Origin of the sequence: Chelativorans sp. AA-79 (genome assembly GCF_029457495.1) — a bacterium.
Taxonomy (GTDB): domain Bacteria; phylum Pseudomonadota; class Alphaproteobacteria; order Rhizobiales; family Rhizobiaceae; genus Chelativorans.
The window spans coordinates 4,424,706-4,481,291 of sequence record NZ_CP120361.1 but is presented as its reverse complement, the minus strand read 5'-3'; the positions used below and the strand labels follow the sequence as shown (position 1 = coordinate 4,481,291).

The following is a 56,586-nucleotide window of genomic DNA, read 5'->3' as shown; positions in this document are numbered from 1 at the left end:
GGGCAGCATCGCCGATCTTCAGCGCTGCTATGAGTTCCGTGTGGGAGTCGAGGGTGAGGCCGCCTATCTGGCCGCCCTACGCCATTCAGCCGAACGGATCGCCGATATCGAACTGGCCCATAAGCGAATGCAGGAGGCCATGTCCGAAGCCGATGCCTTCGGCGGGGAAGAAGATATCAACTTCCATCTCGCCGTCGCCCGGGCGACGGAAAACTCGTATTACATCGCCACCATCGAGTCCGCGACCAAGGCCATCATGGTCGGCATCAAGATCGCCCGTACGCTCTCGCGCTGGACGAACGAGGAACGCATCACCAATGCCGTGGCCGAGCACGCACGGCTGCTGGAGATCATCAAGTCCGGCGATGCGGATCGGGCACGCTCTGCCATGCGCGCCCACATCGAAGGGGCGCGGGAACGGGTCTTCCTGGGCCGGTGAGGGCCGCCGCACTCTATTTCTGCGCGAGGCTCAGCAGCTCCCGTACGACCGGTGCCAGTGCCGCGCCTACCGCGCGTGTATTGGCCGCGTCGAGATGCACGCCATCGACGCCGGAAGCCCTGGCGAAGGGCGCGACATCGAAAAAGCCGATTGCCGCCTTGCGGGCAACGTTGCGATAAAGCTCCGCGAGCTTGCGAGACTCGGTGATGAGCCGATCTCCGACTGGTCCCGATCCGTCGAACTTTTTCTCGAAATGGGGTGGCGCCACGACAAGCACTTCTGGCGCCGGGGCACCCCAGTTGTACGGGTAGTCCTTTACTATCCGGACAAGTTGTTCGATGCCTTTTGCAGCACCTTCGGCGCGCCCGCACAGGGCGGGTTTGAGATCGTTTGCGCCCAGCATGATGATAACCAGGTCGAGCGGGTTGTGGCTGCCGAGCAGAATCGGCAGTGCACGCGCCCCGTTCTTGTCTGCGACCGAATCGGGATCGTCATAGATTGTCGTCCGTCCCCCGAGCCCTTCCGCGACGACCTGAACATCGGCGCCGAGCGCGGCGGCCAGAACGTTGGGCCAGCGATCGGCGAATGCATGCCGCCGTTCCGCGGCGGCGTCGGTACCCCAGGTCAAGCTGTCGCCAAATGCCAGGATGGTCTTCATCGGCCCTTCGATCGGTTGAGTATCGGAATGTTGGAGGAAAAGAGCGCGTTGGTTCGTCCCGGCGCGGTCTGATGGAAGGAAGCCGAGTACTATCGCGAAAATCGCGATTTTCAATCAATGTCCTTCAGCGCATCGAGCGGTCCGGGTACCGCCGATCGCGGCTCGACGAGCTCCGGGAGGACAAGATGTATCTCGGGTGCCGGATGCGCCTCTTCCATCAGTGCGAACGCCTTGGTCAGCATGCCGTCGATGTCCTGTCGGATCATGATGACGGGAAATGGAAGAAAGGATGCGAAAGGATCGTAATCGTAGCAGCCGACCACGATGTCGGAAAAGGTTTCGTGGGGATGGCCGGCCATGAAACGAAGGAAGCCCTCGAAATTGATCGTCGAGTTGACGAAGAGCGCCCGGGGCAGCCTCCCCTCGCGCTCGTAGAAGGCCTCGAAGGCAGCCCTTGTATTGTTGGGCGAGTAGCCCGTGGGCTGGATGCACTCGTCCGGATCGCCGCCAAGCAGTTCGCGCTTGACGGCACGAAACCCCCTGACGCGCTCTCGGCTGGCATCGTCATCACGCCCGCCGAACAGGTAGAAATCGCCCGGTTTCAAGGGACGCTCCGGGGAGAAATGCCGGATGACCGCCTCGGCCAGCAGGCGCCCGCCTGCGTAGTTGTCGCTGATGACCGAGGGGACCCGGCTGCCGGGCAAGTCGATATTGATATGCCTCAATCCGGCCTGCTCGCAGACCTCATGCACACCGTCCGGATCGGTTGCGCCGCAGATGAAGAGCTCATCGACCGAGTAGGAGATCAGCGTCTCGGCCGTTCTGCGCTCCTCCTGCGGATCGCGGCTGGCGCTGACGACGACCGGACATCCTCCTTTGCTCCTCACATGCGCTTCGAATGTCTGCGCCATGGAAGAGAAATAGCGGTTGTCGTAAACAGGCAGCATCAGGCCCACCAGGCCGGATCGTGAGTTTCTCAGGCCCTGCGCCTGGCGGTTTGCCGTATATTGGTGCTGGTCTGCCAGCTGGCGGATGAACTCGGCCGTGCTCTCCCTTATGCGTCGCTTGCGCCAGGTGCCGTTCAACACGGCGCTTACGGTGGAAGGCGAACTGCCCGCCAGTACGGAGAGATCGTAGATCGTCGCCTTCTTCCTGCCGTTGTCCTTCATCGCCCCCGAACTCCCCTTTGGAACGGTTCCTGCTCTGGTCGAACCGGTGACCTTTCCAGGATCAATTTTCGCCATTAAGTCGCCACCCGGCGCAACGGAAGCCATTTCCGCTTGACGAGACCATAACTCTGAATGATAGTCGTTGCACCATCGATTGTGCAAAGGGATGAACGTGCAATGGTGGTGCTGCTGGTCAGACAGGGCAGCTTTCAGGGAGGCGGAATCCTTTCTTCGCCAGCGATGGAAGAAGTGGGCATGCGCCCTTGAGCGCGCCCGGCGGATCCCTCCGGGGACCATGAGGAGGAAACAGATGAAGAGACTTCTTGTTGCTGCATTCGCAGCATCCCTTTCGATGGCGGCGGCATTCGGCGCCTGTGCACAGGAAGCCGGCAAGGTCGGCGTCGTCGTCAAGATCGGCGGAATTCCGTGGTTCAATGCGATGGAGGCGGGCATCAGGGAGCGCGGCCAGGAACTCGGGGTCGACGCGTTCATGGTCGGCCCCACCAGCGCGGACCCGGCGCTCCAGGTTCGCGCCATCGAGGATCTGATCGCGCAGGGCGTGAAGGTCATCGGCGTGGTGCCGAACGATGCGACGGTGCTGGAGCCGGTACTGACCAAGGCCCAGGAGCAGGGCATCATCGTCATCACCCACGAATCGCCGGGCCAGAAGGGCGCGGATTGGAATTTCGAGCTGGCTTCTGCCGAGGGCTTCGGCGAGGCGCATGCCGAGCTTCTGGCACAGAAGACCGGCGGCAAGGGCAAATACGCCGTCTTCGTCGGCTCGCTGACAGTGCCGCTGCACAATGCGTGGGCCGATGCGGCCATCGCCTATCTCGAGGAAAACTACCCGGAGATGGAACTCGTCGGCGAGCGCTACGGCGTTGCCGAGGACGTGGATCAGAGCCGCTCGACCGCGCTCGATCTGATTTCGGCCAATCCCGATCTGAAAGGCTTCCTCGCCTTCGGCAGCCAGGGTCCGATCGGCGCCGGGCGCGCTGTCGAGGAGCGCCGCAAGACCGGCGAGATCTTCGTGCTTGGGCCGTTCTCTCCAGGCCAGGGGCGCAAGCTTATCAAGTCCGACGCCATTTCCGGCGGATTCATGTGGAATCCCAAGCAAGCCGGCGAGGTGTTCGTGACGCTCGCCGACAAGCTGATGAAGGGTGAGGAGATCAAGGCCGGCGACGAGATAGAGGGACTTGGCGCAGTCACGCCCGACGGGAACAATCTGATCGTCGATCAACTTGTCGCGATCAACAAGGACACGGTGGACGAACTGGCCGATATGGGCCTCTGATCCCGCCACCTCCGCTCCGTCGGGCCGGCGTCTGCCGGTCCGGCGTGGTTCCCATCTGATCAGTTGGTAGAGCATGGCCATTGCTTCCTCGCTGGGCGCCGCTGACGCGCAACGACCTCTCCTGTCGTTGAGGAGCATCAACGTCACCTTTGGCGGCGTGAAGGCGCTCCGCGACGTCTCGTTCGAGGTGTTTCCCGGCGAGGTTCACTGCCTTGCGGGTGAGAACGGATCGGGCAAGAGCACGCTGATCAAGGTGATCACGGGCGTATATCAGCCAGCCGCCGGCGCACAGATCGATTATGACGGGAAGACCTACAGCCGCATGTCGCCGGTAACCGCGCAGGCTGCGGGGATTCAGGTGATCTGGCAGGATCTTGCCCTTTTTCCGGAAATGTCCGTCGCGGAAAACATCGCCTTTCAGAATGTAGTTGGCGGTTGGCCGCGCCGCGTCAATCATGCCGCGATGCGCGAGACTGCGAAACGCGTCCTGGCGCGGCTCGGCGTGAGCCTGGACGTGGATCTGCCGTTGCGTGAATATTCGATCGCCCGGCGCCAGATCGTGGCGATCGCCCGTGCACTGGTCGGCGAGGCGAAGATCGTCTTCATGGACGAGCCGACGGCATCGCTCACGCAGTCCGAAACGGATCATCTGCTGGAGATCGTCCGCAACCTGTCGGCATCCGGCATCGCGGTTGTGTTCGTCAGCCACAGATTGGCCGAAGTCATCGAGATTTCCAACCGCATAACGGTATTGCGCGACGGCAAGCTTGTCGGAGTGTATCCGGCGGAAGGCATGACGCAGTCCCGCATCACAGAGCTGATGACGGGGAAGACCTTCGACAGCAACGTGCGCGCACGCACCCGCGCCCACGCGCCGGCGGTCATGGAGGTGGAAGGCCTGACACGCAAGGGCGAGTTCGAAGAGGTCTCGTTCGCAGTCCGTCAGGGAGAGACACTCGGGATCACCGGGCTTCTCGGGGCTGGCCGCACCGAACTTGCGCTGACGCTCTTCGGCATGCGCCGCCCGCACCGGGGAACGGTCCGCCTAAACGGCAAGCCCGTCCGCTTCGGCTCGAACCGCGATGCGATCCACGCCGGCGTCGCCTATCTTTCGGAGGACCGGCTCTCGCTCGGCCTGATCCAGCCGCAGTCGATTGCGGACAATCTGGTGATCGCCTCGATGCACAAGATCATGTCAGGCGGGCTGATCTCAAACGAAAGGAAGCGCGATCTCGTCGCTGGATGGATTGCCGATCTCGGCATCAAGATCGGCCGGCAGGACGATGCGATCTCCACGCTTTCCGGCGGCAACCAGCAACGCGTGGCCATCGCCAAGTGGCTGGCGACCGATCCGAAGCTCTTGATCCTCGACGCGCCCACCGTGGGCGTGGACGTCGGCGCGCGCGCGGGGATTTTCGACATCGTCGCGCGCCTGGCCGGAGAGGGACTCGCAATCATCCTGATCTCGGACGAGGTGCCGGAGGTCTATTTTAACGCCGACCGCGTGCTCCACATGGCCCAGGGCCGGATTGTCGGCGAATACGATCCGCGGCATGTGGCACTCTCCGAGATCGAGGATGCCGTCTATGCGTAGGTTGTTCCACACCCAGGCGACCGAAATGGCGCTGCTGGCGGTCACCGCCCTGATCTGCTTCTTTCTCGCCACGTCGACCGACCGTTTCTTCACGCTCGGCAACGCCTTCGACCTCCTGAACATCAGTTCCGTAAACATCATATTCGCCGTCGGTCTGCTGGTGGTGCTGATCGCCGGCGGCATCGACATCTCGTTTGCCGTCGCGGCATCCGTCGTCCAGTACGTGACTGCGTTGATCCTTGCCCAGATCGGCGGCGGGAGCTGGGTGAGCGGCATCCTGATCGCCGGCAGCATCGGCATCCTCCTCGGTGCGTTCAACGCCTTTCTGATCCACAAATTCCGGATCATCTCGATCGTCGTCACAATCGCCACCTTCAACATCTATTTCGGCCTGCTGATGTTCTTCACGCGCGGCGTTTCGATCTATGACCTGCCCGACTGGTGGACCGAGAGGGTCATTCTCTTCGAGCGCGAGATGGCCGACGGGACATGGGCCGAAATCCGCCTGCCGGTGCTTGTCATGGCGCTCTGCGTCGCCGCCACCTGGTTCCTGATCCGCCACACCACGATCGGTCGGCAGCTTTACGCCTTCGGCGACAATCCGGATGGTGCGCGCCGCTTCGGCGTCAATATCGGCGCCATGCAGTTCATCGCCTTCGGCTGGCTAGGGCTGATGGCCGGGATCGCCGGTCTCATCCAGGCGCACTATGCGCAGGAAGTGGTGCCCAACGCACTCTATGGGCGCGAACTCGACGTGCTGGCCGCAGTGGTGCTTGGCGGTGCGCGGCTTGGCGGCGGAAGGGGTTCGGTGTTCGGCTGCGTGCTTGGGGTGCTGCTGATCTCGATCGTGCAGAACGGACTGAACCTGATGGGCGTTTCGCCTTACGCTTTCCAGATGATCATCGGCGCGATCATTCTTCTCGCCATAACTCTTTCGAACTCCAGCATCGAAAAGCTCATCCCCTTCCTCCGCACGGATGGGAGGAAGCAATCATGACGACGCTTGTCGCGCGTACCCGCCGGATGCTTGGCCCCGAAATGGCCGGTCCGGTCCTCGCCTTCCTGGCGGTCATGCTGATCTTCGGCACAAGCTCTCCGCAGTTTCTTTCCCGGGCGACCTTCGGCTCCGTCGCCTTTCAGTTGCCGGAACTGGGCCTTCTGACGCTGGCCATGCTCCTGCCGATCCTGACAGGCGGGCTCAACCTGGCCGTCACGTTCACGGCCAATATCGCCGGGCTGGTGGTCGCCTGGGTGCTGCAGGCAAACGGCGGCGTGGACGCGGGACCTGCAGCCTTCGCGCTGGGTGCGCTTCTGGCGCTTGCGGCGGGCGCGGCGAGCGGTATCGTGATGGGCCTCGTCATCGCCTATACGCGCGCGCACCCCATCCTAGTGTCCCTCTCCATGATGATCTTCCTGCGCGGCCTGGGCGAGTTCCTAACGCGCGGCGGCGACGTTTCCGGCTTTCCCACCTTCATCCGCCAACTCGGCCACGGCTCGATCCTGGGGATACCGGCTCCGCTGCTCGTGTTCATCCTGTGCGTGGGGCTGTGGCATCTTTTGCTGTCGCGCACGAAGCTCGGCTTCAACACCTATATGATCGGATCGAACATCGAGGCGGCACATTATTCGGGCGTCAACACCCGCAAGGTGCTCGTGCTCGTCTACACACTCTCGGGCATCATGTGCGCGGTCGCGGGCATCATCATGATGGCCCGCTTCAACTCTGTCCGCATCGGCCATGGCGAGTCCTACCTTCTGATCACGGTGCTTGCCTGCTTTCTCGGCGGCGTCAATCCATTCGGCGGCTTCGGCCGCGTCATACCGGTCTTCGTTGCACTGGTCGTGCTGCAGCTTCTGTCTTCGGGACTCAATCTTCTCGGCGCCAACCAACATCTGGCGACGGCGGTCTGGGGCATGCTGCTCGTTGCCGTCATGATCCTGCGCTGGATCGCCGGACAGTTCGGATATCTTGTCGGAAAGAGGGAATAAAGATGCAGGGATTTGGCGTACACACCAGCATGTGGACGATGAACTGGGATCGCGCCGGGGCCGAAAAGGCAATCGCCGCCGCCGTCAAATACGAGATGGACTTCATCGAGATCGCATTGCTGAATGCGCCGGCGGTCGATGCGGCGCATAGCCGGGCGCTTCTGGAAAAGCATGGGCTGCGCGCGATCTGCTCGCTCGGATTGCCGGAGTCGGCCTGGGCTTCGCAGCGCCCGGACGCGGCGATCGAATATCTGCAGGTCGCTATCGACAAGACGGCGGAAATCGGCGCCGAGGCGCTCGCCGGCGTCATCTTCGGCGGCATCGGCGAGCGTACCGGCGTCCCGCCTACCCAGGCCGAGTACGACAACATCGCCCGCGCGCTGAGTGCGGCCGCCAAACACGCCAAGGCCAAAGGCATCGAACTGGGCATCGAGGCGGTCAACCGCTACGAGAACCACCTGATCAACACAGCGCGCCAGGCCGTCGACATGATCGAGCGCGTGGGCGCCGACAATATCTTCGTCCACCTCGACACCTATCACATGAACATCGAGGAGAAAGGAGCAGCCAATGGTATCCTCGATGCACGCGAGCATCTGAAATACATTCACCTGTCCGAGAGCGACCGGGGAACGCCGGGCTACGGAAACGTCCCGTGGGACGAGATCTACGCGGCACTGGCGGCAATCAGCTTCAAGGGCGGGCTCGCGATGGAGAGCTTCATCAACATGCCGCCTGAAGTGGCATACGGGCTCGCGGTGTGGCGTCCGGTCGCCAGGGACGAGGAGGAAGTCATGGGCAACGGGCTGCCGTTCCTGCGCAACAAGGCGAAACAGTATCGCCTGATCTGATCCGAACTGTCCGGGAGGAGACCGATGGCGGAGGCATGGCAGAGCGGCTTGGTCGCCGTGCTCGACGTCGGCAAGACCAATGTCAAGCTGAGTGCCGCGACCACGGACGGCGCGGTGCTCGAAACTCTGAGCGTGGAAAATCCCGTGTGCGAAGGCCCGCCCTGGCGCCACCACGACCTCAACGCGCTGCGCGGCTGGGTTCTCGATGGGCTTGCCACCCTTTCCCGCAGGTATCCGCTCGAGGCGTTCGTCGCCTCCGGCCATGGATCCGGGGGCGTGCTTGTCGTTGCCGATCCGGACGACGGCGACGGCACGGCACTTCCGATGATCGACTATGAGCAGCCCCTGCCGGAGTCGATCCGGGAGGCCTACGCACCGCTTAGCGGTACGTTCTTCGACCGGGGCAGTGCCACCATGCACGGCGCCACCCATCAGGCACGGCAGCTCTACTGGATGCAGCAGGCCGAGCCGGCGGCATTCTCGCGGGGGCGCTGGTTCCTCGGCGTGCCGCAATACTGGGCGTGGGTGCTTTCCGGCATCGCCGTTTCGGAGATGACACTGCTCGCCGCACAGTCGCACCTGTGGAACGCGGCGGAAAGACGCTGGGCGCCGATCGTCGCCCGCCAAGGTTGGCGGCACCTTCTGCCGCCTTTCGCCAAGGCATGGCAGATGACCGGTACGCTCCGGCCGGCTCTGGCCGCGCGTCACGGCCTGCCGGACAGGCTGCGCATCCTGGCAGGCGGCCACGACAGCAGCCTCAATTATTACCGCTACCAGGCGGCCGGGCTGAAAGATATCACCGTCGTCTCCACAGGCACCTGGATCGTCTGCTTTTCCGGACGCACGCCGCTCGACCGTCTCGATGAGAACCGCGGCATGACCTGCAACAGCGACGTGTTCGGCCACCCGCTTGGTGGTGTTCTGACCATGGGCGGCCGCGAGTTCGCGGCCATCGCGGGCAGTAGCGCGCCAACGGAGAAGACACGGCGCGAGGTGGTTGCCCGGTTGATCGCGCGCGGCACGATGGCCCTCCCGTCCTTCGGAGAAGATGACGGGCTTTTCCCGGGCAGCGCCGGGCGCGGCCGCCTCGCCGGCACTCCACCAGAAACGCCGGAGGAGCGAAAAGCGCTCGCCATAGTCTATTGTGCACTTTTGACCGTCGAGTGCCTTGATGCCCTGGGGGACGGACCGGAGGTCATGCTCGACGGGAGCTTCCTGCGCGACCCGCTTTACGCCGCGCTGGTCGCCGGATTCGCCCCCGGTCGGCGCATTTGCTACAATCTTGACGCCTATGGCGTCGCCTCCGGCGCCGCGCTGCTTGCCGGCCACGAGACGAGGACGCAGCCTGCCCCGGTCGAACTCAGCGACCCCGCCCATCTCGGCGATATCGCTTCCATGCTTGCCCCTTATGCCGCCCGGTGGCGCGCCGCGGCGCGGGCAACTTCCTCAAAATCGAATGTCACGAAAGGACCCGTCAATGGCTGAGAACGAGAAGGCGGCTCTCCGCCGCGAGATGGTGGATATCTGTCGGCGGATGAACTCGAGCGGCATCAACCAGGGCACGGCGGGCAACCTCTCCGCGCGCACGGCCGACGGATTTCTGATCACCCCCTCCTCGATGCCCTATGAGACGATGACTCCGGACGACCTGGTGGAAATGGATTTCGACGGCACCTATGTCGGCCGCCTTCCGTCGTCGGAGTGGCGGTTCCACCGTGACATCCTGCGCACGCGCACCGATATCGACGTCGTGCTCCACTGCCATTCGATCTACGCCACCACCCTCGCTTGCCATCACAAGACGATACCGAGCTTCCATTACATGACCGGGATTGCCGGCGGCGCGACGATCCGATGCGCAGAATACGCGACCTTCGGCACGCAGGCCCTCTCCGACAATGCGCTTGCAGCACTCGAGGGGCGGCTTGCCTGCCTGCTTGGGCAGCATGGGCAGATCTCGCTCGGCACAACGCTGGAATCGGCGCTGTGGCTGGCGATCGAGGTCGAGACGCTATCGCGCATATATGTGCAGGCTCTGACACTCGGCGAGCCGCCGATCCTGCCGGACGACGAGATGGAGCGCGTGATCGAACAGATGCGCAGGATGAGCTATGGCTTGGCGCCCGATGCCGATGGCATCAACGATATCGCGAGGCCGCGCGAGCCGGTTCGGGGATAAGCGCTGCCTGACACCGGCCGCCTTCGTGCAGATGATGCTTTGGTTGCGATCTGCGGCTCGCCAAATGAAGCACCGGAGATCAGCCAAGCCCGAGATCTGCCTCGGCCTCTGTTACCGCTTCGAAGACGCGGCAGATCATCCCGCCGAGGCAGGGGCTTCCGTTGCGATGCAATCGACCCGCTATCGAAGGATTCAAAGGAGCCTGGATCACGAATCCCGCAATCATCGTCCATATGGTCCATGAGCCGGATGCCTGGTGAACCGGCTTCTTCCCGGATATCGCCGGCGATGTTGTCTGCGAGATGGCTATCCTTTCACGACGCGCACCAATATGGGGACATTTACGGCTCGCCTGGGGCCATTGTTCTGCTACGGAAGTCCCTAGATTGAGCAAGCAACTGCGCGATTAAGCAGATGAGTTCGAACATTATCGTCGCGCCGGCAAGGGCGGTCATCCCGCCGACATCGAAAGGCGGGGCCACCTCCACCACATCCGAGCCGACGATGTTGACCCCGGCGAGCAGCCTCAGCATCTCCTGCGCTTCGCGTGTGGTAAAGCCACCCGCCTCCGGCGTTCCGGTGCCCGGCGCCATGGAAGGATCGATGCTGTCAATGTCGAAAGAGACGTAGGTGGGCCCTCCGCCTGCAATCTCGCGCGCCTCGGCCATAACATCCGCCGGCCCCCGGCGGACGAACTCTTCCATATAGATGATGCGGACGCCCTGTTCGATCGCCCAGCGATGCTCGTCCGGGTCGTAGATCGAACCGCGGATCCCAATCTGCACCATCCGCTTCGGATCGACCAGGCCCTCCTCGATCGCGCGGCGGAAGGGAGTGCCGTGTGTATAGGGATTGTTGCCGAAATAGGTGTCGTTGGTGTCCGAATGCGCATCGAAATGGATGAGACCTACCGGCCGTTCCTTCGCCAGGGCGCGTAACACCGGCAACGTGGTCAGGTGATCGCCCCCTGCCGCAATAGGGATTGCGCCATGGGCGACGATCTCGGCAATTCCGGCTTCTATCCTGGCGAGACCATCGGCCAGATCGATCGGATTCACCGAAACGTCGCCCACATCGGCTATATTGGCAATCGCGAACGGTTCCACCTTGGAGACATGATGCACGCGGCGCATCAGGCTCGATTGGCTGCGCACCTCGCGCGGGCCGTGGCGCGCGCCGGCCCGATTGGTCGTTCCCCCATCCCATGGAATGCCTACCAGCGCGATGTCGAGCCCCTCGGCCGAACTCACCGCCGGCAGCCGCATGAACGTGGCATGACCGGAAAAGCGTGGAACGACGGCCGCGTCTATGGGCTGGTGAAAGGGTGCAGTCATCTCGTTTTGCCTTTTCCGAATTCCACATGAATGATCTCGACGATGCGCTCATGGCAGTCGGCCAGCAGCCACTCGCCCTTTTCCGCGCTCGAGCCCTCGGTCATGGAAAGCACGCCGGAGGGAGGCACCTCCTCCATGGGCCGGGGATAGCGGTCATAAGGTTTGAACTGCGCCGGCCCGTCATGGAGCGCCTTCGAGAGGTCCACGAGCTCCGGCCTCAGCGCCATCATCAGGGAAGTCTCGATCACGCTTGCATGTTCGAGCTCGATGCCGGGGTAGCCGTCGGGGAAGATGCGGTCGATGGTCTGCGGCTGCACGAGATCCCAATGATCCATGCGCAAGATGGTCAGATCGCCGACGCGGTCGCGTCCGAGATGGTCGAGCGCAAGCTCGATCCCCTCCACCGACGGGGCGATGTTCTCGTAGTGGCCGTTGATGACGACGATCTTGTGCGCCTTCTGACGGTAGAGCTCGCAGATGATGTCGCGCACAATAAGTGCGAATGTATGCGCGGTGAGGTTCAACGTGCCGGCAAAGGCCGGCCCGCCGCCGGTTCGCGGCTGGGAGCGGTTGCCATAGGGCACGGTGGGCGCGACGAGCCCGCCCACGGCGCGGGCGGCCCGCTCGGCGATTGCCGTCGGGATCACCACGTCCACCCCGAGCGCCATGTGGTGGCCGTGCTGCTCGGTTGCGCCCAGCGGCAGGAAGACCGGCGCGCCGGCGGCGATGCGCCGTTCGGCCTCCGGCCAGGGGATTTCGGCAAGGAACACGCTGTCCATGATCGGAGCCTCAGATCATCGCGGCGCCGCCGTTGGCGCCAAGGCATTGGCCGGTGAAGAAGGTCGCGCCCGGACCGGCCAGGAAGACGACTGCCGCCGCCACCTCCTCGGGCCGTCCGATGCGGCCGAGCGGGTGGGCTGTCTCGGCCGCCTTCTGTTCTGGCGAGAGCGCGTTAAAGTCGAGAAGCGGGGTGTCGGTAGGGCCGGGCGCCACGGCATTGACGAGGATGCGCGGCGCAAGCTCGCGCGCCCAGGCGCGGGTGAGCCCGAGAAGCGCTGCCTTGGTGCCGCAATAGACGGACGCCTCGGCACGGCCGAGATAGGCGAGTTCCGAGACGATGTTGATGATGCGCCCGCCCTCCGGCAGATGGGAAAGCGCCTCGCGCGCCACGAGGATGGCGCCGCGCACATTCACCGCGAACATGCGGTCGATGTGCTCCGCCGTTATGCGCGCCAGCGGAGCCTCTTCCAGGATGCCGGCGTTGTTGACCAGGATGTCGATGCCGCCGAGAAGATCGGCGGCCTCGGCCACGCTCGTCCTGATCGCGGCTTCCTCGCGGAGGTCGCAGCCGAAGACGGTGAAGGCGCCTTCGCCCGGCCTGACATCCAGTCCCGCCACGTCCGCCCCGGCCTCCTTGAGCGCCAGGGCGCAGGCACGGCCTATGCCGCTTGCCGCCCCCGTCACCAGCGCCTTCCTGCCGTCGATACGGCCTACCATGGCACCTCTCCGCGATCGACGCCGAGCGACTGCCCGGTGATGTTTGCGGCAAGGTCGGAGGCGAGGAACAGATAGGCGTCGGCCATGTCGGGAGGCGACATCAGCCCCTCCAGGGCCTGCCCGGCGACGATCTCCGAAAGCAGCTCCCTTTCCGGCCGCCCCGCTTCCTCCGCCATTCGCCGCAGCGAGCGCATGGAGGCCTCCGTTTCCACCCAGCCCGGGCAGACCGCATTGACACGGATGCCCGTCGGCCCGAGCTCTTTGGCCCAGGTCTTGGTGAGCCCGATAATGGCATGCTTGGAGGCCACATAGGCGTCGAAGCGAGCTTCGGCCACCCGCCCCCAGATCGATGCCGTGTTGACGATCGCGCCGCCTTTGCCCATCCGGCCGAGCGCGGTGCGGGTGACGAGCGCCGTGCCCACCACATTGATCTCGACGACGCGGCGGAAGATCTCCTCCGCACCGCCGCCCGCTTCCGTGACGGGCGTCATCAATTCGAGGCCGGCATTGTTGACGAGGATATCGATGGCAGAGAGGGGAGCCAGTGCCTTGCCGACCGCCGCACGATCCCGGATATCCGCCACCGCCGCGGTCGCTCCAAGTTCGAGCGCCCGATCCTCCACGGCGGGATCATCGGCGATCAGATGAAGCTTGGCGCCCGCGCGGGCGAAACCGCGCGCCACGCCGAGGCCGATGCCGCGGCTCGCACCCGTAATCACCGCCACGCGGCCGGCGAGAGCGATCGTCATGCCTGGTCCCCCGTCTCGTTGCGGATCAGGTGCAGCACCCGGTTGCGCAGATCGAAGAATTCTTTCGTCTCGCGGATTTCCAGCGAGCGCCGGTCGCCCAGGACAGCCCCTACATCGATATCGGCGACGATGCGGGCCGGACGCCGCGAGAACATGACGATGCGGTCGGCCAGGAATACGGCCTCCTCCACATCGTGGGTGACGAAGATGATGGTCTTGGCCTCGCGCGTCTGGATTTCGCGCAACTGCACCTGAAGACGCTCCCGCGTCAGCGCGTCGAGCGCGCCGAAGGGCTCGTCCATGAGCAGCACTTCGGAACCGGCGGCGAGCGTGCGGGCGATCGCTACGCGCTGGCGCATGCCGCCGGAGATGCGGTTGGGATAGGCGCCGGCGAAATCCTCCAGCCCCGCGAGCCGCAGATAATGCGCCACGCGTTCGGCCTTCCCGCGCCGATCCAGGTCGCGGCGGTACCGCATGCCGAAGCCTATGTTCTTTTCCACCGTGAGCCAGGGGAAGGAGGAATAGGACTGGAACACCATGCCGCGCCGCCGGTCCGGTCCGGCGACCATGGCTCCGTCGAGGATGATGGCGCCGGCGCTCGGACTGTCGAGCCCGCCCGCCATGCGCATGAGTGTGGTCTTGCCGCATCCGGAAGGGCCGAGGAAGACCGCCAGCGAGTTGCGTTCGACCGCAAGGTCGGTGCGTTCCACTACGGGCACGGAGCCGAACGCCTTGGCGACGCCTTCGAAACGAAGATATCCGGTTGTCACGGTCGGCCTCACAGATAGGGGAAGAGGCGGCGGTGGGCGAGCCGCAGCAATTGGTCGGTGACGAGCCCGATAAGACCGATCACGAAGACGCCGGCCATCACCTCAGGCGTCTTCACGAAGCGCCGGGCGGTCCAGATCAGGTACCCGATGCCGGAATTGGCCGCGACGATCTCGGCGATGATGAGATAAGTCCAGCACCAGCCGAGCGTGATGCGCAGATTGTCGAGCAGCGACGGTCCCATGGAGCGCAGCGCCACGTCCTTCATCACATGCCAGGAATTCGCGCCCACTGTGCGCGCCACCTCCACATATTCCTGCGGCACGCGGCGCATGTCGTCGGCCACCAGAAGGACGAGCTGGAAAAAGGTGCCGAGCCACAGCAGGAATATCTTGGTGGTCTCGTCCACGCCGAACCAGATGATCGACAGCGGCACCAGGGCGGGCACGGGCAGATAGCGGATGAAGTCCACCACCGGCTCGAGCGCCGCTCCCACGATGCGATAGCTGCTCATCAATATACCGATGGGGATCGCCATGACGGCGGCAAGCAGAAAGGCCGTCCAGACGCGGGCGATGGAGACGCCGGAATGCCAGAGCAGGTTCTGGTCCTTGAGCATCCCCCAAAATGCGGTGACCACCCGGCTCGGCGCCGGCAGGAATTGCGGCGCCACCAGCCCGGTCCTGGCGCAGGCTTCCCAGACCGCCAGCAGGACGAGCGCTGCCGCCGCTCCCACCGCCGCCTCTGCCACGGGGGAGACACGCCCCCGGAAGGTGAAGAGCCCACCGCCGCTCAAGAACCCGCTCCCTCCCTTTGCAGGCGCGGCCCGCTCGTGCGGACCCGGCTTGCTTTCCGTCCACTCCACCATTGCCGATGCCCCCGGACGTGCCAGCGCCTCAGCGCAGCCGGTTGATCACGGAATTGTCGATCTGCTCCTCGGCGACGAGCTTGTTCTCGGCCGCGCCGTTTTCCAGGTTGAGCTCCATCACCGTGTCGAAGATGTCGTGCAGCTTTCCGCGCTCTCCGGGCGCGCCCATATAGTCGAGGGCCTCATCGAGCGTGTTGTAGGTGAGCGTCGTCTGGACGATCTCCGTCACCTCCTCCGGCGTCAGGCCAAATTCGCCGGCGGCGATCTCGGCGAAGGAGTCCGGCTCCGCCTTGATGAAATCGACCGCCTTGTAGATGCAGTCGAGGAAGCGGGCATACTTGTCCGGGTTGGCCTGAAGGTCGTCGTTCCGGGCGATGATCGCGTCGATGATCAGCCCCGGATGATCCTTGGAGGAGACCAGGATGCGCGCGCCCGGGCGGCTGCTCGTGGCAATCGCCTGCGACATGAAGGGCTCGTAGGTGGCGATGGCGGCGATCGACTCGTCGGCGAAGACCGCGGCGGTGTCCGCCGTGGCGATGTCGCGGATGTTGAGGTCCTCCAGCGTGAGCCCGGCCTCTTTCAGCTCCATCTGCAGGAGCAGGCGTGAGGGGATGTTGGGCTCCGAGGCGATCACCTTTCCCTGGAGATCGGCCACCGACTGGATAGCCTCGTCGGTGATGACCCCGTCGCCGCCCACGGACTCGTCGATCGTGCCGATGATGATGCCGGGCGTGTCCCTGTCGCGCGGGCGGCCCTGATATTCGCCCACCGAACGCATCTGGATCTCGATGTCGCCGCGCTGCATCGCGGCCATCACATTGGCGAGGTCGTCCTCGAAGCGGATGGAGACGTCGAGCCCGTTCTCCGCGAAGCAGCCGCGCTCCAGTGCCACATGCACCGGCGCAAAGCCCAGCCAGGTGGGCGCCAGGATGCGGATCTGGTCGGCGGCCGAGGCCGTCGAAACGGTCACCGTCAAAGCCAAGGCGGAAGCGACACCTGCAAGATACCTGTCCATTTCAGTTCCCCATTATTTTGTTGGGGCGAGTGTCGACGTTTTTTACATCGATGTATATCATCTTATTTTGATTTTTGGATCGAAGAATACCAATGTGAGGAGGATGCCTTGCGCAGACTCGACAATATCGACATCCGCCTTCTCAGGGTTTTCGTGGCGCTGGCGGATGCGCGCGGTTTCGCCGAGGCGCAGATCGCGCTCAACCTCTCCCAGCCCACGCTGAGCACGCATCTGGCGGAGCTCGAAAAGCGTCTAGGTGGGCAACTCTGCCACCGCGGGCGCCAGCAGTTTCGCCTGACCGAGCTCGGCCAGGCCACCTACGATGCCACCCTGAAACTCTTCCGAGACCTCGACGATTTCACCCAGCGCGTGGCGTCGGCCACGGGCGGGCTCTCGGGCCGCCTGCGGATCGGTATTTCCGACGGCACCTTCACCAGCGAAGAGCTGGGCGTGCAGAGGGCGATCCGGGCTTTCCTGCAACCGGGCATGGACGTCTTCATCGACCTGTCGCTGGGCACACCGGCGGAGCTGGAGCGGCAGATCGCCGATGGCGAGCGCGATATCGTCATCGGTCCCTTCTCGCAAAAGGCCCCGGGGGTCATCTACCGCAGCTTCGCCAGCGAGCCGCATCTTCTCTACTGCGGCGCGGGCCATCCGCTCTTTTCCAAGGTGGACACCGCGATCGGTCGGAAAGACATAGAGGATGCACGTTTCTCGGTACGCAGCTACCGCCACTTCGACGATCTTTATTTGGTCGGCCATCCGCGCGCCGGCGCCTCTGTGGTGCATATGGAAGCGCAACTCATGCTGATCCTCTCCGGCCATTTCATCGGTTTCCTGCCCTGCCATTTCGCTGAACGGCATGTCGCGGAAGGCCGGCTGCGCGCCATAAAGCCCAAGAGCTTCGGCTTCAGTTCCGTGCACAAAATCGCTCATCGCAAAGTGGATGCTTCGCGTGTTCTGGTGACGGCATTTCTCGAGACGGCCCGCTCCGCACGCACCACCGGATAAACTATGGAGTGCATGGGCGACCGAATAGAAGGCAACTCCATTTTTATTCGGTCGTAAGCGCTGTTGGACTGATGTTCCCTGCGCCCGCTTTGAATGTCGGTCACCCCCTGCCTCACCATAAATCGTGATCCGTTCAGTCGAGAATCGCGGGGTGCAGTTTACGATCGACGAAATAATTGGGATCGCGCGTCTGCTCCACGAGGGTCGGTATGATCTCGCGCCACGCCGCCCAGAAACCCGGATAGGCGAGGGGCATCTGGCTCTTCAGTTCCCGATACAACGCGGGCAGCGCATAGAAGGGCACCATGGGGAACATGTGGTGCTCGATATGGTAGTTCATGTTCCAGTAGAGGAACTGCAGGACGGGATGCGTATAAACGGTACGCGTGTTGAGCCTGTGATCGTTCACATTCTCCGGCATTCCGGTGTGCTGCGTATAGCTCATCCAGGCATGCAGCCAACCACCGGATATCTTGGCACCCAGCGTGAGTATCAACGGAAACCACTGCCCGTATGCCAGGCCAAGGGCCGCAAGCAGGGCATAGAAGCCGAGTATCGCCCGTGCCGACCAGATGATCTTCCGACGTTCCTCGACGGGGGCCTCTTCGCGGATGACGCGCGGGAGTGCGCCGATGGCGTATCGTCCCATCAACGCGAAGGAGTTCAGGAGGAAGGGGATACGGAAGAAGTCGAGCGCCAGCTTTCCAAGGCTCGGCGGACGCTCGGTCTGGATCTCGACATCCGCGCCCGTCTCGTAGGTGTGCGTATGGTGCTTGGTATGAAGCCAGCGATCGGAAAACGGCTCCTTCACGGCCAGAAGGCCGGCGATCCAATGCACGGTTTCATTAATCCAGCGCGTTCGGAAGGGCGTGCCGTGATGGGTCTCGTGCTCCAGCGAGGCCAGACAGCCGAAGACAGCGCCATAGGCGATGTAGGCCAGGATACCCGGCGCCGCTCCCCACCAATAGACCGATGCAGCAGCAAGCAGAGCGAGCATCACCCCGTATGCACCGATGTGGACGAGCGCCTTGCCGTCGCTCCGCTTCATCAGCCGCTTCAGCGTCTTCTTATCGATGTCGCATTGATGCCATGCGGTGAAGTTCGACATCATCGGCCCTCCATCTCGTTCGTCTTCGACGTTCGATTTTCCCGGACTGGTCAGTGCCGGCTGGCGTTCAGGGGGTCCATTTCTGCTGCAGATCAAGAAGATCTGAGGGGCGCATCCGGTATTGCCGGGAATCGCGCTCCGCCGCGTTGAGGATCTCCGGCCGATGGTCGTCCTCGATCTCGGCTATCCACGCTAGAAGCCGCTGCTTCAGCCCGTCCGCGACCTCCCGGAAGGCGGACATGCCGGCGAGGTTGACCATCTCGTAAGGATCGCTATCGAGATCGTAGAGATAGCTCTCGCGATAGACATCCGATCGCGGGGCATCCTGGCGATACTCGGACGTGACGCCGTATTTCCAGCGGTGCGTCCGCAGCGCCCGGCCCGTTTCCGTCTCGCTGATCTGGAAGAAGAGGTCCTGCCGCCAGAGCGCGCGGGCATCGCGGATCACGGGGACTATGGACTGGCCGACCATTTCCTCAGGCGCCTCAAGGCCGGCGGCGTCGATAAGGGTGGGGGCGACGTCGACGGTGCTGAACAACGCCCGTACCTGCCCGCCCGCGTCGAAGCCCGGTCCTGTGATCATCGTCGGCACGCGCACGGCGCTTTCATGGCAGGAGCGCTTGTACTCGTCGTTCCGCGTCTTGAAGTGGCAGGCATGGTCGGACGTGAACATGACGATGGTGTTGTCGAGCATGCCCAGGCTTTTCAGAGCGTCCATCAGCCGGCCGAAGGCCTCATCGAGCCGCTTGACCATCCCGTAATAGCCGCCGAGATGCCAGGTGCTGGTGCCCTTGAGAGTAGCGAGATCTGGCGGGGTCCACTGCGTGGCCGTATAGGCCTCGCGGTAGCCGTCGGGCGGCGGATAGTCGTCGATATGGTTCTGGTGATGCGGCTCCAGGAACGATACGAACAGGAAGAACGGCTCCTGCTGATGCGCGTCGCAATAGCGGATTGCCGCGTCGGTCAGCGCGTCGATGCGATAGCCGGGGAGTTTTTTTCTGTTGTTGTCTTCATCGAACAGCACGGCGTCATAGGCGTCGGAAACGAACTCCAGGTGGTTGGCTGCAAGCCAGCTCTGATAACCACCGCGCAGATGCTTCGGTACCGGGTCTTTGCCGGCCAGGTGCCACTTGCCGATATAGCTGGTGGCATAGCCGTTGCGACCAAAAACCTTTGCCATCGTCTCCATGTCGTCGGGCAGAGGAATTTCGTTGCGGAAGACGCCGGTTTGCGTGGCGAAGAGCCCGGTCTGCATGGCTGCGCGTGCCGGGCCGCACAGCGGCTGGCAGGCAAAGGAGTGGTAGAGATGCGTGCCGGCCCGGGCGAGCCGGTCGAAATTCGGCGTGAGCCCCATGGGATTGCCGTGGACCCCGGTCGTGTCGTGCCTCTGCTGGTCGGTAAAGAAGATGATGACGTTCGGCTTGGCCATGGCAATCTGGAGTCTCCGAAATAGGTGTGCCCGTGCGGACGCAAGCCGTCCGCTCGTCAAAAGCATAGGCGAGGCGTATAGGCTGGAAAAATGATATATGATGCGATGTTCTATAACCTGTAGGAATGCCCTTACGTGTAGGGTGCTGTCAGCTCCTTCAGGATTTCCAAGGCACGTTGCATGATGGAATAGTTGCGCAGTGAGCTGCGGAACCATGCACCGGATGCGAACCGCCAGATGGGCGCTTCGAGCCTGAGCATGACGAGCCCTTCGTCCTCCGCCAGTTCCCGCACCAAGGTAGAGGCGGCCGTCAGATATTCGGTGCCGCTGACCACGCGGAAGCTGGCCAGCAGGGAATCGATCTCCATTACGATTCTTGGTTCCGGCAGGATGTGGTCCGCGCAAAAGGAGCGCAGCCGGCCGGTCATCAGCGTATCGCGCTGGTAAATCACCCACTCCCTTCCGCCGAGATCGGTGGCCGTCACGCGGCCGCTGTTCGCCAGGGCGCTTTTCCTGCAGGCATAGGCTGTAATCTCGACCTTCAGGAGGGGATGCGTTTCGATGCCTTCGGTGGGGACGCTCAGGAACGCGCCGAGGAGCAGGTCCAGATCGCCGTCGACGAGCTTTGGCAGTGCGTTGCCGGCCACTTCGAAGGCGAGCACGAAGCGCGTTGCGGGGAATTCGGTGCTCAACCGTTTGACGAGATCGGGAGCGATCGCCGCATGATAGGCCGAACCCGCAGCGATGCGGAACTCGCGCAAGGCGCCCCGGTTCAGCAGCCGGATTTCCTCATGCGCCTGTTGATAGTGCATCTCGATGGCCCGCGAGCGCTCGAGCAGCATCTTGCCTGCCGTCGTCAGCAGCATCCCGCGCGCGGTCCGCTCGAAAAGGATGGAGCCGCATTCCTGCTCCAGACGACGGATCGTCTTCGTCAGGGCCGGTTGCGTGAGACCGATCTTGTCAGCGGCGGAGGTCAGGTTGCCCTCCCGCGCAACCGCCAGAAAGGCGCGCAGATTGCGATCCATGTCATTCCCTATAGTTATCGATCGCAGTCGAGAATATCATTTTCCATACCCAAGGCCAGGCCATACTCTTTACGAACGCAATGGGAGGCAGATGAGAGCGGAGCGGCGCACAATCCTGTGCCGCGGCAACGCCGGGAGACATCCGACTGAATATAGGGCCTGTGGTAGGAGGGTCCGCCGAACCTGGGAGGAGAAGAATGAGAATAGGTCGCTTCAAGCGCAGCCTGCTGTCGGCTGCGATCTTTGCCGTGTTTGCGGCGGTTCCGGCGCAAGCCCAGGACAGCTTCCTCGACGTCGGCCAACAGGAGCCGATCACTATCCTCATCAACTCCTCGCCCTGGTATGCCGGTTTCGAGGCGGTGGTCGGGCTCTACGAGGAGCAGACGGGCAATCAAGTGGAACTCGACGTCACGCCTTTCGGCGGCATGCTGGAAAAGGCGCGCAACGCTGTCCGGGGCGCGCAGAGCCCGCAGGACATCCTGAACATCGATGCCGCGTGGACGATCGAATTCTACGAAGGCGGCTTCCTGAAGCCGCTGGCGGAGATCGAGCCGAGTTTCGAGCTGCCGGAGAACGTCTATACCTGCGGCGATTCCTACTACTGGAATGAAGAGAAGCGGTGGCGTACCTCCGAAGGCGGCGTGCTGCTGGCGGTGCCGCCCAACTGCAACACGCATGTTCTGGTCTATCGAAAGGACCTGTTCGACCAGGCAGCCCTTTCCGAGCCGAAGACCTATGAGGACGTGCTGCAAGCTTGCGAGACACTCCAGGATGAGCCGCGCCTCTATGGGTTCGTAACCCGCGGCGAGCGCGGCAACGGCATCCGCTTCGACTGGATGCCTTTTATGCTCGGCTATGACGCGAGCATCGTGGCGGATCCCGAGAACGGGGACTACACGGTCACCATCAACAGCCCGGAAGCGAAGCAGGCGCTCGACAAGTTCATCGAGATCATGACCACCTGCGGGCCGGACAATATAGCCGCCATCGGCCAAGCCGACATGATCCAGCTGATGGCCGCCGGCAAGGTGGCGATGGCGCAGTCGGTGATCGCAGCGTGGTCCAACTTCCAGGATCCGACGAAATCCGCCGTGGCGGGCAAGGTGGCGGCCGCCGTCAATCCCGCCCCCGAAGGGAAGGATCCCGGCGTCGTGATGGGCAACTGGCACTTCGCCGTCCCGAACAACATCCCTGAGGCGAGGCAGAAGGCTGCGCTGGCCTTCATGAAGTGGTTCCTCACCAAGGAAGCCCAGACGGCCTATGCGGAGGCTGGAGGCATCCCCGTCCGTTCCGACGTTCTCACCGAGCTTTCCTCCCAGCCGGAATATGCCTGGATGAAAGCCTACAACGAGAGCATGCAGAAGGCGCAGCAGGTGCTCGGCTACGCCGAAGGAGCGGAGGTCGAGCAGGTGATCGGCCTGCGCCTGAACCAGGCGCTGATCGGCGAGATGTCGTCGGCGGCGGCGCTCAATGCGGCGGCGCGGGAGATCCATGCCATATTCCAGCGCACCGGCCGCAACACCGGTATGCTCGAGCCGCTTCCGGAGTAGTCGCAGATGGCTGAAGCGCGTCAGATCGGAGCCGACGGCCGGCTCCGATCGACTGCCGCGGCGGCGGGCGACGAGGCCCCGGCTGCGGCTCGCCCGGGCCGCGGGACCGCCCACGATCGATGGTTCCGCTACGGCACCCTTCTACCGGCGGTAGTTCTGTTGCTCATGTTGACCGTCTACCCGACGGTCAACCTCCTGATGATGAGCGTGTCGACCATCGATTTCGTGCAGGGCGGCCAGGTCTGGAATTTCACGCCCGCCCGCAATTTCGGACGGCTCCTGAACGACCATGTTTTTGCGATCGCCCTCAAGAACACGCTGATCTTCGTCGTGGTCACGGTCGTCGCTGAAATGGTGCTCGGCTTCGCACTTGCGCTGCTGGTCAGCGGTGCGCCGCGCGCCAAGGGCATCGTCCGCACGCTCATGATCCTGCCGATCCTGGTGCCGCCTGTCGCCATCGGCAGCATGTGGAAGCTGATGTACAATTACGATTTCGGTATCTTCAACCAGGCGCTGGCGGTGTTCGGGGCCATGCCGCTCGGCTGGCTTTCCGACCCGCGCATCGCGCTCGCCTCCGTCATCCTGGTCGACATCTGGCACTGGACGCCCTTCGTCTTCCTCATCCTCTTCGCCGGCGTGGAGGGCCTGCCGAAGGAGGTGCTGGAGGCGGCCCGCGTCGACGGGGCGACGACCTGGCAGACGATCCGTAAGGTCATCATTCCGCTGATGATGCCGTCGATCGCGGTCGCTTTCCTGTTCCGCACGATCTTCGCTTTCAAGGTGTTCGACGAGGTCTACCTCCTGACGTCGGGGGGGCCGGGCACAGCCACCGAAGTGGTGAGTCTGCACCTCTACAAGGTGTTCTTCGAGCAGAACAACCTCGGCTATGGCGCGCTGCTCTCGCTCGTCATAATCGTGGCGATCGTCACCTTCCTGGCGACGGCACGCCGCTTCGCACCGGAGGCGCGCTGACATGCTTGCACTCAAGGGACGCGAATTATGGATCGGTTACGCGCTGCTGGCGCTTTCGATCCTTCTGGTCGTGCTGCCTTTCCTGTGGATCCTGATGACCTCGTTCAAATATCAGATCGACATCTACACGGGCGCCTGGGTGTTCACCCCGACCTTGTTCAACTATGCCGATGTCCTGTTCGGACCGCGTTCGGACTTCCTCACCAATGTCGGCAACAGCCTGATCGTGGCCGCGGTGAGCACCGTGGTCGTGCTGGTCATCGGCACGCTCGCCGCCTATTCGCTGGCGAAGCTCCCCTGGGCGCCTTGGATATCGAAAGCCTTCCTCGGCTGGATGCTGCTGTTCCACATGATCCCGGTGCTGACGATCGTCGGGCCCTGGTATCTGCTGTTTCAGGAGATCGGGCTCTATGCCACCCTCACCGGGCTTATCCTCACCCACATCACCATCAACCTGCCGATGACGGTATGGCTGATGATGGCGTTCTTCCGCGATATCCCGGTCGAGCTCGAGGAGGCGGCGCGCGTCGACGGCTGCCGCCGTGCTCAGGCCTTCCGCAAGGTGGTGCTGCCGCTAGCAGTGCCGGGGCTGATCGCGGCCGGCGTGATCGCCTTCGTCTTCAGCTGGAACGAGTTCTCCATCGCGCTGAACCTCACGTCCCGCGGCACGGCGACCGTGCCGGTGGGAATCGCGCAGTTCGCTCAGCAATATGAGATCCAGAACGGCCAGATGGCGGCGGCGTCGATGATTTCCACCATACCGGCCATGCTCCTCATGCTGTTCGGGCAACGGTTTGTCGTTCAGGGCCTCACCCTGGGCTCGGTCAAGTAGGGAGGCCGGAATGGCTTCGGTCGAAATACGCGCACTTCACAAGAATTACGGCTCTTTCCATGCCATCAAAGGCGTGGACGTGGATGTGGCGGATGGCGAGTTCGTTGTTCTCGTCGGCCCTTCGGGATGCGGCAAGTCCACCCTGCTCAGGACCATCGCCGGCCTCGAGGACATCACGTCCGGAGACATCCGCATCGGCGGCAGGGTCGTGAACGACCTGGAGCCGCGCGAGCGCGATATCGCGATGGTCTTCCAGACCTATGCTCTCTACCCGCATATGACCGTGCGGGAGAACATGGGCTTCAACCTCGCGCTCAAGAAAGCGCCGGCCGAGGAAATCGAGCGCAAGGTGCGGGAGGCGGCGGATATTCTCGGCATCGGCGGCCTGCTCGACCGCAAGCCGCGCGAGCTCTCCGGCGGCCAGCGCCAGCGCGTGGCCATGGGCCGCGCCATCGTGCGCCATCCCCAGGTTTTCCTGTTCGATGAGCCGTTGTCGAATCTCGACGCCAAGCTGCGCGTGCAGATGCGGGCCGAAATCCGCGCGCTGCACGACCGGCTCGGCGCCACCTCCATCTATGTGACCCACGACCAGGTGGAGGCGATGACGATGGCAGACCGCATCGTCGTGCTCGATCGGGGCGAGATCGCCCAGGAGGGCAGCCCGCTGGAGCTGTACGAGCGGCCTGCCAACCGCTTCGTCGCGGAGTTCATCGGCTCGCCGGCCATCAACCTGTTTTCCGGCGAGATCTCGGCCGACCGGCTGGTGCTTCCCTCCGATGGCGGCCGCATCGAGGTGACGCTCCCTGCGCCCGTTTCCGAGCCGAGGGTCGATGTCGGCGTCAGGCCGGAGCACTTCCGGCCGGTCGAGACCGGCGGCCTGCCCGGCGAGGTGCGCGTGGTGGAGCATCTCGGGGCGGAAACCTACGTGATCGTCGATGTCGGAGTCGGACAGAACGTCTGCTGGCGCAGTTCCGGCACACCCGACATCTCCGTCGGCGACAGGCTCAGGCTCGGTTTCGATCCGTCGAAAATTCATCTCTTCAGCGCTGCGACGGGTGCGCGTGTAGGTAGCATCCAATAGGAAATCTCTCCTTGAAAACGGTCTTCGTTCTCTTCGATTCCTTGAACCGCCATATCCTCGGCTGCTATGGCGGCACGCGCGTGCCGACGCCCAATTTCGACCGACTTGCCGCCCGCGCAATGGTCTATGACCGGCACTATGTAGGCTCGCTGCCGTGCATGCCGGCGCGGCGCGACCTGTTGACCGGCCGTCTCACCTTCCTGCACCGCAGCTGGGGGCCGCTGGAGCCCTTCGACAACGCCTTTCCGGAGCTTCTGAAGGAGAGGGGCGTCCACTCCCATCTCGTCACCGATCACTATCACTATTGGGAGGATGGCGGCGCAACGTACCACAACCGCTACTCAACCTACGAGTTCATGCGCGGCCAGGAGGCGGACGCCTGGAAGGCGATGGTGCAGCCGCCATGGGAGCGTCTGCGCGAAAAATATCACGAGCGTCAGCTCTCCTCGGGCGATGCGATCAGCAAGTACACGCCGTACGTCATCAACCGCGAATTCATCCGCAAGGAGGAGGATTTCCCTTCGGTCCAGTGCTTCGCGCACGGCTTCGAGTTCCTCGATCTGAACCGCGGCGCCGACAACTGGTTTCTGCAGATCGAGACCTTCGATCCGCACGAGCCCTTCTTCGCGCCCGACCGCTTCAAGGAGCCGTTCAGGACCGGGTGGAACGGGCCGATCCGCGACTGGCCTCGCTATGGCCGGGTGGACGAGCTTCCCGAAGAGGCGGAGGAACTGCGTGCCAACTACTATGCCACGGTGGCGCTCTGCGATCACCTGCTGGGCCGGCTGCTCGACTATTTCGACGAACACGACCTCTGGAAGGATACGGCCCTGGTGGTCACCACCGACCACGGCTTTCTGCTCGGCGAGCACGATTTCTGGGCCAAGAACCGGATGAATATGTATGAGGAGATCGTCCATATCCCGCTGTTCATCCACGATCCGCGAGCACCTCAATGCGGACGTACCGGGCGCCTTACCCAGTCGATCGACCTGGCGCCCACCTTCCTTGACCTCTATGGCGTCGAGCCGCCACCGGAGACCGAAGGAAAATCCCTGCTCAGGGACGGCGAACGCGAAGCGGCCATCTTCGGCTATTTCGGCGGTGCGGTGAACGTAACCGACGGTCGCTACACTTATCACCGCTTCCCGGAAAGGCTCAGCGAGCAAGAGATCTATCAATACACGCTCATGCCCACGCATCTGGCGCAGCGCTTCACCCCCGAAGAGCTTGCCACAGCAACCTTGACCATGCCCTTCGGCTGGACGAAGAAGGCGCCACTTCTGAAAGTGCCGGTCATCGAGCGCTCCCCCATGTACGCGAACTACGGCCCGGGAGCGCTGCTTGAGAGCGACACTCGGCTTTACGATCTCGAGAAGGATCCAGGTCAAGAAGCTCCGTTGGTCGACCCGCGTACGGAGAACCGCATGATTGCGCTGATGCGCGAGTTGATGCTGCGCAACGAGGCTCCGCCGGAAGCTTTCGCGCGGCTCGCCATCGATGGGCCGGAACCGGTGGACTAGCGGGATACACCGACCGCCTTCGTCCTGTTCAATTCGCTCGACCGATTGGCGCTCGAGTGTCGCAACAATCCTAACTCGCTGCGTCACAGGGCTTCTGCGGCAGATCGGGCCCGATAGTCTAGGCAGATCGACCGAGAGCGCAGACGAAGACGGTCCTCAACCGCCTAGTGAGCTTAACGACACGAAGCGCGTGACTGCACAGCTGCGCCGGCGCTCCGCCGGGCGGTAAATGAGATCAGATCAAGAGGTTCGGCCACGGTGCTGGCGACCCGTCCGAACTTGGTAGTTGCCGAGCGCGGCCGCGGAGCGTGGGGCACTTCCTTCCCGGGCGATCACAACGAACGCCCTGATTGCATTCAGGAGGACTTCGCCAACCTCAGATCCCATTATTTCTCCAGCCTCTTGCAGCACGAATAGATCTATCGACAAATCACATGTCTCAATCGAATTAGTCGATAGCTGTCACGAAGCTGTGTCACGGCCGGTCAATAGTCGGGCAGTGCTTACTAAGCGCAAACTCGTGCTTGGAGTTTGAAAAAAGTTAATGGAGAGCTGTCCAAAATGGTCTCGATAACGCGACGAAATCTACTGATGGCGGGAGCGGCGGGCGGCCTCCTTGCCATGACCCAAGTACCTTCCGGGCATGCGCAGGACATCACGCGCAGGACACTCAAGGTCGGTATGTCGGGGTTCCCTCCCACCGTCGAACCCGTGCTTGTCACACATACGGCAACCCGGCGGGTTGTGTCGCAGATGTTCGACACGCTGATAGCCTTCGATCAGACTCCAAGGATGGCGCTGCGCCCGGCCTTGGCCGAACGCTGGGAGCGCGTTAGCGGGCGGGCGCTTCGTCTTTTCCTTCGCGAGGGCGTGACCTTCCACGATGGTGGCGCGTTCACGGCGGAAGACGTCGCCTTCAGCCTAAGTCCGCAGCACCTGCTTGGCCCCGATATGGCGGGAAATGCGACCGCGATGGAGACCCTGGAGACGATCGACAGGGTCGAGATCGTGAACAGTCATACCGTCATCATTCATACCAAAATCGAAGATGCACTGCTCGAGAAGCGGCTCGCGTCCTGGGGGGCGGAGATCGTGAGCAAGCGCGCGTTCGACGCTGCAGGCAGCTGGGACGTCTGGACGGAGGCACCGGTCGGCACCGGACCCTACCGCATCGTAAGCCAGACGCTCGACGTGGAAGTCGTCCTGGCCGCGCATGAGGACTATTGGGGAGGGCTGCCGCCCTTTGCCGGCGTCCATTTCCGAATTGTTCCGGAACTGGCCTCGCGGATGAATGCGCTCGTCGCGGGCGAGGTGGACTTCGTCACCGATCTTTCGCCCGACATGTTCGCGGAGATAGAGAAATACCAAGAACTCGAAATCGCCGGCGGCCCAGTTCAAAATATCCGTGCTCTGAACATCGATACGACCGGCCCGATCCTTGGCAAAGTCGGCGTCCGCCGCGCCCTCAGCCTTGCAATCGACCGTGAGGCCTTCGTCGGCGCGCTTTGGCAGGGCAGGCTTCACATTCCCAACGGCTATCAACTCCCCAGCTTCGGCGAAGCATATATCGAGGACTTTCCTGCCCTCGCATATGACCCGGATTTAGCCCGCCAACTCCTGCGTGAGGCCGGCTATGACGGTGAGACCATCACCTACAGATTGCTTAACAACTATTATCCGAACCAGGTCGCAGGCGCTCAGGCCATGATCGAGATGTGGCGCGCCGTCGGGATCAATGTCGAAATCCAGATGATGGAGAACTTCGCCCAGATAAAGACCGAACCGATCAACGCGATCTTCGACAGTTCCAACACGGCCACCTTCCCGGATCCGCTCGGCCATGCTTGGCGCGTATTCGGACCATCGGGGGTAAATGTCAGGGACGGCATCTGGAAGAATGAGGAGTATTTCAGTCTCGGCGAGAAACTGAAGGCGATTTCAGACCCGCAAGCACGCCGGCCGATTCTCCGCAAGATGCTCGAAATCACCAGCTACGATGATCCTCCCTGCGTGATCCTGCATGGCTCGGGCCAGTTCTACGCCAAGCGCAAGGACATCACCTGGGTGGCCGGGCAGACGCTCGATTTGGACTTCGGCCCGCTCAATCCTGCCTATGCCCAACAATAAGGGACGCAACCAAAGCCCTGCTTCGCCGGCGCTCATCACCATGGAGGAGCTGACCGTCGAATTCGATGGCGTTCGCGTCGTTCGTGGGATCGACCTCACGGTGGGCCGTGGCGAAGCATTGGGCGTCGTTGGCGAGTCGGGCAGCGGAAAATCGGTGACTTGGCTTGCCGCGCTCGGGCTGCTGCCAAAAACGGCGACAGTTTCGGGAAGCGTTCGCCTGGATGGAGAGGAACTCCTGCGAATGGAGGGCCCCCGGCTCGACCAGATACGCGGCGGGCGGATCGCGATGATCTTCCAGGACCCGGCGAGCGCGCTTAACCCTGTTATCCGCATCGGGCAGCAGATCGGCGAGGTCCTGGCGCGGCATCGCGGTCTTTCGGGACGCGCGATCCGCGCGGAGGCGAAATGTCTCCTTGATCTTGTCGGCCTGCCCGATGCGGCCCGCCGACTGGACGCGTTTCCGCATGAGTTGTCGGGCGGCCAAAACCAGAGGGTCATGATCGCGGCGGCGCTGGCCGGCGAACCGGATCTTCTCGTCGCCGACGAGCCTACGACCGCGCTTGACGCCACGATTCAGGCTCAGATCCTCGATCTGATGACGACGATCAGGCAGGAAACCGGGATGGCGCTGGTTCTGATCAGCCACGATCTCGGGGTCGTCTCCGAGACATGCGAGCGCATTATGGTTATGTATGGCGGCCGGATCGTGGAGACGGCGCCGGCCGAAGAACTCTTTGCGAGCCCGCGCCACCCATACACCCAGGGGTTGCTGGCGGCTCTCCCTTCATTCGAGAGGGATCAGACACGCCTGGTCCCCATAGAGGGGCAGGTGCCCGAGCCAGTGCATATGCCGCCCGGCTGTCCCTTTGCGCCTCGCTGCCCAAAACGCCTCGATGTTTGCGATGCGGCTGCGCCGCCACTCATCACGGCCGACGAGGGACGATCGTGTGCGTGCGTGGCGGCGGATGGTTTGTCAGCGGCCGCGTTGCGTGAAAGGGACAGAATCCCGGCATGACCAAAAACATTCTCGAACTTCATGGGGTATCGCGCAGCTATACGATGCGGCAAGGAGTCCTCGGCCGCAAAATTGCGGTCCATGCGGTTGATGACGTCTCCATTTCGGTTGAACAGGGGCGCACGCTGGCCCTTGTGGGCGAATCCGGATCGGGAAAGTCCACCACCGGACGGATTGCACTCGGACTTGAGCGCCCCGACCAAGGCAGAGTTACCTTTCGTGGCGCGGAGATCCCGGCACCGAATACGCTTGCATGGCGACGCATGCGGGCGTCGATGCAGATGATTTACCAGGATCCTCTTGCCGCCCTTAATCGGCGGCTCACCGTCGTGGAGCAGGTTCGGGAGCCGCTGGACATACACGCCATCGGGCCGGCGTCGGAACGGCAGCAAAAGGCGCTTTCCATGCTCGATGCGGTGGGCCTCGGTGTCGAGCTTGCAACGCGCTACCCGCATGAGCTGTCCGGCGGGCAGCGCCAACGCGTCGTCCTTGCCCGCGCGCTTGTCATGGAGCCCTCGCTGCTTGTATGCGACGAGCCGGTTTCGGCGCTCGATGTTTCGATCCAGGCGCAGGTCGTCAATCTATTGATGGATATTCAGCGGGACCTGGGCGTCAGCCTGCTCTTCATCAGCCATGACCTGAAGGTTGTTCGCCATGTAAGCCATCATGTCGCCGTGATGTATCTCGGCAACATCGTCGAGTGTGGAGAAACCCGTCATGTGCTTTCGCAGCCGGCACATCCCTACACCAGGGCGCTCGTTTCAGCGGTGCCGGTCCCGGGTCGGTGCCGACGGCAGCGGATCATCCTCGGAGGCGAACCGCCAAATCCCGCAGCAAGACCGTCGGGTTGTGCATTTCATCCTCGCTGTCCGGCAGCGCGCCCGATTTGCGGAAGCGTCCCTCCCAAACTGTCACCGGGTCCGGATGGCCGAAGCATCGCCTGCCATCTTGCACACGATGCCGCGTCCGAACAGGCGGTTCAGACGAAGGTCCTGAACTGATGGTGCGCTTCTTGGTCGTCCGTTTCCTTCGCGCTTTCCTGACTGTCGCGTTGGTCGTCACATTCGCCTTTGTTGTTCTGAGGCTTTCCGGAGATCCCGCGATCAGCATCATGGGAGACAACGCCCCACCCGAGGCAATGGCTGCTTTTCGCCGCGAATGGGGCCTCGATGACCCGCTCTGGCTGCAGTACTTTAAGTACTTTCTGGCGATATCCCGAGGCGAGCTTGGACTCTCGATGCGCGGTGGCGGGCCCGCTCTCGACCTTGTGCTATCGAGAATTCCCGCCACGCTCGCGCTGACATTGCCTGCGCTTTGCCTCAAACTTGCGATCGGCATTCCGGCGGGCGTCTATGCGGCGTTGCATCGCGATACGACCATAGATCGAGCGGTGATGGTTAGCGCCGTCGGCGGCTACACCGTACCAAGTTTCGTGCTCGGCCTCATGCTGGTGCAGTTCTTCGCCATCTGGCTCGGATGGGTACCGACCGGCGGAGCAGGCGGCTGGCAGCATCTAATCTTACCGATCCTCACGCTCGGAATTGGTGGTGCAGCAGTTCTTGCGCGCTTCGTACGAAGCGCGATGCTGGAGGTCCTCGGTCAACCCTTTATCCGCGCTGCGAGCGCCAGAGGCATCCCCTGGGCGGCGGTGGTGCTCGGCCATGCCCTTCCGAATGCCGCAATTCCCACAGTCACAATCGTCGGCTTTCTTGTCGGCAATCTGATCGCGGGTGCGGTCGTGGTGGAAAGCGTATTCTCCTGGCCCGGAGTAGGCAATCTGCTGGTGGTTTCGGTTACCGCGCGCGATCTGGCCGTCGTACAGTGCATTCTGCTGCTCATCACGATCGCGATGGTGCTGTCCAACCTCACCGTAGATTTCCTTTATGGCGTGCTTGACCCGCGTCTGCGCGGTGCCAGCGACGCTGGAGGACACTGACATGACCGCCCCTTACCTCGGCCCGTCCTACGGCAAAAAGGCGACCTGGCTGGCTGGAAGGGCCAAGCGCCGCACGATCCCCCTCCCGGTCCTCACTGGCATGATCTGGATCGGCCTCGTACTCCTGATTGCACTCAGCGCGGACCTGATCGCGCCGTATCACTACACTGCTCTCGATCTGGGCAACCGGCTCGCGCCGCCTTTCGACCCAACGCATTGGCTTGGAACGGACGAGCTTGGACGCGACATCCTTTCGCGGCTGATTTATTCAGTGCGGATTTCCCTGCTGGTCGCCTTTGGCGCGACACTGATCTCCGCATGCTTCGGCACGGCGATGGGATTTGCCGCCGCCTATTTCCGCGGCGCGGTCGAACAAGTGATCCTGATGCTTGCCGATTTCCAGGCTGCCATACCGTTCCTGATCCTCTCCTTGTCCGTCCTCGCCTTTTTCGGAAATGCGTTGCCGCTCTTCATTGGCCTGATGGGGCTCTACGGCTGGGAGCGCTACGCACGCATTTCCCGCGGGCTGGCGATTTCCGCAAACGCTCAGGGCTACGCCAGCGCTGTCCGCCAAACTGGCGCGGGACCGCTGCGGGTATATCTGCGCCACATCCTCCCCAATATCTCGTCTACTCTTATCGTTTCCATGACGCTGACATTCCCGGAAGTCATCCTCATGGAAAGCAGCCTTTCCTTTCTCGGTCTCGGCGTTCAGCCCCCAATGACAAGCCTTGGCAACATGGTCGGCTATGGTCGTGAGTATATGACACGCGCTCCCTGGATCATGTTTGCCCCCGCGATGCTTATCGTGGTGACGACGCTCTCTGTCAGCCTTCTGGGCGATTGGTTACGCGACAGAATAGACACCAGCTTGAGGTGAGGTCATTTCTTTGAATGGAATGGCCCGGCCGGACGATGCCGTATCTCTGCCTTCGGTGATCCCATCTCTCATGACAAGGGAATCAAGCTTCATGGGACTTCGACCTCTTAACCGCCAGCGGGCGCAAAATCTTATGCAGGCCGCCGGGTTGGATGGAATCGTTCTGATCCAACCCGAGTCGATCATCTACGGTGCGGGCGCGCGGCCCGGCAGTGCCGCAGGCTGGCGACGTGCGGGTGCCGCTTTTCTGATCGTACCCGCCGACGCGTCCGAGCCCATGACCGCAATCGTGGGTGATTTCTATGTCGAAGAATTTGGCGCCGCCTCGGGCATTGGCGATGTCGTGCCGTTCCCCGTTTGGGTCGATCTCATAGATATAGCATCGGTTCGGGGCCGATCGCTTGTAGATCGTCTTTCGGCCGCTCGTCCGTCGGAACAGGTGCGCGCGAAGCCCGCAACCTTTGACCGCGAAGAGAGCTTTTCCCTGCTTGCCGACACACTGGTCCGACGCGGACTCGGGGCCGCTCGTATCGGAACCGAGCACGCGTTTCTTCCGGCCTCCGATGCGGCGTGTTTCACCGACGCCTGTCCCAATGTCCGATGGTCCGACGCTTCGGGCCTCGTCAGTCGCCTTCGCATGATCAAGTCAGCAGAAGAGATCGAGCGGCTGAGCAGTGCGGCCCAGGCGGCCGAAGCCGGCGCGCGAGCTGCTATCGCCCATATCCGCCCCGGATGCACTGCTGATGAACTGTTCGCGATCTTTCGCCGCGCCTCGACACAGCGGGCAATCGAACTTGGATATCCCGATCCAGCCTATCCAGTCGGTACGATCACCATCGGGCCCGGCGCAACCGGCAAGGGCCGGCCGGCTGAGCGGGGCGACATCATCCGGCTAGACCTGGCCTGTGCGATCGACGGATACGTCTCGGATTGCGCGCGCACCGCCGTGTTGGGCCGCCCGAGCGAAGATCAGAAGGCGATCCACGAAGCCCTGCACAATGCGTTCGAGTCTGGTCTGGAACTTCTACGTCCAGGCGTCGCGCTCAAGGAGGTGCATGAGGCTGCCATGAGATCAATGCATGCGCAGGGCTTCGACATGTATTGCCGCGGTCATTTTGGTCATGGAGTCGGAGCGTCGGTCTTTGTCGAAGAATGGCCTTTCATTGCCGCCGACGAAACGACCGAAATCGAGCCCGGCATGGTCCTTTCTTATGAATTGCCTTGGTACGTTCGCGGTCTGGGCGCTTTCATGGTCGAAGATCAGTTCACGATCGGCCGGGAATCAATTGAAGCGTGTTGGGCGCTGTCGCGGGAATTGCTGATATGCGACTGAAGAAACCGATACGTCACTGATGGTCATGCATTTCTGATCGTCAGCTTCGATGCTCTGCGTCCGAAACCTGGTCGCCCCCGAAGTCATTCCCAACCTTTGCCGCTGCAGTCGATGGGCGTGACCTTGCCGAACAATCTCAGGGAAGGCGACGAACGCCCCCATCGCGCTCCCGCGGTTGGCCGGCGGCACGCGCTTCAGCGCTTCTGCGCCTGTGCAAAGAGCGGAAAACACCAGCGCGCAGCCTAGACCGGTAGCCAGCGCGCACCCGGAGGGGCAATTAGGCTGCGCCTCCAAGCCAGTCACGCAGCCAGTCCCCAAAAACAGAGATTGATAGCGTCGTTAGTACGATGACGCCGCTCGGTACGGCTGCGAGCCACCACGCGGTGAAGATGTGGTTGCGGGAATCGTTCACCATCAGGCCCAGCGAGGTGAGCGGGGGCTGCATACCCATCCCAAGAAAGCTCATTCCGGTCTCGAGCAAGATTGTTTCAGGGAAGTTGAGCGTCATCTGCACAAGCAGCGCACCTGCGATATTAGGCAGGATGTGGAGGAGATAGATGCGCGGTGTGCCGGCACCCAGCGCCCGCAGTGCATCCGCGTAACCTTTGGTCTCCGCATCCAGAACCAGGCCGCGCGCCAGTCTCGCGTAACGGTCCCAGCCCGCAAAGCCGACGACCAGGATGAGCAGCCAAAGGCTCTTGCCGAAAAAGCCGACGATGGTGATCGCGAAGATGAGGAAAGGGAGGGAGGCCTGGATGTCGACGATCATCATGATCGTTTCCTCCCACCAGCCGCGCAGTCGGGCGGCGACCATGCCTGCGATCACTCCGAGCACCGCACCTACCACCGTGCCGAGCAGGGCCACGAGAGCGGAGAATCGGATCGCGTAGATTGCCCGGCTCAGCACGTCGCGGCCGAGATGATCGCTGCCGAGCAGGAAGGGTGTGTCAAAGCCGAGCAGGGAAGGCGGTTGGAGGCGGAGCAAGGGCTGCTGCTCCGCGTAACCGTAGGGGGCAAGAAACGGTGCGGTAAGAGAGACAACGAGAATGAGCCCGATCCAACCAGCGGAAAATGCCACCAGCGGCGGAAAAGCAGCAAGGCGTCTCGTAAACCGCGGGGAGACGCGTACGGCGTCAAATACGGCCATTTCTGCCCCCCTGCATTCTTGGATTGAGGAAGCCATAGAGGATGTCGACAATGAGATTGGCGGCCGTCATGGCCACGGCAAAAATCATGACAAGCGTCTGGGTCACCGCGAAATCGCGCATGCCAACGGTGTCCACCAGAAGCCGTCCGATCCCCGGCCACGCGAAAACCTGCTCGACAATGATCGAGCCGCCGATGAGACCCCCAACCGTAAAGCCGATGATGGTCACGACAGGGATGGCCGCGTTGGGGAGCACGTGGCGGAGGATGGTTGCTCTATAACTCTCCCCGCCTGCCATGGCCGCGCATATATAGGGTTTCTCCAGCACGTCGAGCACCGCCGCCCGGGTAAAGCGGGCTATGACGGCAGCACCCGAGAAGCCGAGGGTAATGACCGGCAGGACGAGATGGGCCGCGGTGGCACTTCCCGAACTGGGCAGCAGGCGAAAGGCCAGGGCGAAAATATAGACCAAGGCGATGCCGAGCACGAAATTCGGCAAGCTGTAGCCCAGTGTGGAAACCATCATCAGCGCCTGGTCCGGCCATTTGCCCCTGTTCAGGGCGCAAATGATCCCGGCGGGGAGTCCGAGCGCCAGCGTCAGCGCGAATGCGATTGTCGTGAGCTGGAGCGTAGCCGGGACGCGCTCCAAAGCAACGACAAGCGCCGGCCGGCTGTTGGCGATCGACACGCCGAAGTCGAACTGGAGCAGGTTTTTCATATAGATCAGGTACTGCGTGAAGATCGACTGATCGAGGCCCCAGCGCGCTCGGAAGCGTTGGATGATCTCCTCCGTCGCGTTGTCAGGGAGAAGCTGGCTCGCCGGATCGCCGGTGAGCCGCATGACGATGAAGGTGAAGGTGAGCACCGCCCACAACGTAAGAAGCGCGCGGCCGAAGCGAACAAAGATGAACCCGGTCATCGCGCGTCCGGCTCGGAAAAACGGACCACCAACGGCTGATGGTCCGAAGCGTCGGCATCGCGCAAGACGTCTGCTCCTTCGATTTTCGCGGCGAGGCCGGGCGTGACGAAGATATAGTCGATCCGGGAGCCGGTCTTGTTCTCCCAATCGCAGTAGAAGGTTGCGCCATCCTCCTCATTGTGTCCTGCGGCGAGCCAGGCATCCACGAAGCCGTCATTGCGGTGAAGTCGGCCATACATGCGGTTTTGGGGGCCGGCGATGACCGGATAAGCGGGCCCGTCCGGCGTCATATTGAGATCGCCCATGAGTATCGCTTCGGCAGGCACGGAAGGTGGCGGGTTCTCAAGCCAGGAAATATCGGGATGGTCGCCGCTGGAGACCGGCCCATCGGACTGAGCCCGGCGATGCAGCTCAAGCGCGAACTGCGCATGGGCGATGCGCTCTTCGTCCGCCAGGTGAGAGAAGTGCGTGGAGTAGACCCTCAAGGCCCCGATTGGTGTCTTGATGGTGGCCTCGATAATGCCGCGCTGGATGGAATGGGCGTTGACCGGGCTGAGCTTGCCCGGAAAGAGAAAGGTGCGCGTGGTCAGGATCGGCCAGCGCGACAGGATCGCATTGCCGAACTGGCGGCGCCGGTTGTGCGCCCTGCCGTCGGCATCGATCCAGCCCTTATGGATATCCACCGTCGCTCCATAGACCCAGTAATAGGAGCGCAGTCGCTCGGCGATCGCTTCCACCTGATGCAGGTCGCCGGACCGCTTCCAATACGCCTCCACCTCCTGCAGGCCGATGATATCGGCATCGGCCACGGTCTCTGCGATGCGCCCAATATCGTAGCGGCCGTCGCGGCCTTTCCCGTACTGGATATTGTAGGTCATGATGCGCATCGGGGTTCCTTCAGACGAGCGGCTGGAGGGGTGGTCTCGTGCCGGAGGCCAAGTGACAGGCGGCGGATCTCCCGTTGCCAAGAGCCTTCAGGGTAGGAACCGATGCCGTGCATGCCTCGATGGTGGCGAGCGGACAACGCGAGTGAAAGGCGCAGCCATTCTGCGCTTGCTCGGCACTGACGGCTTCTCCACGCAAGCGCTGCCGCGCGCTTCCGGACCTCTGCCGGATCTGCGGCACCGCGTCTATGAGGGCGCGGGTGTAGGGATGAGCGGGCGAGCGAAGCACCTCCTTCACCGGCCCTTCTTCCACGATACGCCCCAGATACATGACGGCGATCCGGTCAGCGACGTGGCGGACCACCCGTAGGTCGTGGGAGATGAAGACGCTGGCGAAGCGCGTTGCCTCCTGCAGACGGCGAATGAGGGCGATGATCTGTGCCTGGACCGAGACGTCGAGGGCCGACACCGGCTCATCGAAAACGACGAACGCCGGCTGGGTTGCAAGCGCCCGGGCGATAACGACCCGTTGACGCTGTCCGCCCGAGAGCTCAAGCGGCCGCCGCTCGTAAAGGCTGGCCGCCAGGCCCACCTCGTGCATCAGTCGTTCTGCCACGGTCTTGCGGACCGAACCCGGCGCGGCTCCATGGATCGCAAGCGGCTCCGCGATCTGGCGGCCCACGGGGAGCCTTGGGTCAAGCGCCTCCAGGGGGTTCTGGAAGACGATCTGCATGCGCGCTCTTTGTCTACGCCAGACACTGGCTGCCAGGGCGGCGAGGTCTACCCCCTCGAAACGGACCGAGCCGGAGGTGGCGGGCAGGAGCCCGAGCAGCAGACGGCCGAGCGTGCTCTTGCCACAGCCGCTTTCGCCGACGATCGCCAGCGTCTCGGAACGGCCGATGGCAAGATCAACTCCGCTTACGGCTGAAACGGTTACCGGGCGGTGGAATGGCCGTTTCATCAGGAAGTTGCGTGTGAGCCCCGTCGCCTCAAGCATGGGCACGAAGCAGTTTCGTTGCTTGCTTCATTAGTGGTTCCACGCGGGTGTGGCAAGCATAGGAGCGGCCGTTTCTGACCAAGGTGGGCCCCGGCATGACCATGTGGCAGGAGGCCAAGACGCGCTTGCAACGCGGAGCAAACGGGCAGCCGGAAGCAGAGACCTCGTCGCTCCTCGCCTGCCGGATAGGAACCGGCGGGTCGTCTTTGTCGATATCCGGCATCGCGGCGAGCAATGCGCTCGTATAAGGATGCATGGGGGCTTCAAGCACCTCGGCGGTGTTTCCCTGCTCCATCAGGCGGCCGCCATAGAGGACCATCACGCGGCAGGAGATTTCCGCCACCACACCCAGATCATGGGTGATCATCATAATGCCGAGTCCCGTGCGGGCTTGGATATCCCGGATCAGATCGAGAATCTGCGCCTGTGTGGTGACGTCGAGCGCAGTCGTGGGTTCGTCGGCGATGAGAATACGCGGGCCACCCGCAAGCGCTCCCGCGATCATCACGCGCTGTGCCATGCCGCCGGACAATTCGTGCGGATAAGCACGGAGGACTCGCGCCGGGTTGTGCAAGCCTACCTGATGGAGGATGTCTGCAGCGGCGGCGCGTGCCACGCGCTTTTCCATCGCGCGCAGCCGCATGAAGCGATCAACGAGAAAGCGTTCCACGTTCCAGCGCGGATCGAGCGACGCCTGTGGGTCCTGGAATATAGCGGCCAAAACGCTGCCGCGCAGCCGCTGTGCCGCCAGCAGGCCGGTCACATCCTGACCATCGACCAGGACTCGCCCTCCTCGCTGCTCCACGCCAGCAGGTAAAAGCCCCAGTACGGCAAGCGCGGTCAAGCTCTTGCCCGAACCGCTTTCGCCGACCAGGGCCAGAATCTCCCCGGCATTGAGCGTGAAGCTCATACCGTTTACGAGGATAGCCCCGGTCTTGCGCGAAGCGAGCACCAGATCGCGCACTTCCAGGATTGAAGCGGGCGGCGTTGCCGCCCGCATGTGATCCGACAGCATTAAGCCCTCGAGAAGCCCAGATTGTAGGGTCTCAAATCCATGAATTCGAAGGTGACCGGCTTCCAATCGATGTCACGGCGCACGCCGTAAATCTCGACCGGCTGGTAGAGCACGGCACCCGGTGCCTCCTCTTCCCAAATGTCGAGCAGGCGCTGGAACGCGACTTTGCGCTCCTCCCCGTCGGGAAGGGCGGCCACCTTGGCGGCAAGTTCGTTATATTCCGCCGGCGGCTTCCAGCCATATGCGGCCTGCGGCGTGCCTGCCGGACCCCAATCGGAGGTGAGGGGCGTCGAAGCATCCGGCATTTGGAAGCCGTTCGACCAGTTGCGCAGCTGCAGACCTTCGCCTTGGACCTGATCCCAGGTTTCCAGGATCTGCATGTTCACATTGAGACCCACTGCCTTCCACATTTCAAGCATCATCTGGATGGCCGCTACGGAGTTGACATAGTAGTCGTTGAGCGTGCGGAAGGTGATGAGCTCGCCATTGTAGCCCGCCTCCTGGAGTAGCGCCCGCGCGCGTTCCGGATCGTGCGCGAAGCCTGGGCGCTGCGGCTCGTAGGTCGCGCCATAGGCCGGTATCTGGAAGCCGTTCGGGACGCCGGCCATGCCGGCCCAAAGTGCATCGTTGATGAGTTTGCGATCAAGAGCGAGGTTCATGGCCTGGCGGACACGACGGTCGGAAACGACCGGCGCATCGGCTTTGAAGACGTAGAGGTGCACATTCTCGATCTGCGCCGAACGCGTTTCCACATGCGACTGGGCGTCGACCATTGCGATGTTGTCGGGCGCCAGCGCGCACGCCATGTCGTATTCGCCGCTGATGAGCCCCGCAACACGGGCGGCTACCTCGGGAACCACCTGAAAAGTGATGCGAGAAGCGGTCGGCCGGCCGAGATAATAATCGTCATTGGCTTCCACCACGACCCGGTCGCCGGGCACGAACTCGACAAATTTGTAAGGCCCCGTGCCGATCGGCTTGAGGCCGAAGCCTTCGGCGCCCATCTCACGATACGCCTTCTCGGGCACAACCCATGCGATCCAGGAGGCGAGGCGCTTTTCAAGGCTATAGTCAGCCGCCGCAGTGCGGAAGCGCACGGTTTTCTCGTTCATCGCCTCGATGCTTTCGAACTTGGCGGAAAAGAGTGGTCCGCGCGGAACCATCGGGTTTTCGCCCCAGAGGCGCTCCTTGGAGAAGGTAAAGGCCACGTCCGCCGCGGTCACCATGGCACCGTCGTGGAACTTAATGCCTTCGGCGAGCGTCACAAGGACCGTTCGCTCATCTTCTCGCGTCCAAGACTTTGCTACGGATGGCACGAGTTCGGTGCCGGAACCCTGCTCATTGCTGAAGAAATCGCGGCGGATGAGCGTATCGAAAAGCGCGTTGGTGATGCGGTTACCGACATTGGAAATGGCATTGACCGGCTCCAACGTGACCGGCAGTCCCTGTACTGCGATGCGCAATTCCGGCCGGTTGGCTTCCTGTGCGGCGAGGACTCTTGGCGCCAGTGCAGCAACACCCAGCGCCGACGTCACCATCATGAATTTTCGACGGGAAATTTCCGGCATGGCAGATCCTCTCTCGGTAGAAACTCAATATCGAAGATCGTAATGCGCGTATTATAATATTTAATGACATACCTTTTACATAAAAGGTACGATGTTAACATTTAATACATATTTTGAAGCTGGCATGCTCAATTCATATTTGATTCGACATATGGTCCGGACCTTTACATCATCCGTGTATCAGGCGTATGACGCCTTCCAATGAAAACAGTTGGAGAGGGTCGATGTCCCAAGTCTCGATCGCGGATCGCCATACCGGCCGAAGGAAGACTCTTCTGTGGGAACAGATCGCAGAATTGCTCCGCCGTGAGATCGAGCTTCGGGAGCCGGGAACTCAGCTCGACACGGAACTCGAACTTGCAGCGCGTTTCGGCGTAAGCCGCTTCACGGTGCGGCAGGCTTTGGCTGACCTGGAGCGGCGCGGGCTCGTGCGTATCCAGCATGGGCGAGGCCTGTTTGTAGCAGAACAAGCGATACCCTTTGTCCTCGACGGCCGGATGCGCTTCAGCGACAATCTGAAGCGTCTTGGCCTCTCCAGCACACGGAAATTTCTAGGAAGCTGGCATGAGCCAGCCGATGCTATCGCGGCACTGGCGCTTGACATCGAAGAGGGGGATGAAGTCGTGGTCGTCCGGGCCATGGCCTTTGTCGCCAATCGCCCGATCGGGCTTACCCGTGACCTCTATCCGGCAGAGCGATTTTCCGGCATCGAGGATCTTCTCAGCGACAATCCTTCACCCACCGCGGCACTGACGCAACTGGGCGTGGAGGATTACCGGCGCAAAAACACGCGCATTAGCAGCCGCATGCCTGACCAGGAAGAAGCCGATCTGCTCGGCATCACGCGCACCCGTCCCCTTCTCGAGACCACAAAGATTGACGTGGATGTGTCAGGCCAACCGATCGCCTGGGGCGTTTCGAGTTTTCCCGCCGACCGTGTGCATATTGTCGTTGAGTGAGTGCTTGCGCGGCGGGGCAGTTCGAAGTGCGGGATATCGAGACCTTGCGCCCGGTGCCCTAGACCGATCGCGGCCATAGGGTTCAAGCGACAACGCCCAGGTAACCAGCGGGCGTCAAGGGCCTGACTTGGTGAATGTCTCGATCGAGCCAGTCGCACGGCTGAACGGCTTCAGCTTCGGGCTGGCTTTTGCCGGCTCACTTATCGCGGCACGATCGACAGTCCAGGATGTCTGCTGAACTACGGCGTCATGGCAAGGTCTCATGTTCATTGTCGATCAAGGCGAAGGAGATCGCAGCCGAAGGCGACCCAGGGATGCTTCGACTGCTCCCAGGCCGAGACCGACGGGGCGGGGAAAGTCAGGGTCGGCGAAGGCGCCGACCGCGATGCCGAACTCCCCCGGCCGGAATTCAGCCTCCCAGAACACCGACGAGCCGCAGCGCGGGCAGAAATGGAAAATCAGCATCCGGCCCTTCTGGCCTTCGCGTGCGAAGACGCGGCTTACGCCTTCGATTTCGACCGCTTCGGCAGGAAAGAAGGCGATGGCGGCGAAGGCCGAGCCGGTGCGGCGCTGACATTCCTTGCAGTGGCAGGCAGCGACCGCGGCAGGCTCTCCCCAGACCTTCGCCCGGAGAGTGCCGCAGCAACATTGCGCGATCCTCTCCATGTGTTCTCCAGCCGCTCGGGGTCAGGCGGCCCGCCGTCCTCTCCTCCGCACTTCGCCCGGCGTCATGCTGTAGCGCTCGCCGAAGCGGCGGTAGAAGGTCGACAGGTCGTTGAAGCCGCAAAGGAAGGCGATCTCCGCGATCGACAGGTGCTCTGAAGCCGGGTCCTCGAGCAACGTGCGCCCTTTTTCCAGTCGCCGGCCGGCCACGAAGTCGCAGAAGCCCGCGGCCATCTCTTCGAAAAGCGCGTGCAGCCAGCGTGGCGACATCCCCAGATCCCTGGCAGCGCGGCCGGCCGTAAGGCGCGGATCGTCCAGATGCGCCTCGATATAGGCGAGCACCCGCTGGCGCTGAAAGGCACGGTAGTTGCCCTGGCGCGCCCGGTGCGGCCGCGTCTCCACCTCCATCGCCAGGCCGAGCAGACCGCATATGTGCGAAAGCAGGCCGTGCTGGAGGGTGCGGTCGAGCCCCTCCGCCTCGCGGGCGAGTTCACACGCATTGCGCATCAGCACGCCGGTCATCCCGCCGCCGGCAGGCAGGCGCAGTATGGCGTCGCACCTGTCGTGGAAGGGCAGGAAAGGGGCGGCGAGGGATTCCGGCAGGCTCCATCGCAACAGCCGGGAACTGACCGGAGAGACCACCTGGCTGGGCTCTGTGGTGTCGATGAGGACGATGTCGCCGGCGCTCTGCGTGCGCTCGCCGGCCGCCCAGCGGTAGGTCCCGTGCCCTTCGAGCAGGACGACGAGATGGAAGCGGTGCGGATCGCCCCTAGCAGATCCGTTCTGCGTCACCGTGACGGGAGGAGCAGCGATTTCCGCAAGCACGGCATCGGCAATGGTGCGGGCCTGGATGTTCAACGCCTCCGGCCGGCCGCAAAGAAGCTCGATCGTCTTGTTCCACAAGGGTGGGGGAACGACTTCGCCACAATTGCCGCCTCGGTCGAATGGTTCCCGCATGCGCCCCTGCCGTGGCACCGCCGGTTTGCTGGGGCGCACGGAAACTATCTCCGCCATGTTCTCCTCCTTTTCCTCGTCTCGGCAGCAAAGGACGCAACCTCATTTCAAAAGTTCCCCGAAACCCGGCCGCCGCATCGATGCCGGGCCGGGTGCACAAATTGCAAAAGCTGACTTCCCGAAACGCCAAGACCTGCCCCCGCCCATCCGCTACCTCATGGAGCAGGCTGAAGACCCGCCTCCGAAGGGTGGGCCAGACACTGACCGAACAACAGAGGAGAAGGATCATGGCAATAAAGTCAGCAGGGTTCGCCACTTGTGCCGCTTTGACGGTCCTTGGAGCGGCCGCGGTCGGCGCGACCGGTTGTGGGCGAGCAAGGGACTGAAGCCAACATCGTGGTTTTCGATGTGGGGCCGGGCTGGGAGACCCAGCGCCACATCCATCCGGGCCATGTCTTCGTCTACGTGACGGAAGGCACGATCGACGTCGATGTCGAAGGCGAGGATCTGCGGACGGTGTCGGCCGGCGAGGCATTCTACGAACTGCCCGACAAGCCGATGGTGGCCCGCACCGCCTCGGCCGACGAAGGGGCCCGCTTCATCGTTTTTCAGGTGGGGCCTACGGGCCAACCCATCATGCTTCCGCATCCGGACTAGGACGGCGCCCACCGAGAACAACCGCCAGGGCGTGCTTGCCGGCCGCGATCCCGTGGACCGAGCCGGCAGGCGCGCCGTCCAGAATAAAGGCACAGGAAGGGAGATATTGGAATGATCGTCGCACGTTGGCACTGCAATGCCCGATTCGGCAAGAAGCCGGAGCTGATCGACCGCATCAAGGAATGGAGGGAGACGATCGGCTTTCTCGCGGCCGCAGCCTTCTTCAAGGCGCGCTGTGGCGGCAGGCGGGTGAGGCTGGGATCAGGCCTGGCGATGCGAAAGGTGGTGTCCGATGACGCAGGACCTGCGGTGCGAGGAGGTGATCGAAAAGCTCCTCGAATACCTCGACCGCGAACTCGACGCGGAGATGGAGCAGGCGCTTGCACGCCACATGGACACCTGCCGGGCCTGCTTCTCCCGGGCGGAGTTCGAGCGCAGGCTGCGCGCGCGGGTGAGGGAAGCCAGCGAGGTCAAGGCTCCTGAATCGCTGCGCCGCCGCGTGCGCGCGATGGTCGCGCGCTTCTGAAGAACGTTTTCACCGGCGCCAGGTGCGCCGCAGGCAGCGGAGGAGCGCGAATGGTCGCAATCCTGGGATTCTCGAAGGAACAGATCACCGAGGCTGTGCGCGCGATGTATGGCAGCGTGGCCGACGATCCGAACCAGGGGTTTCACTTTCCGGTGGGCCGTCCGGCAGCCCTCGCCGTGAGTTATCCGGAGGAAGAGCTCGACCGCTTGCCGCAGGCTGCAGTCGATCGGTTCGCGGGTGTCGGTTATCCCTTCCTTGCCGGCGTGATCCGGTCGGGCGACACCGTACTCGACGTCGGCTCAGGCTCGGGAACGGACACCCTTCTGGCCAGCCGCCTGGTGGGCAAGGCAGGCAGGGTCTATGCACTTGATATAACAACCCACATGCTTGCCCGCCTGCAGGCGACGCTTGGGGAGGCCGGCATCGGCAATGTCGAGACGATTGAGGCGGACGCCGAGCACATCCCGCTGCCTGACAACTCGGTCGACGTGATGACCTCGAACGGTGTTCTCAATCTCGTGCCCGACAAGCGCAAGGCGTGCGCCGAGATCTTCCGCGTGCTGAAGCCGGAAGGGCGGGTGCAACTCTCCGATATCGTCATCACCAGGCCGGTGCCGCTCGGCGGCCGCAGCGATCCGAAGCTGTGGGCGGAGTGCGTGGTCGGGGCTTCGGTGGACGAGGACTATCTGGAACTCTTCCGCGAGACCGGCTTTGTCGACGTCGAAGTGCTCGGCGAGTTCGATTATTTCTCGACGAGCCCCAGCGCCGATACGCGCCATATTGCCTCCGGGCTCGGTGCACGCTCCGTCACCGTCGTCATGCGCCGGCCGCGCGAGGCTGCCGGGACGGCGGGCCTTGAGCGCCTGGGATGGCTGGCGCGCCGCATGCACCCGAGGCGTCTCAAAGCCATCACCGGACGCGGTCTCTGGGGTGCGGTGGCAGCGGTCGCGGCCATTGTCGCCTGCTATGGCGTGATCGCCTTCCTGGCGCTCTTGTCGGTGATCGGCGTCTCGATCGCGCTTCCAGAGGGTGCCTGGGCAGCCATCATATTTGCCGCCGCAGCCCTGGTAGCCATCGCCACCGGCTTCAATCTGCCGCGGCACGGACGGCCTTGGCCACTGGTCGCAACGGCGCTCGGCGCCGCCCTCATCGGCTATATCGCCTTCGTGAGCTACAGCCCGCTGGTGGAGGCACTGGGGTTCATTGTTCTGATCGGCGGCGTGACGCTCGATCTCTACGAAATCTATCGCGCCGAATGCACTTCAGCCCGCATCGAAACAGCCGCTGCACGGACCGTGCCGGAACGATGACGCTTTCCATCCGCTCCTCGATGCGCCTCCAACTCCTTCCACTATATCGGCGCCTTTCGTTGATGCTCCGGTCCGAGATTAAGTCTGCGAGCTTGAATGTCGGTCGGGACAAGCGGCATAAGGGCGATTTTCGACGATGGAGATGCGTCTGGTGATGACGCATCCGGTTTCTGCTAGGCAGGCGCCGTCGCTTTCCCACCCCGGCTCGGAACCCGCGTGCAGTGGAAAATGTTGTGGCCAGAACCAAGCCGGTGCCCGTGCCCGGCCAAGGCCGCCGCGGCCACAAGAAGCATGCCGTATGGCGCGGAGCTGGCGCTCACGCCAGAACAGGGAGCGTAGAAATGGCAGGACGCCTTTCAACCTCCGCCGCGGTGCTCGCGACATTTTCCGTCGTGTTCCTCGCCGGTGCAAGCGCCAGGGCGCAGAGCCCCTGCGCCGATGAATACGTCATGCAGCCGGGCGACACCTTGTACCAGGTGACACAACAGTGCCAGGTCCGGCTGTCGGAACTCGTCGCCGCCAATCCTCAGATCGACGATGTCAACAACATAGCCGTGGGAACCCGGCTCAACATACCGGGAGCGACCGGCGGTGACGGCGGCAGCAGCGGTACGGCGCGGTCGCAGGCAACCCACGAGCTCGCACCGGGCGATACGCTCTTCTCCCTTGCGGAACGCTACGGGACCAGCGTCGATGCCCTGCTCGATGCCAATCCGGACTTCGACACGGATGATTTGAGGATCGGTCTGACGATCCGCATCCCGGCCGTTGCGCCGGACGGTGACGAACCGGTCGCCGGAGAGCCGACCATCAACGTCCAGCCGCGGGCCGGCGGGCCGGGGGCGCCCATCACGGTGAGCGGCGACAACTACACGCCCGGCCGGTCGGTGCAGATCGGCGTCGGGCCGCCGGAGTCGGAATGGCGCTCGCTCGCGCAGGCGCAGGTGCAGCCCGACGGCGAGGTGGAAGTCCAGGTTCGGATACCCGAAAACGCCGATCCCGGAGACGAGTTCGTCTTCGTGATCCACACCCGGGACGGTCGCACGGAGGTGAGCCAGCCTGTGCAGGTGGTCGAACGCCGCGACCCCGATGCGCCGGACGACCGGGCCGGCATGCGAACGGTAGAGGGACGGCTTGCACGCGGTGCGGAATGCCTGCAGCTGAACACGTCCGAGGGCCGGACATACAGTCTGGTCGGCGCCGGAGCGCAGTTCCAGGCCGGCGATTATGTGCGCATGACCGGCGAAACCGCCGAGGCCTCGTTCTGCATGCAGGGTGCTGCGACCATAGAGGTCGAAAGCATCACGCGGGCGGAGCCCCCGGAACACGACTCCGCGTCGCTGACACGCGACTATGTGCTGGCATCGTGGACCGCCAGGGAACCCTCCTGCCAGTCGCCGGACTTCGTGGTCAGCGGAAATGCGGCAGGAGGGCAGGTGGTGGAGACGCGTGTCAACGGCGAATCGCGGGCAGGCTATGTCAGGCTCGGTGACGATCCGGCCCTTATCTTCGACAGCCCGCGCCGGGAGTTCCCGATCAGCGCCCGTTCGCCGGATGCCCTGGCGGTGGAGCCGCCGCGAAGCGGCCCGCTTTCGATCAGCGGCGTCCGGATAGCGGGAGACGGAGCCGTCTTCATCCGCTGCGGCTAGCTCACCTGTCTGCCCGGACCTAATCCCGGAGGGGATTCCAGAATTCTACGAGAAAATTTCTCCGGGTAATACCTTTATTCGAAGGGGAAGGCTGTCCCCCTTAGTAGGGGGCCCGGTAGGGTACTCGCGCGGCGACGGACACTCAACGGTACCGGCCGTGGTGTTATGCCTTCCTTGCCTTGTCGTGCGCTTGACGAGCGAAGGGAAGAACAGACGGAATCAGCTTCAATCTCCTAGCTCATTCAGCCGAAGGCTTCATTAGACGCACCGCGTCATTACTACGTCATCACAGGAGAGGATTTTTGATCTTTCCCGCAAAGTAGCAGAAGAAAAATACGAATTTCTCAGAGAGTAATGGCGCGCCCGAAAGGATTCGAACCTCTGACCCCCAGATTCGTAGTTAAATCGGTCGACTTTTCCCGCCTTCGCGAAATCTCCTCAAATCTCTATCAAGCTATTGTAAAATATTCAATATTCGCACCCCAGCGTGGAGCATCGTACCCGGACTTTTGGACTTTACAGGAGTCTATTACCGGCTTAAAACCGGCATAAAAACTTTCGCACCCCTTTCTGACTCTGAATCTAGTTGTGTGTGGCTGTTGGAAATTATGCCGGTTGTAAGCCGGTGATGGAGTGACGTATGGCCGATATTCGCATCCTCCTGAACGACAAAAACGTGGCTCGTCTGCCTGCCGCGACCAGCGGCCAGTATCGCGCACGTGATACTGAATTGAAGGGCTTCTATGTGGTTGTCGGAAAGCGGCGGAAGACATTCGCCGTCCAAGGTGACCTGCGCCGGGAAGGCAAGCGGGCGGCCTCCATTACGGTGACGATCGGCGATGCTAGGGAGATGGCGACGCGCGAGGCACGGGCGACGGCGAAGGAGTATCTCGCGCAGATTAGCCGGGGTATGCATCCGAAGGCCGAGGAGCGGGCAGCGGAGAAGGAGCAGGCCGAGGAGCCGGCTGCCGCACCTTCGGTCGGCATTACCTTGCGGGCCGCATGGGAGCGTTACCGGGACGCGCATATGGTGCGTAAGGGTCGCAGCGAGCGGACGATCGAGAGTTATCGCGATCACGTCGAGCGCGTCTTCAAGGATTGGCTGGACAAGCCGCTGGTCGAGCTTGCCGACGATCCCGCCCAGGTCGCTACGAAGCACGACGAGATCACGAAGGAGAGCGGTCCCTATATCGCCAATGGCAGCATGCGCACGCTGCGGGCGATCTATAATCACGCACGCAAGACCAACCGGGGCCTGCCGGCCGACAATCCTGTCAACGCGATTGATTGGAATCAGGAGCGGCGGCGCAACACGGCGATGGGGCCAGGGGATCTGACGAACTGGTTCATGCAGGTCGCCGCGATGAGAAATCCGATCCGGCGCGAGTTCCATCTAATGAGCCTGCTGTCCGGATGCCGCCCCACCGCTTTGATGGAAGTGAAGCCAGAGCATATCGATCTACGCCGCCGCGTGCTGCACATCCCGAACCCCAAGGGTGGTGCCAAGCGAGCATTCGACATTCCATTGTCGAGGCAGATGATCCTTTGCTTGATCCGAGCCGTGCGCTTCGGCCGCTTCTTGCATCCGCTGGAAGCGCGGGCGTGGACCTTTCCAGCTGACAGCGCGGTCGGCCATCTGGTCGAGCAGAAGGAAGCTCGCAGCGTCCTGTCGAAGTGGGGCAACGATTTGCGGCAGAGCTATCGCACGTTGGCGACGACGGCGGGTGTATCGGAGTTCGATGCCCGACTGCTAATGAATCACGCCATACCAGGCGTGAATGCCGGCTATATCACACGGCACAAGCTGCTTGAGGAACATCTGCGCAGCCAACAGCAGGCGATCAGCGACACAATGTTCGCGGACCTGGGCGGTGCTTTGACAAAATCACCGGTCATTCAATCTTGGCTCGCGCCGCGGGCATCGCACCGTGTCATACAGGAAGCACGAGTTGCGCGCATGAAGCTCGATGGTCGAGCGGCGAAGGCGGCGTGAGGGACGAGCTTAGGTCTTCATTGGGTTTCGCAGCTTTAGTCTGCACCAACCTACTTGTGTTCTACCTCGATATTTGGCGGTAGCACAGGACCACTACCGTCGATCTTCCTGACAGGATTTGTTCGCGTTTGACGTTTGATATACTTGAGGGCTAAATTTGGCCCCACAATCACATCCAGATCGGACAATCCAAAATAGGCCAACTTTGCCCTTCGACCCAGCTCAATGACTTGGCTGGCGAGCCGCCAACCTGTGGCTCGCTTATTGGAGAATTCCACGTTCTCGATAGGCAATGTGGCATTGAACGAGTCTGCAACAATACCACGGTATGGCTTGCAACGGACGTTCGGAAATGGCTAGGCGACAGCAATCGGAACGCTCATGACCGATACTGCGAATAGGCCGGACTGTCGCAGACCTTCGAGCGGGTCAGGAAGCGTTTCTCCCGCCCGTTGTCGAGGGAGAACATGCCGCCGCGACCGGGCACGACATCGATGATCAGGTCCGTGTGCCTCCAGGCTTCGTATTGCAGGCCGCTGATATAGACCGGCGTCTCGCCGATATGGCCGAGCAGCACGTCGTTCTCGCTCAGGAGGAAGTCGCCGCGGGGGTAACACATGGGCGATGAGCCGTCGCAGCAGCCTCCGGACTGGTGAAACAAGACGGGGCCATGGTAGGCGATGATCTCGGCCAGGAGGTCAAGCGCCTCCGGGGTCGCGGAAACCTTGTCCGTCATGACATCCTCTCAGCTTCTGCAGGACGATGCCGCGGCGCGGACCGCAACCGGCTGCGCCGCGGCAAGCCTCGGGAGGCGGTCAGAAGAAGCCCAGCTTCTTCGGGCTGTAGCTCACCAGCATGTTCTTGGTTTGCTGATAGTGGTCGAGCATCATCTTGTGCGTCTCGCGGCCGATGCCCGACTGCTTGTAGCCGCCGAAGGCGGCATGCGCGGGGTAGGCGTGGTAGCAGTTCGTCCACACACGTCCGGCCTGGATGGCGCGGCCGAAACGGTAGAGCCGGTTGGCGTCGCGGCTCCAGATGCCGGCGCCAAGGCCGTAGAGCGTATCGTTGGCGATCGCCATGGCCTCGTCATCGTCCTTGAAGGTGGTGACGGAAACGACCGGGCCAAAAATCTCCTCCTGGAAGATGCGCATCCTGTTGTGGCCCTTGAAGACGGTCGGCTTGACATAATAACCGCCCGCCAGGTCTCCCGGCAGATGCGCCCGCTCGCCCCCGGTCAGCACCTCCGCTCCTTCCTGCTTGCCGATGTCGATATAGCTCAGGATCTTCTCGAGCTGTTCCGACGAGGCCTGGGCGCCGATCATCGTTGCCGGGTCGAGCGGATCGCCTTGGACGATGTCCTCGACGCGCTTCAGGGCGCGCTCCATGAACCTGTCGTAGATCGCCTCGTGGATCAGCGCCCGGCTCGGGCAGGTGCAGACCTCACCCTGGTTCAGCGCGAACATGACGAAGCCCTCGATCGCCTTGTCGAGGAAGTCATCATCTTCCGCCGCCACGTCCTTGAAGAAGATGTTCGGCGACTTGCCACCGAGCTCCAGCGTCACGGGGATGAGGTTCTGGCTGGCATATTGCATGATCAGCCTGCCCGTTGTCGTCTCGCCCGTAAACGCGATCTTGGCGACGCGGTTGGACGAGGCGAGCGGCTTTCCGGCCTCCAGGCCGAAGCCGTTGACGATGTTGAGCACGCCCGCCGGAAGCAGGTCGCCGACAAGATCCGCCCACAGCATGATCGTGGCGGGCGTCTGCTCGGCCGGCTTCAGCACCACGCAGTTTCCGGCGGCAAGCGCGGGAGCGAGCTTCCAGCAGGCCATCAGCAGCGGAAAGTTCCACGGGATGATCTGGCCGACGACGCCCAGCGGCTCGTGGAAATGATAGGCGACCGTGTCGTGGTCGATCTGCGAGATCGAGCCTTCCTGGCCGCGCAGCGCGCCGGCGAAATAGCGGAAATGGTCGATGGCAAGCGGCAGGTCGGCGGCGGTCGTCTCGCGGATCGGCTTGCCGTTGTCCCATGTCTCGGCGAGCGCGAGGAGATCCAGGTTCTCCTCCATCCGGTCGGCGATACGGTTGAGCAGCAGGGCGCGTTCGGCGGGGCTGGTCCTGCCCCAGGCGTCTTTCGCCTCGTGGGCGGCGTCGAGCGCCCGCTCGATATCGGCGGCCTCGGAGCGGGCAACCACACCGATCGGCTGGCCGTTCACCGGCGAGATGTTGTCGAAATAGCGTCCCGACTTGGGCGCCACCCACCGGCCGCCGATAAAATTGTCGTAACGCTCGGCGAAGGGCATCTTCGCGGCGCGCGCGAATTCCACCTTGTTCATGAAAATCCTCCCGATTTCAAAGCCGCTTCATGCGGCATGAAGGGAGAATGGGCGGGAGGGCTGATCGTGTCAGCCGGGTCGGGCCGGGACGCATGTCGCACCTGTCGCAGTTTTGCGACAGGTCGATGTTGAAAAATCAATGCGTCCGGTGAATTCCGAGCCGGGCAATCTTGCGATGCATCGTGGCGCGCGAAATACCGAGTCTGCGGGCTGCTTCCGAGACGTTGCCGCCGGCGCTTGCGAGCGCACGCTGCAAGGCGCCGCGCTCCGCGTCGGTGAGGCAGGCACCCGAGGCCCCGACGCTACCCAGGACATCGGATGCCGGGAAGGGGTTTGCCAGCGGCCCCGCCGCCAGCCCCAGAATGCCGCGTGCCGTCCGCGTTGCACCGATCACCAGGTCGTCGTCGTCGACCGCGATCAGGGCGTAGGCATTCGCCGCCGGCAGGAGGACGATGCGTGCCTTCGGAAAGGCATGGCGGAAGGCCTCCGCCTCGATCCTGCGGGCTGCGTCGTTTGCCGCCGTGGCGATCAGGTTGACGAACCCCTCCGTCAGGTCGGCACGGCAGGACGAGACGTCAAGCGCGGCGGCGAGATTGCCCTCGTGGTCGTGCACCGGCGCCGTCGTGCAAGACAGAAGTGTGTTGCGCGAATGGAAGTGCTGGTCGCGGTGGATCGTCAGCGTGCGGCGCTCCACCAGGCAGGTACCGATGCCGTTGGTGCCCTCGCTTTCCTCGCTCCACACGGTACCGGTCCACAAGCCCCATTGGCGAAAGGTCTCGTCGTCGCCGGGAGCTCCGCGCCGCTCGACGGGAATGCCCTCGCGGTCGGCGAGGAGCACACAGCAGCCGACGCCGCCGACGGCGAGAAAGAGCTGGTCGAGGGCGGTCTGCGCAGAGGGGATCAGCGGCTCCAGCCGCTCGCGCGCCGCAGCAAGCTCCCGATCGGAGACACGGCGCGGCGCCGTGCGCTCGGCCGGGTCGAGCTGGTGCAGCCTGCACGAGCGTTGCCATGAGGCAACGAGCGCCGACTTGGCCGACCGGTTGGAATCGATCGCCGCAAGAACCCTGTCGGAATGATGCAGAAGGCCGCGTCCATCCATGTCTTTTCCTCCCGGTAGCCCCTTTCTCCTCCTCCGCCTTTTCTCTTCCCGGGCTGAATGGCGGCTTGTCCGTCAAGTCTGCCGGTCCCGCCGCATCTGTCAATACGCCGAAGGGCCAAGCTCGGGCTTCGCGAACTGCACGGCCATTTACATTTACGCCGCTTGATGCCCTGATAAGCGGGATGGAGGAGAAAGGGAGGATGGCTGCGAAAGCAGCCATTTCGTGCCATGTTTCCAGAATCCGACCACATCCGCGAGATCGAGAATGTCGGCATGGGCTTGTCGACGGGCCGCGACGAGACCGTCGTCAAGTCCTGGCTCCGCTGCCTGGAACAGCACCAGCTCGACCCGGCCCAGAGCTGCGAGGCCTTCATCGTTCCGGAGCATCAACTCAGGGAGCATCGCCAGCAGTCTGAAGAGCTGATCCGCATCGCCCGGTCCGGCCTGGAGCGTCTTTTCCATCAGGTCGCCGGCCAGAACTACGTGCTCCTGCTCTCCGACCGGCAGGGCGTCACGGTCGAGTTCCTCGGCGATCCGCTGTTCGACAACAATTTGCGCAAGGCCGGTCTCTATCTCGGCTCCGAATGGTCCGAATGGCGTGCAGGAACCTGCGCCGTGGGCGCCTGTCTTGAGACGGGAGAAGCACTCACCATTCACCAGGACGACCATTTCGACAATACGCATACGCCGCTCTCCTGCACAGCCGCGCCGATCTACGACATGCGCGGATCGCTGTGCGCGGTGCTCGATATATCGTTGCTGAGCTCGCCGATCCTGAAAACCAGCCAGAATCTGGCGCTGCATCTGGTCAACGCCACGGCGCGGCGCATCGAGCTCGCCAATCTGATGGCCCAGACCCGGCATGAATGGGTGCTTCGTTTCGCCCGCTCGCCGGAATTCCTCGATGTCGATCCGGAAGCGGCTATTTCCATTGACCCCAGCGGGCGGATCATCGGCATGACCCATGGCGGCGCGAAGCTTCTGGCCCGTTCCGCCGGGCTTGGTTGGCGCGACCCGGGGCTTTTGCTCGGCCAACCTGTTTCGCGCTTCTTCGACATGGACATCGAGAGCCTGCCGGATCTCACGCGCAGCCGCCCCACACAGGAGCGTGTCGTCTTCGCGCGTGACGGCAACGCTCTGTTCGTTCATGCGATCGAACCGAATATACGCTCGCGGCGCCCCCTCCTGCGCGAGCAAATTCCGTCACCATTGCGCCGCCTGGGCGGCGATGCACCGGAGATCGTAAACCTGCAAGCGAAGGCCGCGAAGCTCGCGCGCACGTCGCTGCCGATCCTCATTCAGGGCGAAACCGGCACCGGAAAGGAATATCTGGCGCGCGCCATCCACGATGGCAGCGGCCTCAAGGGTCGCTTCGTTGCCGTCAATTGCGCGGCCATCCCCGAGCACCTCATCGAAAGCGAACTCTTCGGCTACGCGCCGGGCGCCTTCACCGGCGCTTCCGCCAAGGGGCGCAAGGGGCTGATCGAGCAGGCCGACGGCGGCACGCTTTTCCTCGACGAGATCGGCGACATGCCCTACGCGCTGCAAAGCCGGCTCCTACGTGTACTGGCCGAGCAGGAGGTGCTGCCGGTCGGCTCCTCCGATCCGCGCCCGGTGAAGATCCGCATCGTCTCCGCCTCGCATCGCCTGCTGCCCGAGGCGGTGCGCGAGGGCCGTTTTCGCGAAGACCTCTACTATCGCCTGAATGCCGCGACCATCACCCTGCCGGCACTTCGCGACCGGCCGGATTTCGACTGGGTTCTGGACCGGTTGCTGGCACGTCATGCGGCTGATGGCGAAGCGCTCGAAGTGTCGGAGGCGGTGCGTGTAGCGCTCAAGGCGCATCGCTGGCCCGGCAATATCCGCGAGATCGACAACGTGATCGCTGTCGCTGCCGCGCTCAGCGATTCCGACTGCATCGACATCGGCGACCTGCCGGAAGAACTGGCCCTGAAGTGCGATCGCGACGAGGTCGGGGCAGCGCTCCGGCAGATGCTCATTGCCTGCGACTGGAACGTCTCGCGGGCGGCCCGCCGCCTCGGCGTCGACCGTTCCACCGTACATCGCCGCATGAAGCGCCACGGCGTTTTCCAGCCGCACTGACCGCGCTGCATATCGCGCGCCACAGCTGTTGCACCGGCCTATCCGGATGCAACAGGCAGATTGCCATAAACGATTGAAATTCCCTCTATTATTGCTCCGGCCCGTCTTGGCATGGGGCTTGCTGATCTCTGCACGAACGAAAAAGAACGGAGGAAGCGATGTCCAATGAGCTTGATGGGCGTTCCATCATTGTAACAGGTGCCGCGCGGGGCATCGGTGAAGCCATGGCGCGGGGACTTTCCGCGCAAGGCGCATCCCTCACCATCGCCGATATCGACGCTCACGCCGCCGAAAAGGTCGCCGCCAGCCTCCGCGAAGGCGGCGCCCAGGCAACAGCGGTCGCGGTGGATGTATCGAGGCGCGAAAGCGTGCGCGGCATGATAGGCGCCGCCGTCTCGGCCCACGGCAAGCTCGACGCGATCTTCAACAATGCCGGCATCGCTCAGACCAGGCCCTTTCTGTCGATCACAGACGAGGACTGGCACCGTGTCATGGACGTGAACGGCCTCGGCGTTCTCATCTGCATGCAGGAAGCGATCCGGCAGATGATCGCCCAGGGCCATGGCGGCAAGGTCATCAACACCTCCTCCATCGCCGGCAAGCAAGGCTACGAGCCGCTGGCGCATTATTCGGCAAGCAAGTTCGCGGTCGTTGCGCTTACGCAAGCCGCAGCCCGCGCCTTCGGCAAGGACGGGATCAACGTCAACGCGATCTGCCCCGGCGTTGTGGCAACCGAGATGTGGAAGGTCATCGACAAGGGTTTTGTCGACGAAGGGCTGACGGAGCGCGACAACCAGGCTTTCGAGACCTTTTCGGCGGATATCCTGCTCGGCCGTCCCTCGAAATCGGACGACCTTACGGGCGTTGCCTGTTTCCTGGCATCGCCTGCCTCCGATTACATGACCGGGCAGAGCCTGATCGTCGATGGCGGCATGGTCCTTGTCTGAAGCATCGAACATCCAGGGGTAAGGCACAATGAAAGCACTGCGTTTCCACGCGGCGAAGGATCTTCGCGTCGAGAATGTCGAAAAGCCTGGCGCACGGCCGCCGGCCGGCCAGATCCTGCCGGCCAAGAAGATCGTCACCAGGCGTATCGGCCTCGACCGGGCCGTCAGCGAGGGTTTCGATGCGCTGCTCGACTCGTCAGGCAAGCATCTGAAGATACTGAACGATCTGATAGCATGACCGGACAGGCGCCGGCGCGGCAGGGAGGCCGACCGGCGCCGACCGATATCAGCAAGCAAGTGGAGGAGAATAGAATGCTTGAAGACCATCCCAGCACGAGGATCGACACGGCGCTCGCCAAGCTCGGCAGGGCGCTCGAAGCCGGCGATATCGACGCCGCGGCGAACCTGTTCCAGGCCGATTGCTACTGGCGCGATCTCGTTGCCTTCACCTGGAACCTGCGCACCATGGAGGGCCAGGAGCAGATCCGCGACATGCTGTCGAGCCAGCTTGCGGCGGTCAAGCCGAAGCATTTCCGCCAGGACGAGACAGAACCGGCGAGTGGCGGCGACGGCATCAACGAAGGCTGGTTCGAGTTCGAGACCGGTGTCGCGCGCGGCTATGGTCACATCCGCCTGA

General features: G+C 62.9%; 52 protein-coding genes and 1 pseudogene (2 of these 53 running past the window's edge). 30 read left to right on the top strand and 23 right to left on the bottom strand.

Annotated features, from left to right (window positions below; translation table 11 throughout):
• Positions 1 to 439, top strand: partial view of a FadR/GntR family transcriptional regulator gene (locus PVE73_RS21930; protein WP_277364279.1) — the 3' portion only. Its footprint begins 284 nt before the window's first position; 439 of the gene's 723 nt are visible here — the last part of the coding sequence; its start codon lies off the left edge, out of view; its stop codon occupies positions 437 to 439.
• Between the two features lie 13 nt (positions 440 to 452).
• Here the strand turns inward: PVE73_RS21930 and PVE73_RS21925 are convergent, their stop codons facing one another.
• The gene (locus PVE73_RS21925) at positions 453 to 1,097 is read right to left on the bottom strand and encodes an SGNH/GDSL hydrolase family protein (RefSeq protein ID WP_277364278.1); all 645 of its coding nucleotides are present in this window, start codon (positions 1,095 to 1,097) and stop codon (positions 453 to 455) included.
• A 110-nt stretch (positions 1,098 to 1,207) separates the two neighbouring features.
• Positions 1,208 to 2,266 (bottom strand): LacI family DNA-binding transcriptional regulator, encoded by a 1,059-nt coding sequence (locus tag PVE73_RS21920; protein ID WP_277364277.1) that lies wholly within the window; start codon positions 2,264 to 2,266, stop codon positions 1,208 to 1,210.
• Positions 2,267 to 2,576: 310 nt separating this feature from the next.
• On the opposite strand from PVE73_RS21920, the gene PVE73_RS21915 reads away from it, so the two are divergent.
• The 7 genes from PVE73_RS21915 to PVE73_RS21885 all read left to right on the top strand — a co-directional run bounded on the left by PVE73_RS21915 (position 2,577) and on the right by PVE73_RS21885 (position 10,173).
• The gene (locus PVE73_RS21915; protein ID WP_277364276.1) at positions 2,577 to 3,560 is read left to right on the top strand and encodes an autoinducer 2 ABC transporter substrate-binding protein; all 984 of its coding nucleotides are present in this window, start codon (positions 2,577 to 2,579) and stop codon (positions 3,558 to 3,560) included.
• Between the two features lie 73 nt (positions 3,561 to 3,633).
• On the top strand, positions 3,634 to 5,154 hold the full coding sequence (locus PVE73_RS21910) for a sugar ABC transporter ATP-binding protein (RefSeq protein ID WP_277364275.1): 1,521 nt from the start codon (positions 3,634 to 3,636) through the stop codon (positions 5,152 to 5,154).
• The gene (locus PVE73_RS21905) at positions 5,147 to 6,151 is read left to right on the top strand and encodes an ABC transporter permease (protein ID WP_277364274.1); all 1,005 of its coding nucleotides are present in this window, start codon (positions 5,147 to 5,149) and stop codon (positions 6,149 to 6,151) included. Before PVE73_RS21910 ends, PVE73_RS21905 begins: the two co-directional genes overlap by 8 nt.
• Entirely contained in the window at positions 6,148 to 7,143 is a 996-nt protein-coding gene (locus PVE73_RS21900) for an ABC transporter permease (protein WP_277364273.1), read from the top strand. The genes PVE73_RS21905 and PVE73_RS21900 overlap by 4 nt, the downstream gene beginning before the upstream one ends.
• Positions 7,144 to 7,145: 2 nt before the next feature.
• Complete coding sequence (locus PVE73_RS21895) at positions 7,146 to 7,994, top strand: sugar phosphate isomerase/epimerase (RefSeq protein WP_277364272.1); 849 nt, start codon at positions 7,146 to 7,148, stop codon at positions 7,992 to 7,994.
• A 24-nt stretch (positions 7,995 to 8,018) separates the two neighbouring features.
• Positions 8,019 to 9,479, top strand: a complete 1,461-nt coding sequence (locus PVE73_RS21890) for an FGGY family carbohydrate kinase (RefSeq protein ID WP_277364271.1) — start codon at positions 8,019 to 8,021, stop codon at positions 9,477 to 9,479.
• Positions 9,472 to 10,173 (top strand): class II aldolase/adducin family protein, encoded by a 702-nt coding sequence (locus PVE73_RS21885; protein ID WP_277364270.1) that lies wholly within the window; start codon positions 9,472 to 9,474, stop codon positions 10,171 to 10,173. The genes PVE73_RS21890 and PVE73_RS21885 overlap by 8 nt, the downstream gene beginning before the upstream one ends.
• Before the next feature lie 341 nt (positions 10,174 to 10,514).
• Here PVE73_RS21885 and speB read toward each other — a convergent pair whose 3' ends face one another.
• The 7 genes from speB to PVE73_RS21850 form a co-directional block, all read right to left on the bottom strand.
• Positions 10,515 to 11,507, bottom strand: coding sequence for an agmatinase (speB, locus tag PVE73_RS21880; protein ID WP_277364269.1), 993 nt, complete (start codon positions 11,505 to 11,507; stop codon positions 10,515 to 10,517).
• Positions 11,504 to 12,286, bottom strand: a complete 783-nt coding sequence (locus PVE73_RS21875) for a creatininase (RefSeq protein ID WP_277364268.1) — start codon at positions 12,284 to 12,286, stop codon at positions 11,504 to 11,506. The genes speB and PVE73_RS21875 overlap by 4 nt, the downstream gene beginning before the upstream one ends.
• A 10-nt stretch (positions 12,287 to 12,296) precedes the next feature.
• Complete coding sequence (locus PVE73_RS21870; RefSeq protein WP_277364267.1) at positions 12,297 to 13,004, bottom strand: SDR family oxidoreductase; 708 nt, start codon at positions 13,002 to 13,004, stop codon at positions 12,297 to 12,299.
• Complete coding sequence (locus tag PVE73_RS21865; RefSeq protein WP_277364266.1) at positions 12,998 to 13,753, bottom strand: SDR family oxidoreductase; 756 nt, start codon at positions 13,751 to 13,753, stop codon at positions 12,998 to 13,000. Before PVE73_RS21865 ends, PVE73_RS21870 begins: the two co-directional genes overlap by 7 nt.
• A complete protein-coding gene (locus PVE73_RS21860; RefSeq protein ID WP_277364265.1) occupies positions 13,750 to 14,523 on the bottom strand; it encodes an ABC transporter ATP-binding protein in 774 nt (257 codons plus the stop codon). Before PVE73_RS21860 ends, PVE73_RS21865 begins: the two co-directional genes overlap by 4 nt.
• Before the next feature lie 8 nt (positions 14,524 to 14,531).
• Positions 14,532 to 15,317: an ABC transporter permease gene (locus tag PVE73_RS21855; RefSeq protein ID WP_277364264.1), complete on the bottom strand. Its 786-nt coding sequence runs from the start codon at positions 15,315 to 15,317 to the stop codon at positions 14,532 to 14,534.
• 100 nt (positions 15,318 to 15,417) lie between these two features.
• On the bottom strand, positions 15,418 to 16,404 hold the full coding sequence (locus tag PVE73_RS21850; protein WP_277364263.1) for an ABC transporter substrate-binding protein: 987 nt from the start codon (positions 16,402 to 16,404) through the stop codon (positions 15,418 to 15,420).
• A 108-nt stretch (positions 16,405 to 16,512) separates the two neighbouring features.
• Between PVE73_RS21850 and PVE73_RS21845 the strand changes: the two genes are divergently transcribed.
• The gene (locus tag PVE73_RS21845; RefSeq protein WP_277364262.1) at positions 16,513 to 17,415 is read left to right on the top strand and encodes a LysR family transcriptional regulator; all 903 of its coding nucleotides are present in this window, start codon (positions 16,513 to 16,515) and stop codon (positions 17,413 to 17,415) included.
• A 133-nt stretch (positions 17,416 to 17,548) separates the two neighbouring features.
• Here PVE73_RS21845 and PVE73_RS21840 read toward each other — a convergent pair whose 3' ends face one another.
• From PVE73_RS21840 to PVE73_RS21830, 3 genes are all read right to left on the bottom strand, one after another.
• Entirely contained in the window at positions 17,549 to 18,523 is a 975-nt protein-coding gene (locus tag PVE73_RS21840) for a fatty acid desaturase (protein WP_277364261.1), read from the bottom strand.
• A gap of 67 nt (positions 18,524 to 18,590) precedes the next feature.
• Complete coding sequence (locus tag PVE73_RS21835) at positions 18,591 to 19,952, bottom strand: sulfatase-like hydrolase/transferase (RefSeq protein WP_277364260.1); 1,362 nt, start codon at positions 19,950 to 19,952, stop codon at positions 18,591 to 18,593.
• A 131-nt stretch (positions 19,953 to 20,083) separates the two neighbouring features.
• On the bottom strand, positions 20,084 to 20,977 hold the full coding sequence (locus tag PVE73_RS21830; RefSeq protein ID WP_277364259.1) for a LysR family transcriptional regulator: 894 nt from the start codon (positions 20,975 to 20,977) through the stop codon (positions 20,084 to 20,086).
• 197 nt (positions 20,978 to 21,174) lie between these two features.
• Between PVE73_RS21830 and PVE73_RS21825 the strand changes: the two genes are divergently transcribed.
• The 11 genes from PVE73_RS21825 (at position 21,175) to PVE73_RS21775 (ending at position 34,226) form a co-directional block, all read left to right on the top strand.
• The gene (locus PVE73_RS21825) at positions 21,175 to 22,527 is read left to right on the top strand and encodes an extracellular solute-binding protein (RefSeq protein ID WP_277364258.1); all 1,353 of its coding nucleotides are present in this window, start codon (positions 21,175 to 21,177) and stop codon (positions 22,525 to 22,527) included.
• Between the two features lie 6 nt (positions 22,528 to 22,533).
• The gene (locus PVE73_RS21820; protein WP_277364257.1) at positions 22,534 to 23,499 is read left to right on the top strand and encodes a sugar ABC transporter permease; all 966 of its coding nucleotides are present in this window, start codon (positions 22,534 to 22,536) and stop codon (positions 23,497 to 23,499) included.
• Position 23,500: 1 nt separating this feature from the next.
• Complete coding sequence (locus PVE73_RS21815; protein ID WP_277364256.1) at positions 23,501 to 24,331, top strand: carbohydrate ABC transporter permease; 831 nt, start codon at positions 23,501 to 23,503, stop codon at positions 24,329 to 24,331.
• 10 nt (positions 24,332 to 24,341) lie between these two features.
• The gene (gene ugpC, locus PVE73_RS21810; RefSeq protein ID WP_277364255.1) at positions 24,342 to 25,412 is read left to right on the top strand and encodes a sn-glycerol-3-phosphate ABC transporter ATP-binding protein UgpC; all 1,071 of its coding nucleotides are present in this window, start codon (positions 24,342 to 24,344) and stop codon (positions 25,410 to 25,412) included.
• A gap of 11 nt (positions 25,413 to 25,423) precedes the next feature.
• Positions 25,424 to 26,935: a sulfatase gene (locus PVE73_RS21805; protein ID WP_277364254.1), complete on the top strand. Its 1,512-nt coding sequence runs from the start codon at positions 25,424 to 25,426 to the stop codon at positions 26,933 to 26,935.
• A gap of 621 nt (positions 26,936 to 27,556) precedes the next feature.
• Entirely contained in the window at positions 27,557 to 29,062 is a 1,506-nt protein-coding gene (locus PVE73_RS21800) for an ABC transporter substrate-binding protein (RefSeq protein WP_277364253.1), read from the top strand.
• Positions 29,049 to 30,077: an ABC transporter ATP-binding protein gene (locus tag PVE73_RS21795; protein ID WP_277364252.1), complete on the top strand. Its 1,029-nt coding sequence runs from the start codon at positions 29,049 to 29,051 to the stop codon at positions 30,075 to 30,077. The genes PVE73_RS21800 and PVE73_RS21795 overlap by 14 nt, the downstream gene beginning before the upstream one ends.
• Complete coding sequence (locus PVE73_RS21790) at positions 30,074 to 31,078, top strand: ABC transporter ATP-binding protein (protein ID WP_277364251.1); 1,005 nt, start codon at positions 30,074 to 30,076, stop codon at positions 31,076 to 31,078. Before PVE73_RS21795 ends, PVE73_RS21790 begins: the two co-directional genes overlap by 4 nt.
• A complete protein-coding gene (locus PVE73_RS21785) occupies positions 31,078 to 32,013 on the top strand; it encodes an ABC transporter permease (protein WP_277364250.1) in 936 nt (311 codons plus the stop codon). Before PVE73_RS21790 ends, PVE73_RS21785 begins: the two co-directional genes overlap by 1 nt.
• A gap of 1 nt (position 32,014) precedes the next feature.
• Positions 32,015 to 32,893 carry an ABC transporter permease gene (locus PVE73_RS21780; RefSeq protein ID WP_277364249.1) on the top strand — a complete coding sequence of 293 codons (879 nt, stop codon included), beginning with the start codon at positions 32,015 to 32,017 and terminating at the stop codon, positions 32,891 to 32,893.
• Positions 32,894 to 32,963: 70 nt separating this feature from the next.
• Entirely contained in the window at positions 32,964 to 34,226 is a 1,263-nt protein-coding gene (locus tag PVE73_RS21775) for a Xaa-Pro peptidase family protein (RefSeq protein ID WP_277364248.1), read from the top strand.
• Positions 34,227 to 34,503: 277 nt separating this feature from the next.
• Here the strand turns inward: PVE73_RS21775 and PVE73_RS21770 are convergent, their stop codons facing one another.
• The 6 genes from PVE73_RS21770 to PVE73_RS21745 are packed head-to-tail and all read right to left on the bottom strand — an operon-like array spanning position 34,504 to position 40,756.
• Complete coding sequence (locus tag PVE73_RS21770) at positions 34,504 to 35,373, bottom strand: ABC transporter permease (RefSeq protein ID WP_277364247.1); 870 nt, start codon at positions 35,371 to 35,373, stop codon at positions 34,504 to 34,506.
• Entirely contained in the window at positions 35,360 to 36,292 is a 933-nt protein-coding gene (locus tag PVE73_RS21765) for an ABC transporter permease (protein WP_277364246.1), read from the bottom strand. The genes PVE73_RS21770 and PVE73_RS21765 overlap by 14 nt, the downstream gene beginning before the upstream one ends.
• Positions 36,289 to 37,179 carry an endonuclease/exonuclease/phosphatase family protein gene (locus PVE73_RS21760; protein WP_277364245.1) on the bottom strand — a complete coding sequence of 297 codons (891 nt, stop codon included), beginning with the start codon at positions 37,177 to 37,179 and terminating at the stop codon, positions 36,289 to 36,291. Before PVE73_RS21760 ends, PVE73_RS21765 begins: the two co-directional genes overlap by 4 nt.
• Positions 37,180 to 37,189: 10 nt before the next feature.
• Entirely contained in the window at positions 37,190 to 38,173 is a 984-nt protein-coding gene (locus PVE73_RS21755) for an oligopeptide/dipeptide ABC transporter ATP-binding protein (RefSeq protein ID WP_277367546.1), read from the bottom strand.
• Complete coding sequence (locus PVE73_RS21750) at positions 38,166 to 39,188, bottom strand: ABC transporter ATP-binding protein (RefSeq protein WP_277364244.1); 1,023 nt, start codon at positions 39,186 to 39,188, stop codon at positions 38,166 to 38,168. The genes PVE73_RS21755 and PVE73_RS21750 overlap by 8 nt, the downstream gene beginning before the upstream one ends.
• Complete coding sequence (locus PVE73_RS21745) at positions 39,188 to 40,756, bottom strand: ABC transporter substrate-binding protein (protein WP_277364243.1); 1,569 nt, start codon at positions 40,754 to 40,756, stop codon at positions 39,188 to 39,190. Before PVE73_RS21745 ends, PVE73_RS21750 begins: the two co-directional genes overlap by 1 nt.
• 188 nt (positions 40,757 to 40,944) lie before the next feature.
• Here PVE73_RS21745 and phnF point away from each other — a divergent pair, with 188 nt between their 5' ends.
• Positions 40,945 to 41,715, top strand: coding sequence for a phosphonate metabolism transcriptional regulator PhnF (phnF, locus tag PVE73_RS21740; RefSeq protein ID WP_277364242.1), 771 nt, complete (start codon positions 40,945 to 40,947; stop codon positions 41,713 to 41,715).
• A gap of 276 nt (positions 41,716 to 41,991) precedes the next feature.
• Here the strand turns inward: phnF and PVE73_RS21735 are convergent, their stop codons facing one another.
• Together PVE73_RS21735 and PVE73_RS21730 are read right to left on the bottom strand one after the other, a co-directional pair.
• The gene (locus PVE73_RS21735) at positions 41,992 to 42,381 is read right to left on the bottom strand and encodes a GFA family protein (protein ID WP_277364241.1); all 390 of its coding nucleotides are present in this window, start codon (positions 42,379 to 42,381) and stop codon (positions 41,992 to 41,994) included.
• 21 nt (positions 42,382 to 42,402) lie between these two features.
• Complete coding sequence (locus PVE73_RS21730; protein ID WP_277364240.1) at positions 42,403 to 43,392, bottom strand: helix-turn-helix domain-containing protein; 990 nt, start codon at positions 43,390 to 43,392, stop codon at positions 42,403 to 42,405.
• A gap of 336 nt (positions 43,393 to 43,728) precedes the next feature.
• Between PVE73_RS21730 and PVE73_RS21725 the strand changes: the two genes are divergently transcribed.
• From PVE73_RS21725 to PVE73_RS21705, 5 genes are all read left to right on the top strand, one after another.
• Positions 43,729 to 43,989: a cupin domain-containing protein gene (locus PVE73_RS21725; RefSeq protein WP_277364239.1), complete on the top strand. Its 261-nt coding sequence runs from the start codon at positions 43,729 to 43,731 to the stop codon at positions 43,987 to 43,989.
• 292 nt (positions 43,990 to 44,281) lie between these two features.
• On the top strand, positions 44,282 to 44,515 hold the full coding sequence (locus PVE73_RS21720; RefSeq protein WP_277364238.1) for a zf-HC2 domain-containing protein: 234 nt from the start codon (positions 44,282 to 44,284) through the stop codon (positions 44,513 to 44,515).
• A 50-nt stretch (positions 44,516 to 44,565) separates the two neighbouring features.
• Positions 44,566 to 45,825 carry a MerC family mercury resistance protein gene (locus tag PVE73_RS21715; protein WP_277364237.1) on the top strand — a complete coding sequence of 420 codons (1,260 nt, stop codon included), beginning with the start codon at positions 44,566 to 44,568 and terminating at the stop codon, positions 45,823 to 45,825.
• A gap of 341 nt (positions 45,826 to 46,166) precedes the next feature.
• On the top strand, positions 46,167 to 47,474 hold the full coding sequence (locus PVE73_RS21710) for a LysM peptidoglycan-binding domain-containing protein (RefSeq protein ID WP_277364236.1): 1,308 nt from the start codon (positions 46,167 to 46,169) through the stop codon (positions 47,472 to 47,474).
• Positions 47,475 to 48,114: 640 nt separating this feature from the next.
• Complete coding sequence (locus tag PVE73_RS21705; RefSeq protein WP_277364235.1) at positions 48,115 to 49,467, top strand: integrase arm-type DNA-binding domain-containing protein; 1,353 nt, start codon at positions 48,115 to 48,117, stop codon at positions 49,465 to 49,467.
• 379 nt (positions 49,468 to 49,846) lie between these two features.
• Here PVE73_RS21705 and PVE73_RS21700 read toward each other — a convergent pair whose 3' ends face one another.
• The 3 genes from PVE73_RS21700 to PVE73_RS21690 all read right to left on the bottom strand — a co-directional run bounded on the left by PVE73_RS21700 (position 49,847) and on the right by PVE73_RS21690 (position 52,899).
• The gene (locus PVE73_RS21700; protein ID WP_277364234.1) at positions 49,847 to 50,203 is read right to left on the bottom strand and encodes a DUF779 domain-containing protein; all 357 of its coding nucleotides are present in this window, start codon (positions 50,201 to 50,203) and stop codon (positions 49,847 to 49,849) included.
• 79 nt (positions 50,204 to 50,282) lie between these two features.
• Positions 50,283 to 51,800: an aldehyde dehydrogenase gene (adh, locus tag PVE73_RS21695; protein WP_277364233.1), complete on the bottom strand. Its 1,518-nt coding sequence runs from the start codon at positions 51,798 to 51,800 to the stop codon at positions 50,283 to 50,285.
• A gap of 136 nt (positions 51,801 to 51,936) precedes the next feature.
• The gene (locus PVE73_RS21690) at positions 51,937 to 52,899 is read right to left on the bottom strand and encodes a GAF domain-containing protein (RefSeq protein ID WP_277364232.1); all 963 of its coding nucleotides are present in this window, start codon (positions 52,897 to 52,899) and stop codon (positions 51,937 to 51,939) included.
• Positions 52,900 to 53,127: 228 nt separating this feature from the next.
• On the opposite strand from PVE73_RS21690, the gene PVE73_RS21685 reads away from it, so the two are divergent.
• The 4 genes and pseudogenes from PVE73_RS21685 to PVE73_RS21670 form a co-directional block, all read left to right on the top strand.
• Positions 53,128 to 55,002 (top strand): sigma-54-dependent Fis family transcriptional regulator, encoded by a 1,875-nt coding sequence (locus PVE73_RS21685; RefSeq protein ID WP_277364231.1) that lies wholly within the window; start codon positions 53,128 to 53,130, stop codon positions 55,000 to 55,002.
• A gap of 158 nt (positions 55,003 to 55,160) precedes the next feature.
• On the top strand, positions 55,161 to 55,949 hold the full coding sequence (locus PVE73_RS21680) for a glucose 1-dehydrogenase (RefSeq protein WP_277364230.1): 789 nt from the start codon (positions 55,161 to 55,163) through the stop codon (positions 55,947 to 55,949).
• A 112-nt stretch (positions 55,950 to 56,061) separates the two neighbouring features.
• Positions 56,062 to 56,187 (top strand): annotated as a pseudogene (locus PVE73_RS21675) (zinc-binding dehydrogenase); the annotation flags it as partial.
• 74 nt (positions 56,188 to 56,261) lie between these two features.
• Positions 56,262 to 56,586: the start of an NAD(P)/FAD-dependent oxidoreductase gene (locus PVE73_RS21670; protein WP_277364229.1), read on the top strand. The gene runs 1,478 nt beyond the window's last position; 325 of the gene's 1,803 nt are visible here — the first part of the coding sequence; it begins with the start codon at positions 56,262 to 56,264; its stop codon lies off the right edge, out of view.

Excerpts from the sequence above, each read along its gene's own strand:
- PVE73_RS21780 (WP_277364249.1), top strand. The coding sequence starts at position 32,015 with ATGACCGCCCCTTACCTCGGCCCGTCCTACGGCAAAAAGGCGACCTGG.
- PVE73_RS21765 (WP_277364246.1), bottom strand. The coding sequence starts at position 36,292 with ATGACCGGGTTCATCTTTGTTCGCTTCGGCCGCGCGCTTCTTACGTTG.
- PVE73_RS21680 (WP_277364230.1), top strand. The coding sequence starts at position 55,161 with ATGTCCAATGAGCTTGATGGGCGTTCCATCATTGTAACAGGTGCCGCG.
- PVE73_RS21710 (WP_277364236.1), top strand. The coding sequence starts at position 46,167 with ATGGCAGGACGCCTTTCAACCTCCGCCGCGGTGCTCGCGACATTTTCC.
- PVE73_RS21875 (WP_277364268.1), bottom strand. The coding sequence starts at position 12,286 with ATGGACAGCGTGTTCCTTGCCGAAATCCCCTGGCCGGAGGCCGAACGG.
- PVE73_RS21800 (WP_277364253.1), top strand. The coding sequence starts at position 27,557 with ATGACCCAAGTACCTTCCGGGCATGCGCAGGACATCACGCGCAGGACA.
- PVE73_RS21785 (WP_277364250.1), top strand. The coding sequence starts at position 31,078 with ATGGTGCGCTTCTTGGTCGTCCGTTTCCTTCGCGCTTTCCTGACTGTC.
- PVE73_RS21730 (WP_277364240.1), bottom strand. The coding sequence starts at position 43,392 with ATGGCGGAGATAGTTTCCGTGCGCCCCAGCAAACCGGCGGTGCCACGG.
- PVE73_RS21915 (WP_277364276.1), top strand. The coding sequence starts at position 2,577 with ATGAAGAGACTTCTTGTTGCTGCATTCGCAGCATCCCTTTCGATGGCG.
- PVE73_RS21825 (WP_277364258.1), top strand. The coding sequence starts at position 21,175 with ATGAGAATAGGTCGCTTCAAGCGCAGCCTGCTGTCGGCTGCGATCTTT.
- PVE73_RS21835 (WP_277364260.1), bottom strand. The coding sequence starts at position 19,952 with ATGGCCAAGCCGAACGTCATCATCTTCTTTACCGACCAGCAGAGGCAC.
- speB (WP_277364269.1), bottom strand. The coding sequence starts at position 11,507 with ATGACTGCACCCTTTCACCAGCCCATAGACGCGGCCGTCGTTCCACGC.
- PVE73_RS21700 (WP_277364234.1), bottom strand. The coding sequence starts at position 50,203 with ATGACGGACAAGGTTTCCGCGACCCCGGAGGCGCTTGACCTCCTGGCC.
- ugpC (WP_277364255.1), top strand. The coding sequence starts at position 24,342 with ATGGCTTCGGTCGAAATACGCGCACTTCACAAGAATTACGGCTCTTTC.
- PVE73_RS21895 (WP_277364272.1), top strand. The coding sequence starts at position 7,146 with ATGCAGGGATTTGGCGTACACACCAGCATGTGGACGATGAACTGGGAT.
- PVE73_RS21815 (WP_277364256.1), top strand. The coding sequence starts at position 23,501 with ATGCTTGCACTCAAGGGACGCGAATTATGGATCGGTTACGCGCTGCTG.
- PVE73_RS21820 (WP_277364257.1), top strand. The coding sequence starts at position 22,534 with ATGGCTGAAGCGCGTCAGATCGGAGCCGACGGCCGGCTCCGATCGACT.
- PVE73_RS21745 (WP_277364243.1), bottom strand. The coding sequence starts at position 40,756 with ATGCCGGAAATTTCCCGTCGAAAATTCATGATGGTGACGTCGGCGCTG.
- PVE73_RS21705 (WP_277364235.1), top strand. The coding sequence starts at position 48,115 with ATGGCCGATATTCGCATCCTCCTGAACGACAAAAACGTGGCTCGTCTG.
- PVE73_RS21775 (WP_277364248.1), top strand. The coding sequence starts at position 32,964 with ATGACAAGGGAATCAAGCTTCATGGGACTTCGACCTCTTAACCGCCAG.
- PVE73_RS21900 (WP_277364273.1), top strand. The coding sequence starts at position 6,148 with ATGACGACGCTTGTCGCGCGTACCCGCCGGATGCTTGGCCCCGAAATG.
- PVE73_RS21885 (WP_277364270.1), top strand. The coding sequence starts at position 9,472 with ATGGCTGAGAACGAGAAGGCGGCTCTCCGCCGCGAGATGGTGGATATC.
- PVE73_RS21870 (WP_277364267.1), bottom strand. The coding sequence starts at position 13,004 with ATGGTAGGCCGTATCGACGGCAGGAAGGCGCTGGTGACGGGGGCGGCA.
- PVE73_RS21890 (WP_277364271.1), top strand. The coding sequence starts at position 8,019 with ATGGCGGAGGCATGGCAGAGCGGCTTGGTCGCCGTGCTCGACGTCGGC.
- PVE73_RS21865 (WP_277364266.1), bottom strand. The coding sequence starts at position 13,753 with ATGACGATCGCTCTCGCCGGCCGCGTGGCGGTGATTACGGGTGCGAGC.
- PVE73_RS21790 (WP_277364251.1), top strand. The coding sequence starts at position 30,074 with ATGACCAAAAACATTCTCGAACTTCATGGGGTATCGCGCAGCTATACG.
- PVE73_RS21750 (WP_277364244.1), bottom strand. The coding sequence starts at position 39,188 with ATGCTGTCGGATCACATGCGGGCGGCAACGCCGCCCGCTTCAATCCTG.
- PVE73_RS21735 (WP_277364241.1), bottom strand. The coding sequence starts at position 42,381 with ATGGAGAGGATCGCGCAATGTTGCTGCGGCACTCTCCGGGCGAAGGTC.
- PVE73_RS21770 (WP_277364247.1), bottom strand. The coding sequence starts at position 35,373 with ATGGCCGTATTTGACGCCGTACGCGTCTCCCCGCGGTTTACGAGACGC.
- PVE73_RS21905 (WP_277364274.1), top strand. The coding sequence starts at position 5,147 with ATGCGTAGGTTGTTCCACACCCAGGCGACCGAAATGGCGCTGCTGGCG.
- PVE73_RS21755 (WP_277367546.1), bottom strand. The coding sequence starts at position 38,173 with ATGCTTGAGGCGACGGGGCTCACACGCAACTTCCTGATGAAACGGCCA.
- PVE73_RS21840 (WP_277364261.1), bottom strand. The coding sequence starts at position 18,523 with ATGTCGAACTTCACCGCATGGCATCAATGCGACATCGATAAGAAGACG.
- PVE73_RS21830 (WP_277364259.1), bottom strand. The coding sequence starts at position 20,977 with ATGGATCGCAATCTGCGCGCCTTTCTGGCGGTTGCGCGGGAGGGCAAC.
- PVE73_RS21715 (WP_277364237.1), top strand. The coding sequence starts at position 44,566 with ATGGTCGCAATCCTGGGATTCTCGAAGGAACAGATCACCGAGGCTGTG.
- PVE73_RS21925 (WP_277364278.1), bottom strand. The coding sequence starts at position 1,097 with ATGAAGACCATCCTGGCATTTGGCGACAGCTTGACCTGGGGTACCGAC.
- PVE73_RS21920 (WP_277364277.1), bottom strand. The coding sequence starts at position 2,266 with ATGAAGGACAACGGCAGGAAGAAGGCGACGATCTACGATCTCTCCGTA.
- PVE73_RS21685 (WP_277364231.1), top strand. The coding sequence starts at position 53,128 with ATGTTTCCAGAATCCGACCACATCCGCGAGATCGAGAATGTCGGCATG.
- PVE73_RS21720 (WP_277364238.1), top strand. The coding sequence starts at position 44,282 with ATGACGCAGGACCTGCGGTGCGAGGAGGTGATCGAAAAGCTCCTCGAA.
- PVE73_RS21850 (WP_277364263.1), bottom strand. The coding sequence starts at position 16,404 with ATGGACAGGTATCTTGCAGGTGTCGCTTCCGCCTTGGCTTTGACGGTG.
- PVE73_RS21690 (WP_277364232.1), bottom strand. The coding sequence starts at position 52,899 with ATGGATGGACGCGGCCTTCTGCATCATTCCGACAGGGTTCTTGCGGCG.
- phnF (WP_277364242.1), top strand. The coding sequence starts at position 40,945 with ATGACGCCTTCCAATGAAAACAGTTGGAGAGGGTCGATGTCCCAAGTC.
- PVE73_RS21910 (WP_277364275.1), top strand. The coding sequence starts at position 3,634 with ATGGCCATTGCTTCCTCGCTGGGCGCCGCTGACGCGCAACGACCTCTC.
- adh (WP_277364233.1), bottom strand. The coding sequence starts at position 51,800 with ATGAACAAGGTGGAATTCGCGCGCGCCGCGAAGATGCCCTTCGCCGAG.
- PVE73_RS21795 (WP_277364252.1), top strand. The coding sequence starts at position 29,049 with ATGCCCAACAATAAGGGACGCAACCAAAGCCCTGCTTCGCCGGCGCTC.
- PVE73_RS21760 (WP_277364245.1), bottom strand. The coding sequence starts at position 37,179 with ATGCGCATCATGACCTACAATATCCAGTACGGGAAAGGCCGCGACGGC.